Source organism: Barnesiella sp. B2-R-119 (assembly GCF_023656675.1).
In the GTDB taxonomy this organism is placed as follows: Bacteria; Bacteroidota; Bacteroidia; order Bacteroidales; family Barnesiellaceae; genus Barnesiella; species Barnesiella intestinihominis.
The window spans coordinates 1-57,671 of sequence record NZ_JAMOKL010000007.1; the positions used below are offsets into that span (position 1 = coordinate 1).

Here is a 57,671-nt window from a genome sequence, read left to right on the forward strand (position 1 = left end):
TTGGCTGGTTCAGTCTGCCGACCATTGACCAATATTCCTCACTGCTGCCTCCCGTAGGAGTTTGGACCGTGTCTCAGTTCCAATGTGGGGGACCTTCCTCTCAGAACCCCTATCCATCGTCGCCTTGGTGGGCCGTTACCCCGCCAACTGGCTAATGGAGCGCATGCTCGTCTGTAACCAAGATTGCTCTCTTTAATGGACCCTCCATGCGGAGAGCCCATATCATGGGGTATTAGTCCGGATTTCTCCGGGTTATCCCCCTGTTACAGGTGGATTGCATACGTGTTACTCACCCGTGCGCCGGTCGCCGGCAAAGGTATCGCTACCTCCCCGCTGCCCCTCGACTTGCATGTGTTAGGCCTGTCGCTAGCGTTCATCCTGAGCCAGGATCAAACTCTTCGTTGTATTCTTTTCTTTTTCTTTATTATACCTTCGAAGCGTCACCTGACCGAATTGACTTCTTTCTCTCTTATTTCCTGTACTACACTTGCTTCTTCAATTCCTTCAATGAACTTGGCAAAAGTTCCCCGGGGCGTGCCCCGTTTCCTCTTTTGCGGTTGCAAAGTTAATGCATTTTCCTATTCCGCTCCAAATTTTTCTCAATGTTTTTTTTGAATTATTTTTTAAATAAAATATAACCATATAATATTCTGCATTTTACAGAATTATTTTTTTATTGAATATTTTATTCCTCGCCTCTATTTTTATTATATAAATTCCTCGATCGACATTTATCGCTATTTGGTTTTTCCCCTCAGCAGCCACTGCATATAACATTTGCCCAGATAGATTGTAAACCGATATTCGTTCGAAACCACAAAGAGTCGCTATTATAATTTGCCGTCCCGACACATATACGAGCGGATCACATGATCGAACAGATGTAACAGCCGAGATATCGGCCGTAACGGCTCTCTGTACCGAAGACCAATTTGAAACAACATCTTTACATACCGAACGGACTTGATAGCCATACTCTGTCTGAGGAGAAAGCCCCTCTATAACATGAGTCGTAATATTCCCGACCTTTTCCTGAGAGAAAATATCCTTAACATAAGCTCCATAAGTAATCGAAGCATCATCGACAGCTACGTTTCCTTTTTCTTTATGTGCATAAACGACTTTTACCGAAGTCACATGTTCTTCGATCGAAAAGGTATATTCGGGATAATTCTTAGAAGTATCGACATATCGCAATGTATCAATAGCTGTCCAACTATTATCCGATTCTTTCTCAACAACAATGTAGGATCCCGTCCCGGAGGATGCAAAACGATACATAAACGAAAACTTTACTATACCCTCGTTATACCGAGGGGTCTGTAAATATTCTCCCGTATTTTTCAATGCGACCGAAGGAGCCGACACTCCGCTACTTGCCGCAGATGTATAATTACCAGAAGCTGTTCCCTCCCAATTATCGGGCAGAGGTTTTCCGGACGAATCTACTTCGTCAAATCCCTCAGTATAAACATGTTGTTCACCGGTCTGTGTAAAACAAATTATCTCATAATTATCGGCTCCCTGAACTTCTTCCCAATTTATTCGGAAAGTACTATCGGTTATATCCGAGGCATCGAGCAACTGCGGCACAGCCAGAGAATCTGTCTCAAATTGCATGCTGTATGCGGCCTTTACTATACCCGAAGGTATAACAGCGCTCACTTGATAGGTGTAGCGAGTCAACGGTCGCAATTCGGTAAAACGATAGTTTTGTACGAGCCCGATTGACTTATCGGTCTGTATATATTCCCGTTTGTCGTCAAGCTGCATACGAAAAAGCCCTATCCTCGAAAAATCATCTTTCGGAGACGATATCCACTCTTTCCCATTATATCGCGATGTAGGGTGTGTTATCTCGGATCGGCGATACAACGTTTTATCTTGCCCCCAATAAGCTATTTCCCCGGCAACACCCACCACATCAATTATTATACCATCGCGACAAAGCGCAACAGCATCATTCCCATTGAAATTGAGAGGCGAAGTTTCTCCCCCGGGAATAATCTGCGAAGCCTTAGCGATTAACTCCCCATCAGTCGATAGCGAATTTAATAATAAATAGGTCTCTCCGTTATTTAATATAGAAGGTCCTAACGGAGTATCGTTCACGAAAGAACCACTGCCATTAACCTCCATTCGCAAACTGTATGCAGAAAGGTCGACCGGGACTCCTGTTCCGTTATAGATTTCAATCGCTTTATTATACCCCGATCCCTCGACATAAGCCGAAATAATCAAATCTCCGGCAGAGGTATTCCCCGCCCAAAGAGAAACTTGGTAATCGATAGCTTCGGGGTAATTAATCCAATGTATCAAAGCCTCGGTGGCCGTAACATCGGATGCCGAGGTTTCTATAAACGAAGGGACTGAAACTACTTGTACCGGTATACGATACGGGGTCTCAATGCCCCCTCCCGAAATAATCACCGTATCGCGATATTCTCCTTTCCTCAGCTCTCGACACGATATTCCAACTGTACAACCATCGTGCACTTCTTGTGCCGACACTTCGTAATCGGAAAGTTCAAATATACCTCCTATCGCCCACGAGAGGGACAAAGAAGAGGTGAGGTTGTTTCCCAATATATCAAGTTGTTCGCTTTTATTATCACCCAACATAATCACCCCCATATCCATGATTTGATCCCGACGAGGCAAAGCCAAGAAAGGGAGAGTCTCTGCGGGGAACCTGAACGGGTCTTCCCGATGAGCTCCCCATATATACTCGACCAAATCGGGATAATCTATATAAGGATTTCGATTCCCCTGTATGGTATAAACCGAATCGTTCCTCGCCAACTCTCTTTCGCACGGAGGGTCTTGCGAATGCCACTCCAACAGCATGTCCAACGCCCACTCTTTCCATACCGGATAAGTATTGTTATCGAGCATAGGCGACTGCCAATAGTCACACAAGTTTTCATAGGCCGTTACGACATAGAAATAGGCACGAGCAAAATCGCCCTTATACTCGTCGGCAGGTTCGAAGCAACGGTCGGTATAATCTACTCCCCAACCATTCTTTCCTACCTTCGAGACCCCATTGTCAAAGCCAGAAACTCCCGTGACCTCACCCAACGGCAAATTGTTTTTAGCGGAATTGGCCGATCCGTCTGCCGGGAACAAATGATGCAAATCCCTATAAGCATTATTTTCATAAGCGCCCCACCAACTTTTCGGGAAAGAGTGCTCTATATGCATGCCCCCGACGGCATTAAAGCCATCGAAATAGCGCATTTCATCGGAATACCTGTCCCACACACTACCATCTTCTTTACGGTCTGTTCGGGAGAAGCCCTCCCACGTGGCATCTTCCCCACTACCATAACCGAGTGTATGCATCGAACTTATTATTTCGTATAATGCAGTTTTCAACTCAGCTCCATTTTTTCCATCGGCCGCATAATAATAGCCCGCAGGAACTGTGGCATCAAGCCGAAATCCCAGAAACGAAACGCCCAATATCCCGAAAATTATCCGGGCACAATTTTTCATAGTACTCATAATACAGATTTTTAATCTCAACGCGAGCTATGCACTCTCACCGTATTTTGTAACGACGGAGATACAACCCTCACGATATAAATTCCTTCGGGCAGCTCCCATTCGACCTCCTCGTTATGCAAAATCCGTGAGCCACACAAACGCCCGTCCATCGTATACCACGAGGCAACAGCATTCATCGGGGCATTGAGTATGTGTAACACATTCCCAGAGGTAAATATCAAAACACGGTCTGCCTCCATATCATCGACAGCTGCCGACCACGTAGAGACTGAAATCGTATTAGACACCGACTGAGCCTCTTCCCCGATATAGGGAGTCACCGTATAATGGTACTGTACGGCGGGAGCTAAATCGGATACCATATATTCGTTTACATCTCCTACTCGACGGGGATATCCATCTAAAACAACAGGGGTAGAACCTCCGCCGCTTTTCACTTTAACACTGTGCAAATAGACACGATGGTCTTTTTCTGCTTTGAACGTAATCTTCGATGACTTCGTTCCTCCTTTGAAAGGAATTGTTTTCGTCACCGTCCCTTCCGGCAACGATATTTCATCGACAGGTTCATCATCTACCAGAATGTACAAAACCGAATTATCGGTTGTTTTGTAAGGCGATGCCTCCACTGTTATAGACACATCGTCTGCCGACAAATCGACCACCGGAGAAATGGCGCTACCATCATCACTACCCGAACCTAATCGTAATTTTCCCGATTCAACAGCAGTATATCCCTCATATGTCCACGAACCGGGCTTCGACGAAAACGTCACGTCCAATATGTCCTTCTCAGGAGCACTCGACGAATAGTCGTCGTACCACACATTCAATTCATAATCGGTTGCTTCCGATTTCGGAGTCCAAACCGCCACAAAAGAATTTTTCGTAATATCCTTCGCCGGCAATGCGACAAAATCATCGATAGCCTGTCCTTTCAAATTAACGATAATCGGAGACTTTAATCCACCTCCCGATATTTCCAAAACAGCTTCGTGCGAGCCTACTACCGAAGAACGATAGGCTAACTCGACAGTCGTTCCATTATTAACCTCATCGGCTGTAAGTTCCCGACGATTCACCGAAAAGCACTCACTATCATCGCCTCCTACTTCAACCGAAACAGCACTCTCGATATTACGTCCTCTAACAGACAGTTGAACCGTTACCGGTGAAGAACTATTCACCGAAGCGATTCCCATATCGACAGTCGATCCGTTTCGAGGAGCCTCGATATACGGAGCATCTCCTCCATCTGGCATAAAGGGGATATTACGACTGTCTCCAAAGATGAGATCGACCAATTCGGGATAATCGATAAACGGGTTCCGATTCCCTTGCCGCGACTCATAGACAGCTTCGTTTCTATCCAATTCTTTTTGGCTAACGGGGTCTTGCTCGTGCCAACGAAGCAACATATCCAACTGCCACTTGGTTATATAAGGATAGGCAGAGGAAAACACCTCAGCACCATATCCACTCGTTGCCACCCCTTTATACCGAGTAGCAAAATAGAAATAAGTACGCGCAAAATCGCCTTTATATTCATCGTTCGGCTCGAATACCGTATGCGAATAACCAGGAGTCTTACATTTTCCCCATTTGGAAAATCCATTTTCCGAGCCCGGTGCGTCAGAGGCTACCTCTCCAAACGGGTAGTTGCTGCGCATTCCATTTACTTTTCCATCGGTTGGATAGACATGCCACACATCGGACTTCATAGGCGACCGCTCACTAAACCAGCTTTTGGGAACCGAGTGCTCTCTATTATAGCAATCGCCTTCACTCCCATATGAACCGCATTGATCGGTTCCAAAAGTATAGTTCGTTATATCGGAATACATATCCCACACTTTCCCATCGGAACGTCTGTCTGTCGTTTTATAAAGATTCCACAAGCCATTATAACCTACATCGGTTGCATCGTTTAAGATGGTAGACAAACTTTTTTGCAAATCCTCACCGCTTTTTCCAACAGCAGCATCATAATATCCGGCAGGAATCTCTGCAAATACAAAGAACGGAAACAAGCAAGTCAAAACGACAAGCAACAAACAGTTACGTGAAATACAGTTCATTATCTATTATTTAAGTTATATTTTTAGAAAAGGGACGTAAAGATAATAATAAAATATCAAAACCGTTTTAAAATCGATGGATTTCACAAAAAACAACAAAGCCGACTATCTATTAAGATGTCGGCTTCTATCTATATAACTAACCTGTTCTTTCAATCTATCCCTGAATCGAGCACTCCCGAAAAGCCTCGTTTTTTATCTTTCCAAATCTGATACCTATAAACCAAGCAAGTCGTCACAAAATAAACTCCTGTCAGAATCCATAACATCGTATAGGCATGACGCACATCATAAATACCAGCCCCGGCCGTATTCATACGTACAAAGCCTTCTATTCCCCAAGTAGACGGAATGAGAGCACCCAACCACTTCCAAAACTCCGGCATAGCATAACGAGGCCATGTAATACCCGATATGAACAAAAATATAACCGAAGTAAAGACAAACAACAAGAAAGAACTTTCGCGTTCTCGAACAAATATGGATAGCGTCATTCCAAAAAATATAGAAGATAACAAGAACGGAACGGCAAAAGAATAAATTTCTACCTGACTACCTATCTGCGGATATTTAAAAAGCCACGGAATAAAATGTAGTATGTATGCTGTACATAAAATATACAAGCTAAAATAGCACAATGATTTGCCTATCACCAAATGCAATACATTATTGTGCATATGTTCTCGTCCACTGTAAAACAGGTGTAACTGTCGATGTTCATAAATTCCCCCAGCCATCATACCAATTCCCAAAATAAGGCTCTGCTGTAAAATCAACACCAATATGGCAGGCAATAAAAACGATGCCAAACCCGACTCTGGATTATACAAATTAATAGAGCTATACGGAATGGGTTGTGTCGCTACATTGATTTGTTCCTGCGTGGCTCCACCCAAAGCCTGAGTCTGTAACTTTCCTCCGAGGTTCATCGTCACATCGGTCAACGCAATTAAAAAACCTTTGTAATTCAAGAGAATACTCATATCCGAATAGAACGAAACGACACTTTGTTCACCTCGCTCTATTTTTCGACTGAAATCTTCCGGAATAAACAATATTCCATAACAATGCTTTTCATACATCATGTGCTTCGCCTCGTCCATATCGGCACAATACGAAACGATATGCGCATTCGGTGTCGCGTCCATCTCACGAGCGAGCTCCCGGCTCAAAGGGGTACGGGCATTATCCACGACGACCATAGGCACTTCCCTCACTACCTCAGGGTTATACACTGCGGCATATACAATCGGATAAGCGAATGGTAAAGCAAAGAAAAACAGCACGATTCCCAAATCATGAAAAACAGCACGGTATTCCCGCCGCCAAATGTAATAAATGTCGGACAAACCTATTTTTATAGAATGAAACAATTTCATATCATTTTATTTTTACATCACGGTACATATACTTGACGCATCAAAGCCTTTTTCAACCGGGGTAACAACGGAGTGGATGCCACCGCAAACAAAATCAATGCGACATAATGTACACGCGAATAATAAAGAGGTATTCCATTCAATGCCTGATCTACATAAATCAAAAAATAATGCCGTACAGGCAATACATACGAGATAGCTTGGAACGGCAAATACATAGCCGGCACAGGGAAAGAAAATCCCGCGATAGAAAGAGACAAGACTCCCACCAAACCACCGACACTCAACCCAATTCTTAACGAAGGCGCAAAACACATAATAATTACCGCAAAACTCTGTGAAGCGACAACCAACAAGAACATCGCGAAAATCATGTGCCAAATGCTGTTATGCATCGGGAAATGCAAATAACCGTATAGCAACGACAAGTATAAAAGCCCCATCGAAAAAAATATGATCGTTTGGGGAATGAGTTTACCTGTAATAGCAATAATAATCGAATCGTCGGCAGTCCGCAACCATTCTCTCGACGTGGCTCGTTTCATCTCAGATCCGATACTGAAAACCGTAACCAACAGAATCATCAATTGCAATAACCCGGGAAGAAAAGAATTATTCAGATAAACCGAATAGCTAATCCACGGATTGCCCAACGCATGCATATCCGTCGCTATCGGCTGCAACTTAGCCATAATCTGTGACTCCTCGGCTCCCGCAGAAAGTAATACTTGGCGCACGACTGCACCCGAAGCTAACACCGACATGGTTTTGAAACTTTTATATAGCAGCGACGCAGGAATGTAATAGGCATCATTCGTATAAAAAGAAATTTCGGGTTGACGACCGGCGATAGCCTTCGCTTCAAAATCCTCAGGAATAATCAAAAATCCGAAAATATCACCCGACTGCATCAACTCCCGAGCCTCGGTAAAGCTATTCAACTTATAGGCAACATCGACCGACTCCTGAGATCCAAGCTGTTGAATAAAATTCCTAGACGTAGAGGTGTGGTCGTGATCGACAATCGCTACCGGAATCTTATGAGGTAACCCTTCGTACATCAAGGAAAGCAGGAATATGCAACTGAATAGCGGCGCTCCTACCATACAAAGTACATAGATAGGACGCGAAACCAGTTGTTTCAATTCCCGGACAATAGTAGCCCAAAGCCCCGTTTGATATTCCATTCGTTCTGACATATAGACATTCTCGAAGTTACAGAACTTCCATTTTATTTTTTATCTCTTTTCAACAATACCGACATTCCCGGACGTAGATTATCGACCGGTTCGACCGGACGGGCTTTCACTTGGAAAGTTTTGGCATCGTATTGCCCGGTAACTTTCGTAGCGCGCCATACCGCATAAGATCCCATATCCCGAATATAAAATACTTTCAAAGTCACTTCCTTATTTTCCAATGCCGGAATTATAGCCTGTACTTCGGCTCCCATAGTCAAATTTTCTAACAAGTCTTCCCGAACATTGAACGAAACCCACATATCGTCGAGTTTCAATACATTCATAATCGGAGCACCTAAACTCACCAATTCCCCCACATTCGGAAAAATATCGGAAATTTCACCGTCGGTAGGAGCCGTCAGATAAGAATCCGACAAAATAGACTCGACCTCTGCGACACTACCTTGTGCGGCGGCGACCATAGCGGCAGCGGCAGCCTTATCCTCGGCCTGCGCACCGGCCTTTGCCATTTCATATTGCGATTTAGCCGCACTTTCAGTAGCGACCATTGCTTTATAAGCAGCCTCGGCTTCATCGCGTTTTTGTTCCGAAACTACTCCTTTCTTATACAACGACTGCATACGCTCATACGTCTTCTTGGCGATCGTTAAACCGGCTTGAGCCTGTTGCCACATATCATAGGCAGAATTCAACAGTTCCACGCGCGTACCACTGTCCACCTTTTTATTCTGAGCCTTAGCTACGGTTTCCATAGCCTCGGCCTGTGAAAGTTTCGCCTCTACCAACGAAGAATGAATATGTACCAATGTATCCCCCGCCAGAACATGCTGTCCCTCCTCTACCATGAATTCGACCACTCGGCCGGGCAACTTTCCTGAAACCCGTACTTGTGTCGCTTCGGCTTGCCCTTGAATAATTTGGGGCTCCGGTTTAAGCAAGAATAATCCGATCAAGGCCAAAACAACTATAATGACAATCAAAGCAATGAGGCCTACGACCAAACTGCGCTCTTTCTTTTCTCTTAGATTTTCCATTGTAAATCTGTTTTGCTATTTTTTATATTTTCTATTTTCAATATTTCATAGTGCCCAAAGCCTTAGCCAAATAAACCTCGCAAAGTCGGGTATCGATTTCGGCATCTATTTTTTCCGATTGGGCTTCGAGCCATGCTGTTTGAGCTTCAAGAACATTTGTCGTCGTAAGTACTCCCTCTTGAAATCCAAGTTGCGCATTTCTCAAATTTTCATCGGCTTTCTCCAAATTTTTCACAGCCATTTTATAAGTTCTATAAGCCTCCGAAGTTTTAAAAGCCGCTTGACTTACCTGCAATTCTATCTTTTCTTTCACGTCGGCCAATTCCAACTTGGCAACAACCGCTTCACTCTTAGCGGCACGAATCTTATTGTAGTTCTTTCCCCAATGAAGGATTGGAATATTGAGCATTACTCCCACGCTGAACATACCGTCGAACTCGTTTTTAAATCCGTTAAATACGTTGGGATTGGTAAAAGAATAAGTCCCCACCAAAGCCAACTTGGGTAACATATCGGAAAGAGCCAAGTTTTTCTTCTTTTCATAGATTTTCGCCGCATAATTAAGACTCAACACTTCGTTCCGATTTTTAAAAACCTCCTCCATATTATACGACAACGGAGCCTCCTGCGGAGCTACACGCTCCAACGATTCATCTTCAAGCGTAAATATAGAATTGACCGGCAACCCACAAATTTGAGCCAAAGCCATACGCGACAAAGCCAATCCGTTATCGACCTTAGCAAGGGTTATCTGAGCGGCATTCAACTTCACGGCCACGGTCAATCCGTCCGACTGAGTCGCAACTCCTTCGGCTATCATCTCTTGTACATGCCGGTTCAACGTATCGAGTAAAGCCGTATAACTCTCGGCCAGTTTTCTCTTATGAACGAGAGAGACCACTTGCCAATAAGCCTCATCTGTCTGATAAATAATTTCCTTCTCGGCCGTATTCTTCTGCGACACCGCCAACTTCTCGGCATATCCGGCAATATCGTTCAATGCCTTTATCTTACCCCCCATAAAAATAGGTTGCGTCAGTGTCACCAACCCAGCATACACATTATGTACATCGAACTCGAAAGCCTCCTTCGGGATCATGGCGACAGTCGACGGTATAGGCTGCCCGTTGTTCAATATAGGCTGCCCGGTCGCCGGGTTAGTTACCACATTATACTTGTATTCTTGACTGGCTAAATCGAATGTCTTTGTAGGCAAATATTGGTCGGACTCCAAAAGCGATATCGACTTTTGATTATACATATAAGACCCGGTAAAATCTATTCCCGGGAAATAAGCTCCCCTAGCCGATTTTTTTGTATAGCCTGCCCCTTTCACCTTTTCTTCGGCTATACGCAGTTGCTTATTATTCTTTAATGCCATCTGTCGGCAAGAATCGAGCGAAACCGGTTGTTGTGCCGAACCCATCAGAAAAGATAACAAGAAGGCTGCTAACAATGCCCTCCCTGCCCATATGCTTCCATTTATTTTCATACGCTTCTATTTATCTTTTACTTTGCTTTAACGAAACTAATACTTGCTTTGCTTATAGTTGCATAAACAATTTTCTTTCTTAAAAAAATAATGCACCCGGCATTACACCGCAAAAATACGCCGAGTTTAGCATTAAACAAATATTTAAAGATTTTAGTTTTCTATTTTTACTATTTTTTAAGAATCAGCTTTGAATTTTTCCCCGCTGTATTCGAAAGCATGTTTCATGAACGAAAAAACTCAATAACCAAACAATAGAATGCTACCGAAAATATGCTTCATAAGATACATAGAAGAATCATCTCTCTACGCAAAATATCGACTGAGTCGATATTTTCTCCTTTTATACCTCTAACCCCTCAATCAAAGATTATATGATTTTTTCACCCCCCTCGCCCTGCGGGCTCTTCCCCTATTGCTGCGCGACACAGGGGGAGAGGGCTAAAACTCACTTCGAAGATTTCAATATAGAGGAGAGGAGTTGAGTAATCTGGTACTAACTATGAAGTGAAATATTTCCGGTTAGGTTAAACTCATTCAACTTTTTGGGGGCACTTCACAAATGAATAGAGGGTTACTTTTAAACTCCTCCTCTGTGTTTTGCACGGCAAAATATAGGGAAGATGGCACGTAGTGACGGAGGGGTTAAATTTTTCAAGAATCTATTCGGCCGCTTTTTAACCATTCATCAAGAAGACAGGAATACACTTATCGACAAGAGATTCATCGCTAAAATTCAAGTCTGCCTCCCCACAAATTATCGACAAAGCCAAAATATCGATAAAATCGGGAAGAGCTTTACCCATACTTTCACATTGGCCCGATTCTCCAAACAAATACAGAGGCGGAAGCTATTGTTTCAAAGTGAACGAACGAGTCCCTATCTTATAGTTATCGGCAAAGATATCCACGCGATATTCCCCGGGATATAAAAATTCTTCCACGGCCCAATACATTGTCACGTCATTCAATTCTTCACCTGTATATTCAATCAATTTTCGGCAAGAATAATTTATTTCACGATCTTCAAAAGGAAATACATCGGCCCTATCTTTCACCAATACATCTCCATCGGGTTTTACAATACGGGCATAAATATATTTCTCACCGACTTCGGCCGTTACATTTTTGGCTATGGAGAATGTTATCTTTATTTTATCGGTCTTTTTAATTTTTTTTGCAGTTTTTCCTCTCGAATCTATCGGAGTCACCACAATACCTACGGCATCGAGCTTTGCCGCTAATGTTACCTTTTCGGTCAATTCCTCTCGTTCTTGTTTCAATTGACTTGCTGTTTGCGCTACCTCTCTATACCGCCGGGTCACCTTCGCATTCTCTTCCCGCAACTGTTTATTGGCAACATTCAACGAATCGATTTGCATCACATAATGACGCATAATTCCCCGCAGCGTAGTCAACTCCCGCTTTAATTCCTCGATACGAGCCGAACTCGTATTTTTCACAGTCCGCAACTCTTCCAACAATCGTTGAACTTTCACCTTCTCGGCATCGAGCTTTTCGATCAACGAATCGTTATTGAACATCATCTTCTGTCCCTCGAACTGATCGTACTGGGCAGCCAAATCGCTATATTCTTTTTCAAGCTCGCTCCGCTGTTTGTCTATCTCCACTTGCTCCTTGAAATCGGACATTGCTTTATGTTGCATGTATATGAAAATCCCGGTTCCCAACAATGCGACGACCAGAACAGCGATAACAACCCATACCAAATTACTCCTTTTCATAATATACAGAAGCTTATTTTTTCTTGCAAAAGTAAATCATTATCGAATATCAATCAAGAACAGACAGATTATTTAAGTTATAAATGTTAAATTATATTCTTCCTCAAATTCGAAAAAGGAATCATGCAGCTCTTCATTTCACCAAAGAAATATTGGAAGGACAAAATCTTTTTGTCATAAAAATAATTAAGTTAACACCGTTGCAAGCTATTTTCCCTATCTTTGTGAAATCTTAGATAAGTTATGCACCTAAGCGATTATGGGAAAAATAATTGATTTTTTCAAAAAGCACCCGATAATCAAAACGTTAGTATTGATGATTATCGTTTTTTTTCTGCTGATAGCACTCACTCTATACGGGTTAAAGCTATATACACGGCACGGGAAAGCGGTCATTGTCCCCGAGGTCAAAACAATGATTTTACCCGATGCTCTACGCATTCTCGATCGGGAAGGATTTCGGTACGACATAATAGACTCTCTGTTTATCGACGGTGCGGTTCCGGGCAGTGTCATCGAACAGACCCCTGCGGGCGGCAGCAAAGTAAAAGACGGTCGAATTATTTATCTATCGATCAACGCTTACTCCCCCAGAATGATTTCTTGTCCAAAAGTCTCCGATATGTCGCTTCGCCAAGCTCTTTCCACCTTAGAAAGTGTAGGGTTGACAGACATTAAAACACAAAATGTACCATCGGAATACCCCGATCTCGTTATCGGTATACAATACAAAGGCGAAAACCTCGAACAAGGAGATAAAATTCCTGCGGGAAGTTCCTTAACTCTACTTGTGGGAGACGGCATACCCGAAGAATATCCCGACTCGACGATCGACGAGATTCCACAAAATGCGGAAGAAGCACCTCTCACCGATGAAAGTTGGTTTAACTAAACAATCTCGAATGCAATGAACACTTGCGACGAAGACATAGAAGCCGATGACAAAATCATCGCAGAAGAAGGTGAGCGGGAATTGTATGAACACTTCCGGTTCGTGGCAGACAAAGGACAAAATCTATTACGAGTAGATAAATTTCTCGTAGCACGTCTCGAAAGTTCTTCCCGTAACCGGGTACAACAGGCAGCCGAAGCTGGCTGTATTCTCGTAAACGGGAAAGCGGTCAAGTCGAACTATCGCGTAAAGCCGCTCGATGTCGTGTCTGTCGTCATGGATCGACCCAGATACGAATTCGAGATCATACCCCAAGACATACCGCTCGATGTCGTATACGAAGACAAAACCGTCTTGGTTGTCAACAAACCGGCAGGATTGGTCGTACACCCCGGACACGGGAATTATAGCGGGACACTGGTAAACGCTCTGGCATACTATTTCCGGGATACCCCCGACTATGATGTAAGCGACCCCCGTTTGGGATTGGTACACCGTATCGACAAAGACACTTCCGGATTATTAGTCATAGCCAAGACTCCCGAAGCCAAAACAAACTTGGGATTACAGTTTTTCCATAAAACTACCCAAAGACAATACGTAGCTTTGGTATGGGGTATTATGGAAAATGACGAAGGAACGATAACCGGAAATATCGGTCGTAGCCTCAAAGACAGATTACAAATGACCGTATTTCCCGAGGGAGACTTCGGTAAACATGCGGTAACTCATTATAAAACCTTAGAAAGATTGGGATATGTTTCTATCGTCGAGTGTAAGCTCGAAACTGGGCGGACACACCAAATTAGGGTACACATGAAACATATCGGACACACTCTTTTTAACGACGAACGTTACGGGGGAGACCAAATTCTCAAAGGAACGACCTTTACCAAATACAAACAATTTGTACAAAACTGCTTTGAAATTTGCCCCCGGCAAGCCCTACACGCCAAAACTCTCGGATTCAAACACCCCGTAACAGGAGAAGAGATGTTTTTCGATTCCCCCATACCGCAAGATATGACCTTGCTGTTTGACAAATGGCGTAATTATACGGCCAATCGAGATATATAAAACATAAGAATAAAAACAATAGACGGTTCTATACCTTAAAAATATTAATGTTATGGAATGCCCAAAAGAATTTGACGATATTCGACCTTTTTACGACAGTGAATTTCACGACAAAATGAAAGTTCTGGTTACAGAACCCGGATTCGAGCACGCTGTTCGTTACGTACTCCGCGACATTAACTACGAACTATTCTGCCAAGAATTGTTGACTATCGACAACAAAAAAGACTTTCAATTACTGGTTATGCGCTCTTTCCTAGAAGGGCTAACTCAGAAAACCACCAAAGGACTTACCGGGAACAATCTCGATGTACTCGATAAGGCAAAAAGCTACACATTCATGTCCAACCATCGCGACATTGTGCTCGATGCCTCTCTACTCAATCTGCTACTCATTCGAAACGGAATAAAAACCAGTGAAATAGCCATCGGAAACAATCTGCTCATATACGACTGGATATCCGATTTAGTTCGGCTCAATAAGAGTTTTATCGTCAAACGAGACGTAGGCGTGCGCCAAATGCTCGATGCCGCCCGACAGCTATCGGGATACATACATTTCGCTATAACGAAAAAAAACGAATCGGTATGGATAGCCCAACGGGAAGGCCGTTCGAAAGATTCCGACGACCGCACACAAGAATCTCTCATTAAAATGTTAGGCATATCCGGAGAGGGAGACCTCATCAATAATTTGAAAGAAATAAACATTGTTCCGGTCTCCATATCCTACGAATATGATCCCTGCGACTATCTCAAAGCACACGAGTTCCTGCTCAAACGAGACAATCCCGATTTTAAAAAATCCCAAAGAGACGATTTGCACAGCATGGAAATAGGTCTACTCGGCTTCAAGGGTCGTGTACATTTTCAAATATCCCCGTGCATCAACGACGAACTCGACAAATTATCGGCAATCGACGAAAAATCGGAATTACTGTCCAACATACTCAAAGTAATAGACAAGGCCATTCATACCAATTATAAAATATATCCCGGTAATTATATCGCTTACGATATTCTAGACGGACAGAAACGTTTCGCCGACCGTTACACAAATAAAGACCAAACCACTTTTGCCAATTACCTAAACTCACAATTGGCAAAAATCCCCGACGTAACGAGTAAAGACAAAGACTTCCTAAAAGAGCGCATTCTCTCCATGTACGCCAATCCGTTGAAAAATCAATTGATAGCATTAGGGCAAGAAGCCTAAATGACAACACAATAAGGAAACGATGAGTGTTTTCAACGCAACACTCATCGTTTCCTTCTCAACATTCGATAAAATTATATGCGGTTACCCCTTCTTCTCATTTTACTTCCACTGTTGGCTCTATCGGCCGATTTCTATATCTTTCGACGCAACTTTCGTCATAAATCTAAATGGATAAAAATTCTTTGGTGGGGCCTTTCCTTAGTCACTCTCCTTCTCGTGTGTATAGGGGTGACGGGGCTATTCGCTTTTCCGGGGAAGCTCGATATAAATATCTCCATGTGGATATTCTATATTTTCTTCTTGGTCTACATGCCCAAATGGTTTTACTCCATATTTTCTTTATTCGATTACGTCCCCCGTTTATGGAAAAGGAAGAAAGGGGAATGGGGTCACATGATCGGTACAGCATTAGCCCTATATGTCATCGGGTCCATGCTCTACGGCGCATTCTATGCCCGACAACACCCCATATATAATTACAGGACAATCTCTTTTCCCAATTTGCCGGAAGATTTCGACGGATACCGCATCGTCCAATTCTCCGACCTCCACCTCGAAACTTTGGGCTCCGCAGCCAATTACTTGCCCCGATGGATAAACCGCATTAATCAACTACACCCCGACCTTATCGTTTTTACGGGAGACCTCGTCAACCGCCGAGGAAACGAACTGCCTCCTTACATGAACGTACTTTCCCGTCTCTCCGCACCCGATGGAGTATATTCTATCTTGGGAAATCACGATTACGGCGACTATTTCCATTGGGAAAACCCCGAAGGAAAAGAACAAACACTCCGTTCGCTCATCGTCAACGAGGAAAAAATGGGTTGGACGATGTTGAACAATCGTTCGGTATTTCTTCACCGGGGAAACGACAGCATCGCCCTTATCGGTGTTGAAAATTGGGGACTTCCACCTTTCCCGCAATACGGGAAATTGGATCAGGCATATTCCTCGTTGAACGATTCGGTTTTCAAAATACTGCTCTCTCACAACCCGCTGCATTGGAAACACGAAGTTATTCCACACTCGAACATCGACCTCACTTTATCGGGACACACCCATGCCATGCAGCTGAAATTAGGCTGGAAAGAATTTGAATATTCTTTTGCCGAACCCCTGTATCCCGAATGGAGCGGTCTATATACCGCCCCCGATAAACACCAAATGTTATACGTCAATGAAGGTATCGGTTGTGTATTCCTTCCCATGCGAATCGGCGCCCGCCCCGAAATCACGATTATAACATTAAAGAAAGAATCATGAATACATCGATATACAAGCTCCTGTCACAATCTCTGGGTTTTGCCGAGAAACAAATCGAAAAAACAATCGAACTGCTCGACAGCGGAGCCACTATTCCTTTCATCAGCCGTTACCGCAAAGAGGCTACCGGTTCCCTCGACGAGGTACAAATAGGTAATATCAAGGAAGCATACGATAAACTATGCGAGACCGAAAAACGAAAAAAATTTATCATTTCGACAATCGAGGAACAAGGAAAGTTGTCGGAAGAGTTGAAACAACGCATAGATTCTTGTTGGGACATTACCGAGCTCGAAGATATATACCTACCCTATAAACCCCATAGAAGAACCCGTGCAGAGATAGCCCGGGAACACGGATTAGAGCCCCTCGCCAAAATCATCATGGCGCAAAAAAGCGAAAATATAAAAACGAGTGCCGCCCGATTCGTTACTCCCGAAATCCCCGACGAACAAACAGCGGTCGAAGGAGCTTGCGACATTATCGTCGAATGGGTCTCCGAGAACGAACGAGCCAGAAATACCATTCGGCGTTGTTTCGAGCACAGTGCTGTCGTCCATGCAAAAGTCATTAAAGGGAAAGAAACCGAAGGCGATAAATACCGCGATTACTTCGAATGGAGCGAACCGTTACGACGTTGTGCTTCCCATAAAATCTTAGCGGTGAGACGAGGAGAAAATGAAGGTATTCTCAGAGTTTCTATTACCCCCGACGACGATACAGCGATAGAACGGTTACAACAAATATTTATCAAAGGCTCAGGAGAAACGTCGAACCTTGTCGACAAAGCGATAAAAGATAGTTATAAAAGACTTCTGCGCCCTTCCATAGAAAGTGAATTCGCCGCCGCTTCAAAAGAAAAGGCAGACAACGAAGCTATCCGAATTTTTGCGGAAAACGTGCGACAATTACTTTTAGCGCCACCATTAGGACAAAAACGAGTATTAGCCATAGACCCGGGATTCCGGACCGGCTGTAAAGTAGTTTGTCTCGACGCTCCGGGAAATCTATTACACAACGAAACCATATACCCTCACCCGCCTCGTCAAGATTCGGCAGGAGCTGCACGCAAACTCACACAGCTGGTAGAAAGCTACAAAATCGAAGCTATCGCCATCGGAAACGGAACTGCCGGACGGGAAACGGAACAATTCGTCACACACCTCCGTTACGACCGCAAGATACAGGTCTTCGTCGTCAGCGAAAGCGGCGCATCTATCTATTCCGCCTCAAAAGTAGCTCGGGAAGAATTTCCCGAACACGATGTGACGGTGCGTGGTGCTGTATCTATCGGTCGCAGACTCATAGATCCGTTGGCCGAGTTAGTCAAAATCGACCCGAAATCTATCGGGGTAGGACAATATCAACACGATGTCGACCAAACCAAACTGAAAAAATCGCTCGACCGAACGATTGAGTTTTGTGTAAACTCCGTGGGGGTAAACGTAAACACTGCCAGCAAGCACCTGCTCACTTATATATCGGGATTAGGCCCTCAACTCGCTCAAAACATAGTCGATTATCGCAAAGAGAACGGAGACTTCGCCCGAAGAACCGACTTGCTCAAAGTACCCCGCATGGGAGCCAAAGCGTTCGAACAAGCCGCCGGGTTCCTTCGTATTCCCCATGCACAAAATCCGCTCGACAATTCTGCCGTCCACCCGGAACGATATCCCATCGTAGAAAAAATGGCGGACGATCTAAACTGCACCGTAAGCGATCTGATAGAAAACAAAGAGCTGAAAAAACAGCTCGACCTCAAAAACTACATATCCGGAGATGTGGGTATACCCACTTTATCCGACATCATCGCCGAACTCGACAAGCCCGGCCGGGACCCTCGCCGTTATATCGAAATGATGGAATTCGACGCCAAAGTCAAAACGATAGACGACTTACAAGAAGGAATGATTCTCAACGGTATAGTCACCAACATTACCCAATTCGGCTGTTTCGTCGACATCGGTATCAAAGAAAACGGATTGGTACATATCTCGCAAATGGCCGACCGATATATTTCCAATCCGGCCGAGATCGTCTCTATGCACCAACCGGTTAAAGTCCGTGTCATCGGTATCGACCGAGAACGGAAACGTATACAACTCTCCCTAAAAGATGTGTCATGAATACAGTTTTGATCAGCCTAGCCTCAAATACGCCCGACAAACTGCGACAAATGAATAACGCATTTGCCGAATTACAGGAAATGGGACTCGTTGCCGCATCTTCTTCTATTTATGAAACGGTAGCTTGCGGAAGCATAAAAAGCCCCAACTACCTCAATGCCGTAGTTAAAATATTCACCGATACTGATCATCAAGAACTATATGATGTCTTAAAAACGATGGAGAAGGCACACGGCCGTACCCCCGAATCGAAACTTTCCGGTAAAATTCCATTAGACATCGACATCGTTGTCTGGAACGGAGAAATAATCCGTCCTCAGGACTGGAAACAAGATTACTTCCAGACAGGACTTAAAGAACTGGAACAAATGACTTGAAAACCTTTCTATACACTTAATCGTTTAACTCAAAATACCATTCATTATGAAAACAATCGAAGAAACTTTACTGAACCGCACATCGGTCCGTCGCTACGAATACGATAAGATACCGTCCGAAACGCTCGATTTCATCTATCGAGCCATCGCGAATACCCCGACAAGTTACAACGGGCAACAATTCTCGGTAATAGCTATCGACGATCAATCCATTAAAGAAGAGCTCTACGCCATTACAAACCAAAAACAAATTAAAACTTGCGCCACTTTACTGGTATTCTGCGCCGACTATCATAAAATTGACATCTTGGCACAAAAAAAGGGAATCGACAATCCTCATTTCGAGAATACGCTCGACGGCGTTATGGTAGGAATCATCGATGCTGCCCTAGCTATGCAGAATGCGGTAGTAGCAGCCCAAGCCGCCGGACTCGGTAGCTGCTGCGTAGGTTATGCTCGTACAGCCAATCCGGAGAAAATAGCCGAAATTCTAAAATTACCCGAAGGTACGTTTGTCGTTTGTGCACTCACATTGGGCATACCCAGAGAATCACCCGACTTAAAGCCCAAACAACCGCTATCATTAGTCATACACCACAATCATTACCGTACCGACGACATGGCTCCCGAGCTCGAACAATACGACCGAACCATATCCGAATATAATCGCCACCGCAGCGGAACGACCTCCGAAAACGACTGGTGCGCCCATATTTTAGATTATTACCGGATAGCTTTGGGCTACGACATGGAAGGCTATTTGAACAAACAAGGGTTCAAACTCCCGTTCTCCGATAAGAAATAATAATATTATATATACTATAATAGGGGGAAAGAGAAAATCACAATCAGATTTTTATGTATATCTTTGAAGTCGATTACAATAAAACGGTTTCAAAGATATACGAATCATCAAACCCATACTTACTATGAAAACCAAAGCCATTCTCAGTTCCTTATTAGTCTGCATAGTAACGACATTATCTGCCCAAATCAATCTCAACGATTCTACGGTACAAGTTGTAGCCTATTGGTCGAAAGGTGACAGTTACGATTATCTGTACGATTATTACAAATACAACATACAGGGCAAAGACACCATATCGTGGGAAAGAACCATATCCAAGATAAATATCACGGTTATCGACTCTACCGAAAACAGCTATACGCTACAAGCCGTTTATGATACTCCCAACGCCATTCGCTCTGGTTCGGACAGTATAAGCCGAGAACTCACCTCTCGAATAAGCCGGACTTTCGGCAACGACACAGTCATCGTCGAGACAAACGAATTGGGCACGATAAAACGGCTTGTCAATTTCGACAAACTGAGGTCTCGTTACCTGAAAGCCGCCGAAATGACGGCCGAAGCATTAAGCGCCCAACAAGGTTCCGAAGCGCAAAAAGATTCCCTCTTCCGGTTTCTCAAATCCACCCTGTCCAAACAGATGGGCGACACGACCGTCGTAGTATCCACCGCACTCGAAGAACTATCCTTTCTACTCTACTATCACGGTTGTAAAATGGATTTTGACGAAGAATATCAAATCGAAGAAAATTTCCCATCTCTTCTCGGTGGTGCACCCTGTAAAGGTATGAGAACATTTTGGATCGATGAAGTCGATCCCGAAAACGGGTCCTTTCGCATAGCCAGCGACGCAATAGTAAATACCGACCAAGCCATAAAGCAATTTATAGAACTCATACAGAGCAATCTACCCGAAGAAGACAGGAGAAAACCGATTGACAGTTCTCAAATTCCGATTATTATGGCCCAAGATCAAAACGACACTTATATACACGCCGATACCGGTTGGCCTCTCGTCGTCTATTACACCCGAACGACACAAGTAGGCGAAAATAGAAGCGGAATAGAAATTTCTTTGGAAATAGATATCCCCGAATAATATATGACATATAACGAAAAAAACGGGCGGTTAAGCGACATGTTTACGCTTTTTGTCGATACTGTTTTGGTTCTTTATGAAATTTAGATATATTTGTATCACAATTAATTAATCGCCCCATGTAAATATTACAGACTATTTTTTTCGATTAACTATTCTATATATTTTGGTTATGTAACAATTCCGCTGTGAAGCGGGGTTGTTACTTTTTTATCGTTTCACAAAAGAATCCCCAATCTCACAAAATCGAAATATCGGTTCAGTAGAAAATCGGTGGAGGTAAACATGAATTTTAGCAAATGAGATGGGTTGCGTTCCTCCTTTGCCGTGTCCCGTAGACTTACGGGGAGTCGTGTAACAATATAGAGGAGAGGGGGTGGAAAGATTTCATAAACTTTTTAGCTATAAGAGTTAACCCTTCGGTCCGGCGGACACCGCCCCTATATGGCTAACAAAACACCTCGTAAGGCTACGGGACAAGGCAAAGGAGGAAGACGGGCTAAGATGTCTCTGCGAAATTTTTTTCCTCCCTACCTGCGAATATAAGAGTTAAAAGACAATCCCCACTAATTATAGACTGAGCCGGAGTATCTCGATGGGACTATCCACTAAATGACAAGCTCCGGCTTCAATCAATTCTTCACGGCTCCGAAATCCCCATGTTACACCGACCGATTCGACCCCGGCAGCCTTCGCGGTAAACATATCCACATCTGAATCTCCCACATACAGGGCTTTTTCCGCCTCAACCCCCGACTTATTTAGAATTTCATATACAATATCAGGAGCTGGCTTTACCGGAATACCGTCACGCTGTCCCAATACAGATACGAAATCGATTCCGGGGAAAAAATACTGTATTAACTTTTGGGTTCCTGCCTGATATTTATTCGACGCCACAGCTATTTTCACACCATGAGAATTTAAAACAGACAATAATTCCTCCACTTTATCGTAAGGGCGAGTATAATCGGTATTATGTACCGAGTAATATTCCAAAAAATAGCTCCTCACACGAGATACATTATCCGACGAACGACTCTCTTCCGGCAAAGCTCGCTCGAACAATTTAGTTATTCCGTTCCCTACAAAATGAAAATATTCCTCCTCCCTATGTTCTGGAAAACCGCAACGACGCAAAGCATAGTTCGTACTAATAACCAAATCGGCAATCGTGTTTAACAAAGTCCCGTCCAAATCAAAAATAACCAACTCTTTCATCTTCTTTTATTTTACAAAATACAAAGGTAGTGTAAAGCAAACGCAGAAACAATCAAAATTCACAAATCCGAAATTTAGGACAATTATATGCCCATTACGACCTTGTGAAGAATCACCTCCCGAAATAACTTTGCCCCCATCTTCAAGAAAAAATAAAACGATGGAAAAGAGACACGACATAAAAGGTATTCTATTCAATTTCTCAGGTACAATCGATACCGAGGGGAGTGATTGGTTCGACCTTATTTGGAAGGAATACAGGGAAATCGGAATACCTATAACCAAGAGTGACTATCTGGCCGCCCATGAATTTGCAGAAAAGGAAATATCCGAAAAAGGACTAATCGAACCCTGGTTTAATTTTTATTTTACCTTACATACCAAACTATCGCTTCAAATCAAATCCCTTATTTCAAAAGGATTATTATCCGACAATCGATGTACTCAAAAGTATGCCCAACAACTGGCCACGATTTGTTATAACATGGCGATCATGTATGTAAGACAAAACGAAAAAACACTCGAAAACTTGGTAAAGCAGTACCGTTTGGGAATCGTCGCTCAATCATACGGAAACCTACCGGCTGTTTTGGTAGATTTCGGATTGGCCTCCTACTTCACCGATGTCATTGAATCCAGCATGGTGAACCTGAGCAAACCCGATAAAGAAATATTCCGGTTATCGGTCAATGCATTACATATTGAGCCGGAAGAAACTCTATGCGTCAGCAATTCTCTAAACAGCGACTTATTGCCGGCAAAAGACATCGGCTGCAAAACAGCATGGCTCTGCCAACGAACAGTTCCCCAAGCTAAAAGAGTTTCGAACTACCACATAGCCTCTTTAAAAGAATTGAATAATCTACTATCCTAAAACTATAATAGTATACGCCGAAGATTATAACAGACTTGTTATTACGGCGCATTCTATTACATGAAGACAAATCTAACTGAAATATTCCGGAAACTGTGCGGGAGCATGGTCGAGGAAGGCTCTTAGCATAAAAAGTGTATTGACTTGATGGAAAGCCACAGACGTGATGTCTGAGGCTTTTTTCGTTTCATACGCCAATAAATCGAACCGGCTCTCAAAATGCACAAACAAAATCTTCCTTTAAAGGATTGTTTATACAGATTATTGCTACCTTTGCAAAAAAATTAAAAAAATACTATTTATCTGCAATGGATTGGATTCAAAATCTATTATTCAATGACGCCTCGGTAGCCCACACCGTTATCTTGTATGCATTTGTCATCGCATTGGGTGTAGCCTTAGGAAAGATGAAATTCTTCGGCATTTCATTAGGAGTCACATTTGTACTTTTCGTCGGCTTGATTGCCGGGCACTTCGGTTTTTCCGCCGAAAAAAATATACTCCATTTCGTACAGGAGTTCGGGCTGATTCTATTCATTTATTCCATTGGACTGCAAGTAGGACCGAGTTTTTTCTCCTCCTTTAAAAAAGGAGGACTAACCCTAAATATGCTGGCCGTCGGTATCGTCATACTCAACATAGCGGTCGCTCTCACCCTCTACTTTATACATCAGGGAGAAATAAGTATGCCCATGATGGTAGGTATTCTTTCGGGGGCTGTTACGAACACACCGGGATTAGGAGCGGCGCAACAAACGCTTTCACAGCTCAAATTCGACGGGTCCATTTCCGAGGTTCCAGAAATCGCTCTCGGATATGCGGCCGCCTATCCGTTGGGAGTAATCGGAATCATCGCCTCCATGCTGGTTATCCGGGCGATTTTCAAAGTTAAAATGGAAAAAGAAAGTCGACAAATCGAAGAAGAAAACCAATCGAGCCAGCTCGTCCCGCATGTCGTTACTTATAAAGTAGAAAACAAACTTATCTTTGGCAGGACTCTCGACGATTTGACCAAACTCATCGATCGTAATTTTGTAGTATCGCGTATTAAACATAACGACGAAGTAATCATACCCAACTCAGATACGACACTCCAAGAAGGAGACTTGCTCCTCGTTGTCCTCTCTTTACATGACGAAAGCGCATTGGAAGCATTTATAGGTCGCCCCGTCGAAATGAACTGGGAAGCTATTCCTGCCCCTGTGGTTTCTCGTCGAATACTGGTTACCCGCCCCGAATTCAACGGACGCAAGATCGGAAGCCTACGTCTCAGAATGGGATACCGGTTGAATGCGACCCGTGTAAACCGAGCCGGTCTCGATCTACTGGCCAATCCTAATCTGGAATTACAGATAGGAGACCGTCTTACCGTTGTAGGACGAATCGAAGACATCAATCGTCTGGCCGAGAAACTCGGTAACTCTACGAAACGCCTCCATGAGCCCAACATGGTAACGCTATTCGTAGGCATATTCCTCGGTATCATATTGGGAAGCATTCCTCTCGCCATTCCGGGAATGAGTGTTCCCATGAAGTTGGGATTAGCCGGGGGGCCGTTGGTCGTCGCAATTCTCTTGGGCCGTTTCGGTCATAAAATTCACCTCGTCACTTACACTTCGACCGGAGCCAGTCTCATGCTACGGGAAATAGGTATCTGTCTTTTCTTAGCCAGTGTAGGTATATCGGCAGGAGGCGAATTCGTCAACACGATTATGTCCGGCGGACTCATTTGGGTATGGTGGGGTTTTCTCATCACCGTGATTCCACTCCTCATCATCGGAATTATTGCCCGGGCACACTACAAGATCAACTATTGCTCTATCATGGGATTACTTTCAGGAGCATGTACCGATCCCCCCGCCCTCGCCTATGGCAACAAGGTATCGGGGAACGATGCCCCATCGGTAGCCTACTCGACAGTTTACCCCCTCGCCATGTTCCTGCGGGTGCTTTCGGCTCAACTGCTCATTTTGCTTTTCTATTAAAGTTATAAATAACAAATATTTAGAGAGGAAAATTCCAGTCGGAATTTTCCTCTTCCTTTTTACAAAAATAAAAACATAGAATACTTTTACCCGTTTATCGATAAAAGAAGATACTTTATCCCCAAAAAAAGGGACTCTTTCTATTACTTTTTTTTCACCGCCGGCTAAATGTTAAATTTGAATCGAAATTTAACGTATCGAAGATGAAAAAATTAATAATATCCACCGGAGTCCCCCTGCTTCTATGCAGTACCGCTTTATGGGCACAAGAAAAAACACCCTCTACTTGGACATTACAAGACTGTTTCGAATACGCCCGTGACCACAGCATCACCCTGCAACAAAACCAGCTGTCCGTAGAAGAAAGCGAGGTTAACACCAAAGAGGCAAAAGCTCAACTTTTTCCTTCGTTCGACTTCTCGACCTCCCATAATTACAACAACTATCCGATGGCCGACGGCAGCCGGTCGGGCAAAAACGTCTATACGGGAACCTACGGAATCGACGCATCATGGACAATTTTCGATGGGAAACGGCGAAACACGATTAAAGCCAACCGAATACAAGAGAAGCAACAACAATACGCATTCAAAGAGACACTCGATAATTTGCAAATAGAAATCCTCACCGACTACCTCCAAATACTCTATGCCGAGGAAGCCGTGAACATTTGCAAACAGACCGTAGAAGTTTCCCTTCGCCAAGTAGAACGATCTCGCGAATTACTGGCTGCCGGCTCTATTTCCAAAAGCGATTTGGCCCAGCTCGAAGCCCAATACAGTAACGACAAATACCAATTAGTCACCGCTGAAGCCAATCGAGACCAATTAAAACTCGAACTAAAACAATTACTCGAGCTCGACATCAATCAAGAGATGAATCTGGCAACTCCCGAAATCGACGAAAGCAAAGTTCTCGTTCCCCTACCCGATAAAAGCACGGTCTATACTACGGCGTTAGGATTCGTCCCCTCCATACAGAGCGGTAAATTAGAACTCGAAGTAGCCGAACTGAATATAGCGAATGCCAAAGCCGGCTACTACCCCAATCTATCCTTGAATGCCGGTATAGGCAGCGGACACAATACAGGGAACAACGGGAGTTTCGGGACTCAAATGAAACAAGGATTCAACGAATCGGTCGGGCTGACACTATCCGTCCCTATATATAGCCGTCGCTCTAACAAATCGGCTGTCGAACGGGCAAAAATTCAACAAAAAATCAGCCAATTGGATCTTAAAAATCAAGAAAAGGATTTGCTGAACCAAATAGAAAACGCATGGCTCGACGCTTCGTCCGCCCAATCGAAATACCTTGCGGCAAAAGAACAGCTCAACGCCACAAAGACCTCCTACGAACTCACCGAAGAACAATTCTACCTCGGTATGAAAAATACGGTCGAGATGCTCACGGCGAAAAACAACTGGCTGTCGGCTCAACAAGAAGAACTGCAATCCCGTTTCATGGCTTTGCTCAATTTGAAACTACTCGACTATTACGAAAACAAACCTCTTACCCTCGACTAACTCGAATATAAACTGTCATCGAAATATGAAATCAAAAAAAATCATCATCGCTACCGTATCGACCATTGTCGCCATCGCCATACTCTGGTTCTGTTTCGGCGGGAAGTCGAAGAGCGCGAACTATGTTATCGAAACGGCTCAGGCTGTACGGGGAGATGTCTCGGAAGCCGTCACGGCAACCGGGACAATCGAGCCAGTCACACAAGTCGAAGTCGGGACACAAGTATCGGGTATCATCGACAAACTGTATGCCGACTACAACTCCATCGTAACCAAAGGACAACTCATCGCCGAAATGGATAAAGTCACTTTGCAAAGCGAACTCACCTCCCAGCAGGCCACGTACGACGGAGCAAAAGCCGAATATGAATATCAAGAAAAAAACTTTTTCAGAAACAAGGCCCTGCACGAGAAACAACTCATCAGCGACACCGAATACGAAGAGTCGAAATACAACTACGCAAAAGCTAAAAGCACCTTCGAAAGCAGCGAGGCAAATCTGGCTAAGGCTAAACGAAATTTAGCTTATGCCACTATTACTTCGCCTATTGACGGCGTAGTCATCAGTCGGGCGGTCGAAGAAGGACAAACCGTAGCTGCCGGATTCGAAACGCCGACCCTCTTTACCATTGCTGCCGACCTGACCCAAATGCAGGTTATAGCCGATGTCGATGAAGCCGATATTGGCGGGGTGCAAGAGGGGCAAAGAGTCATATTCACCGTCGACGCTTACCCCAACGACACGTTTGAGGGAACAGTCACACAAGTGCGCTTAGAGGCCACGGAAGAAAGCAATGTAGTCACTTACGAAGTGGTTATCTCTGCCCATAATCCCGATTTGAAATTAAAACCGGGATTAACCGCCAACATCACCATTTACACCGCCGAACGCCGCAATGTCGTGAATATACCGCTCAAAGCCCTTCGATTCGTTCCCGATCCGCCATCGGGCAAAAAACGCCACGAACCGGAAGATTTGCCTCAACAAGAAATATCCGGAAACGACAGCTTGAAAATCGTCTGGGTACAAGACGGGCAAGAATGGAAACCTCGTAAGGTCGTCGTAGGCATGGACAATAGCGTAAACGTCGAAATTTGCTCCGGGTTGGAAGCCGGTGAAACCGTAGCCATAGACCGCAAAAGTAATATAAACGCTACCAATCGACAATCATCGGAAGAGAAAGAAGAAAGCCCGTTCATGCCCAAACCGCCGGGAAAAAAGAAATAATCAGGAAACCGACATGACAACGAACGAAATCATTCGATTAGAAAACATAAGACGCAATTTTATCGTAGGGAGTGAAACCGTACATGCTCTGCGAGGCGTCAATTTCACCATAAATTCCGGTGAGTTCGTAACCATTATGGGAACCAGCGGCTCGGGAAAATCCACTCTGCTCAATATACTCGGTTGCCTCGACACTCCCACATCGGGAGAGTATTACCTCGATGGTATTTCGGTTCGGAGTATGGGTAAGAACGAACGGTCGATTTTGCGAAATCGGAAAATCGGGTTCGTATTTCAATCCTACAACTTGTTACCCAAAACGACAGCCCTCGAAAACGTGGAATTACCCCTCATGTACAACTCCTCCATCTCGGCCAAAGAAAGGCACGAACTGGCATCGAAAGCTCTTGATGCCGTTGGACTGTCCGAGCGCAAAAATCATAAATCCAACCAAATGTCGGGAGGGCAACAACAGCGGGTAGCGATAGCTCGCGCATTGGTTAACGACCCTGTAATCATTCTTGCCGACGAAGCCACAGGAAATCTCGACACCCGGACTTCATTCGAAATTTTGGTTCTCTTTCAGGAACTGCATGCCCGGGGACGTACCATTATCTTTGTGACCCACAATCCTGAATTATCGGCATACAGTAGCCGAAACATCGTATTACGGGACGGGAAAGTAATCTCCGATATACGGAACGAAAAACAAGCATCGGCTTTGGAAATGCTGCAAAAACTACCGGTGGAAACCGACTAAGGAATAATATTATGAATCTGACCAATCTGACTAAAATAGCTCTAAAAGCGCTCAATAACAATAAGCTACGTTGCTTCCTCACCATGTTGGGTATCATCATCGGCGTAGCATCCGTCATCACGATGCTGGCCATCGGGCAAGGTTCGAAACGAAGCATACGAGAACAAATCTCAGAAATGGGTTCAAACATGATCATGATACACCCCGGCAACATGGAAAGAGGAGGTGTAAGGCAAGACGCATCGTCTATGCAAACACTCAAATTAAACGATTATAAATCCATCTCCGAACAAGCTGAATACGTGTCGGCTTGTTCCCCCTCGGTAAACAGCAGCGGACAATTCATATATGGAGCGAACAACTATCCCAGTACGATATACGGTATTACCGAAGATTATCTGGATATTCGTAAAATTTCTTTGGAAGAGGGAAGCATGTTCACTCCACAAGACGTCATCACTTCTGCCAAAGTCTGTTTAATCGGGAAAACCATTACCGACAATCTCTTCCCCAATGGAGAAAGCCCGATCGGAAAAGTAATCCGGTTCAATAAAATTCCACTTAAAGTCATAGGTACTCTCACGCCCAAAGGATACAACAGCATGGGTATGGACCAAGACGATATGGTACTCGCACCGTATACTACGGTACAGAAACGCATTCTCGCCATTACCTACTTGCAAGGTATCTACTGTTCGGCATTGTCGGAAGAACTTACCCCTCAGGCAACCGAAGAAATCAGCGAGATTCTACGGAAAAACCATAAAATAAAAGAAGGAGAAGATGATGATTTCGAAATACGTTCACAAGAAGAACTAAGTTCCATGTTAAGCTCGACAACCGACATGATGACAATCTTGCTCGCCTGCATTGCAGGTATATCGTTATTAGTCGGAGGTATCGGAATCATGAATATCATGTATGTCTCCGTAACGGAACGCACTCGGGAAATAGGGTTGCGCATGTCCATCGGAGCCAGGGGTATCGATATCCTCGCCCAATTTCTTATCGAAGCCGTTCTCATCAGCGTTACCGGCGGCATTATCGGGGTCGTCTTCGGAGTAGGTGCATCGGTAATCGTCAACGTCCTGTTCAAATGGCCTGTCTACGTACAAGCCTATTCGGTCATACTTTCTTTCTTCGTTTGTACGATAACCGGGATATTCTTCGGTTGGTATCCGGCTCGTAAAGCCGCTAATCTCGATCCCATCGAAGCGATTCGCTACGAATAATTTCACTTTTACCTTTCGAATGAATATATTTGTACAATGGCATCCGATAAGCTACATCTAAGTAAAAAATGGAATACCGTCTTTATACATCTGGCGGCATGGAGTATCTTGTTTATTTTTCCACTCTTGTTTATCGAACGATTCGGGAACATCAACCGAATGCACAATTTCAGCCTGATAAAATTTTATATCCAACCGATTTGCATAGCCTGTATTTTTTACATCAACTACTTATGGCTCATCGATAAAGTCCTGTTTCGTAAAAAAACCATACGATTCATTCTCTACAATTTATTACTGGTAGTCATGGCCAATATAGCTATCTATTTGGTACACCGCATGGTCATTCCCGAAAGCATTCTGCATCAAAGACCCACTCCCATTCCCCCTCCTCGCCCAGGGTTCATGCAATGGCAAGATTCCATTACACTGGTTCTGGTCGTTGGGCTGAGTGCCGCTATAAAAGTCACTCAAAAATGGATCACAACCGAAAAAGAACGTAAGCAGTTGGAACAGGAACGTACCGAAGCAGAATTGAAAAATTTGAAAAATCAACTCAATCCTCATTTTCTATTCAATACGCTCAACAATATCTACTCGCTTATCGCTATCAGTCCCGAACGGGCCCAAAGCGCAGTTCTTGAACTGAGCAAGTTGTTGCGTTACGTCCTCTACGAAAATACACAGCCCTATGTTCCTATGGAAAAAGAACTGGAATTCAACCATAACTACATCGAGCTCATGCGATTGAGGCTCGCCCGCCACGTCCAAGTAGATGTAAATATTCCTACCGGCTTGTGTCGAGGGTATAAAATAGCACCGTTGCTTTTCATCACACTCATCGAGAATGCTTTCAAACACGGGACCAGCGCATCTACCCGATCTTTCGTAAAAATCAATATGTCCGAACCTTCACCGGGAGTTATCGAATGCGATATAGAAAACAGCAGCTTCCCGAAAAATGAAACCGACAAGAGCGGTTCGGGTATCGGACTAAAAAATCTATCCCGACAACTCGAACTTCTATACCCGGGAAAATATAATCTGCATGCCGAGAGCGATTCGCACATCTACCGCTCCATGTTGACTATCGACCTGAATTAAATAAACACTGCGACTATGATATTGAAATGTTGTATTATCGACGATGAACCCCTTGCAATCGAGCTACTGGAAAGCTATGTCAAGAAAACGCCTTTTCTACAATTGGAGGCTTCGTTTACCTCGGCCGTTCAAGCGATCGAAAGAATCTCGAAAGGAGATATAGATTTGATATTTCTCGATATACAAATGCCCGAGCTGGACGGTATGGAATTTTCTCGCATGATAGAAGGGAAAAGCCGTGTCATTTTCACCACAGCATTCGGACAATATGCCGTAGACAGTTATAAAGTCAACGCCGTCGATTATTTGTTGAAACCTTTTGCCTACACCGATTTCCTGAAAGCGGCACAAAAAGCGTTGCAATGGTTCGAATTATCGTCCGGGACGGGTGAAATGCATTCCCCAGACAAATCATATATCTTTGTGAAAAGCGATTATAAACTTAAACAGATTCCCCTCGATAAAGTACTCTATATCGAAGGACTGAAAGATTATGTAAAAATTTACCTCGAAGACGAACCGCACCCCATTCTTTCCCTGCTTAGCTTGAAATCTCTCGAAGAAATGTTACCCGATAGCCGGTTTATTCGGGTGCACCGGTCGTTCATCGTACAGGGTTGTAAAATCAAAATGATCGATCGCAACCGAATCGTATTTGGCAAAGAATACATTCCTATTTCGGATACTTACAAAGATTCTTTCGCCGAATTTATCTCCCGCCACACCCCGCTATCCAACAAATAGGGCGAGAGACATAAGTCTCGTTCGACCCATGACTCTCGCCCGTTACTTAGAAGCTGTTTTAAATTTATTTCAGTTTTAGGAAGCATCATAAATCCTGCGCAGAAAGGAACCCAACTGTCCGACGCACAACCCGCAAGCCACAGACAACCCCATGTAAGCCAACCAAGTGTGTACACAAGTCCAACAAGGATTGGAAATCATTTCTTTGGCAAATATCAGGCATAGAACCGTACAAATTGCAATAACAAGTACCGAAACGACAAATGAAATTTTGGCTTCTATGCTCCATCGCTTGCGAGGCAGTCTATTCAACACCCTACGAGTGAACCACTTATCTGTCCGAAGTTCCAACGAATGATCGCCGAAAAACTCCCGCCATTGATTGTCATTCCATTCATTCATATCCGTTTTTCTTTAAATATTCACCCAATTTTTGTTTTGCACGAAATAAATGCGACTTTACCGTACCTTCCGATATACTCATAATCTCTGCTATCTTTGCCACGGCAAGGTCCTCGACGAAGAATAAGGTTATCGCCGTTCGCTCCTCGGGGCGTAAAATAGACAAAGCTCGCGATATATCGATATTCCGGTCCACACGCTCAGGAGGTTGCTCCAACAGATTGGCCGCCTCGTCCACAGAAGCATCTTCCCATTCCCGGCTCTTTCGTAACTCATCGTAAAACACATTGTAAGCTACTCGATAAATCCATGTCGAAAAAGAAGACAAGCCTTTATAACTACGCAAATTATAATAAACTTTGATAAAAGTCTCCTGCGCCAAATCATCGCTAAGCACTGGATCTCCACCGGTAAGATTCAGGAAAAAGCGTTTCAATCGCACCTGATACTTATCGACAAGGCAGGCAAAAGCCCGCCGATCGTCGAACAAAGCACAACGAGTCACCCACGCTATATCCTCGTTCTTATTCATCGCTCCGGCCTACTCGATTTCGGTAGTTTGCTCATCGGTATCACGAACTTCTTTTCGCGATTCTACCCGATAAAGAATCAGTTTCCCTATACCTATCAAAGTGAATATAGCCGCCAAACCAACCAAAAGAGCCCCGAAACCTTCGTCCAATTCATAAGCCCCACCTATACACCATATAAAAGACCCGATTCCGACAGCCGTACAAACAAGACCTTGATTCAGAGTGGAAAATTTACTGGGTCGCTTCGACTCCGGTTCGTCGAAAAAGCCTTCGGGTAATTCTCGACCCGACTCTATCGCTTTTTCCATCACCCGATAGCGGGATTGTACTTTTTTATTACGATAATAAATATAGAAAAAGACAATTAAAAAAGCGATAAGAAAAGGTGAAACAATAGCAAAAAGAGGAACCAAAGAATCTATTATATCCTCGGCATCCGGCTCTTCTTGAAAGAGCATTCTATCCCGTTCAACTGCGAGTTCCTTCATACGTATTTGGAAAGCCTCGCTCGGAGTCATACCGTTAAGTGTATCGGCTGCTACGACCGCTTCTTGTTGTGCCACAGGGCCATTCGATTTCAGAGGAGCTGTTGCCTCGGCTGCTGTTACGGCTCCTGTCCACGATACGATAGACAAAAGCATCATCATAAACATCTTTTTCATATTCTCTTCTATTTTAATTTTATAAGTTATTCATAATCGTTCTCTTTCCGGAAATTCAATCATTAGACGTAACCAACCGCTCGTTTGGTTGCAGAAACCTTGAATTTTTTTCAAAAATAGTCTAAATGAAGAAACGGCACACATTATCTGCATGAAAATGAGATTAAAGAAAGTTCTATCTTTCCGTTGTTCCCGTATCATCGCAAAATGGAATATCGACGACATAAAAGAGATGAAACCAATCGACAGAAAGATTCATTAAAAGAAGGCAAAGGAATTACCCAAAAGGGAAGTACATATTTTATAAGCGAACTTATAAAATACCTTGCATAAAGAAAATCGAAACAAAACAGACAACAAGCGGGTAAAAAAAGTAATTTTGCATACCTAAACCAAACAAAGGATTCATGAAACAAAAAGAAATCAATAAAGTCGAAATACGCAATCTTCAAAAAGAAGATTACGACCAACTGGCTAGCTCTTTCACCCGTGTCTATGCCGACGGTAGCGACGTATTTTGGACTCCCGAACAAATCGACAAACTCATTCGCATATTCCCCGAAGGACAAATCGTCACGGTCGTCGATGATAAAATCGTGGGCTGCGCCCTCTCTATCATCGTAAACTATAACGATGTAAAGAACGACCACACCTATGCACAAGTCACTGGTAACGAAACATTCGACACTCACACGCGGAAGGGAAATATCCTGTATGGTATCGAAGTGTTCATACACCCCGATTATCGGGGTCTACGTCTCGCCCGACGTATGTACGAATATCGCAAAGAGTTGTGTGAAAAGCTCAATCTGAAAGCGATCATGTTCGGCGGACGTTTGCCGAACTACCACAAATACGCCGACCGAATGCGCCCCAAAGAATACATCGACAAGGTGCGTCAACGCGAGATATTCGACCCGGTGCTATTGTTCCAACTCTCCAACGATTTCCACGTCCGTAAAGTAATGCGAAACTATTTGCCCAACGACGAGGAGTCGAAACACTTCGCCTGTCTGCTCCAATGGGACAACATCTACTATCAAGAGCCTACCGAAGAATATATATCCCCTAAGACCACCGTGCGGGTAGGCCTTGTACAATGGCAAATGCGTAGTTACAAAACGCTCGACGATCTTTTCGAGCAAGTGGAATTTTTCGTCGATTCCGTAAGCGGCTATCAAAGCGACTTCGTCCTCTTTCCAGAGTATTTCAACGCCCCGCTCATGGCTCGGTTCAACGATGCAAGCGAATCTCAGGCTATCAGAGGATTAGCCCGATATACCGACGAAATACGAGAACGTTTCATCAATCTTGCAATTCGGTACAACATCAACATCATTACAGGAAGTATGCCGCTGATTAAAGAAGACGGACTGCTCTACAACGTAGGTTTCTTATGCCGTCGAGACGGTACTTACGAAATGTATGAAAAACTACATGTCACCCCCGACGAAATGAAATGCTGGGGATTGAGCGGCGGCAAAGCCATTCGGACTTTCGAGACCGACTGCGCCAAAATCGGAGTCTTGATTTGTTACGATGTCGAGTTCCCCGAACTCTCCCGAATCATGGCCAGCGAAGGTATGCAAATATTGTTCGTTCCGTTCCTCACCGATACCCAAAACGCCTATTCCCGTGTAAGAGTCTGCGCACATGCCCGTGCCATCGAGAACGAATGCTTCGTAGTCATAGCCGGTAGCGTAGGCAACCTGCCCAAAGTACACAACATGGATATTCAATATGCCCAGTCGGGAGTTTTTACCCCCTGTGATTTCGCATTCCCGACAGACGGACGCAGAGCCGAGGCTACTCCGAACACCGAAATGATTCTTATCTCGGACGTCGATTTGGATCTTTTGAACGAATTGCACACCTACGGTAGCGTGCGCAACCTCAAAGATCGCCGCAACGATCTCTACGAAGTGAGAATGAAGAAATAACAGAAACGAAAACGGTCTCTTGAATATTCAAGAGACCGTTTTCATCGAGCGGCAAACGAGACTCGAACTCGCGACCCTCAGCTTGGGAAGCTGATGCTCTACCAACTGAGCTACTACCGCAGTTTTTCATTTCTTATTACGGGGACAAATGTAGAAGTTTTTTTTCTACTTTACAAATTATTGCCGTATTTTTACCACATAGAAAAATCATAAAAACGATATGGTAAAAATTGGTTTGTTGTCCGACACCCATGCATGGTGGGACGACCGTTACGAAAAATATTTTGCCGAATGTGACGAAATCTGGCATGCCGGAGATATAGGCTCAGTCCAAGTCGCCGACCGGTTCGAAGCCTTGAAACCATTTCGGGCGGTATACGGGAACATCGACGGTCAAGAGTTACGGATTCGCTATCCTCAGCACCAACGGTTCAGCATCGAAAATACCGATATATGGATAACACACATAGGGGGCTATCCGGGCCGATATGCACGCGAAGTGACCCCGGAAATATACATACACCCACCCCAATTATTCATATCGGGTCACTCGCATATCTTGAAAGTTCTTTATGACAAAACCCTACACTGCCTGCACATCAATCCGGGAGCCGCAGGAATGTACGGATTCCACAAAAAACGTACATTGGTACGCTTCGCCATCGATAAGGGAGAATTTAAGGATTTGGAAGTTATCGAACTAGCTGATAATCGATAAGTACAAAAAATCAAATATTCAACTCCTGACGAACGGTTTCGATAAATTCCCAAAATACCGAAGCGAAAGGTTCGATAATAGAGCGTTTCGGTTCACCCGAGGGAATGAGCGCATGCAATCCACCCTTGAAACAACGCACATCTATGCGGGTTCCCATCTCTATGGGCTCTCCGTCGAGGTGTATCGCACCGGGCTTTTCCCTCTTAATCGTGAGCGATTCGGTCGTGAAGCTCTTGATATTGGAATCTTGATCGATATGTTTGGTAAATAGCAAAAGAGCCAATGCAGCCGTATCGAACGGGGTAAAGGGCATAAGCACCGTGACATCGATTTTCCCGTCCTGCATGCTGGCATGAGGGGCTATATAAGCATTATTGCCATATTGCGAGGCATTGCCGCAGGCAATCAAGAAAGCCTTTTCGGTCACCGTCCCGTCAGGCATTTCGATTTGATAAGTTTCCGATTTATATTTGAGATACTCCGTAAGAGCCTTAGCCACATACGACAATTTTCCTCGGCGTTTTCCTTGCGCGAATTTCAAGCTCACCAATGCATCGAAGCCGACCCCGCAAGTGCAGAAAAAAGGGCGATCGTTTGCCGTACAATAATCCAAATCCACGATCTGCCCGTCGTTGATAATTTCGAGAGCTTTTCGCACGTCCATCGATATACCCAAATGGCGGGCAAGCCCATTGCCCGAACCTACCGGAACGATAGCCAATGCCGTGGAAGTATCGATAAGCTCCCGGGCTATTTCGTTGCAAGTTCCGTCTCCGCCTACGGACAGCACGATGTCCACACTTTCGTCCACGGCCCGGCGAGTCAATTCGGCTCCATGCCCCGCATACTGTGTAAAAACACATTCCACCCGATATTTCGAAGGGTCTATTACTTCCCTTATCAGAGCAGGGATTTCTTCCTTATCTTTTGTTCCCGATATAGGATTTATAATAGCTAAGAGTCTTTTCGGTGCAGACATAGAATTTTCTGTTTTCGAAAAAGCATAGGCAAAACCCGTACATGGAATGAATACAAGACATTCGAACAATCCCGATTCATCGAAACTTAACGGCCCGATTGCCATAGCGGGTGACAAAGGTACGAATTTTTCCCAAACTTTTACAAACCTATAACACGCTTCCGACTTTACGTTATAAACTAAATGATAAAATGGACAACAAAAAACTCGTATTTCTCAAACAACTTAGAAGCTGTTTTAAATTTATTCCGAGACAGATTGAGACCTATGTTGAAGCAGATTGGAGTCCGAGATAGGCAGTCAATAGCGGGCTATTGACAAAAATCAAGGGATTCAAGATGCGAGACGGGGATCAATATGGCCGGAACATACCTGCCTGAAATGATAATATTATTTCTCAATAAATTTAAAACAGCTTCTTAGTACCTTTGTAGAAGATAGGAGTCTTTTGGTAGAACCAAATCGGAAATACGATTTCCGTTTGTCTCCGAACCCACCTTTCGCTATATTTGTAGAATATAGGCTGCGGTTCGGCATAGTCAAGTCTGAAATAAAATTTCCTATTGACTTTGCACTAACCTTTCACTATATTTGTTGTTTATAATATAAAGCGAACATTAACTAAAAAAGATATATTCCATGAATGCTTTTCAAAACCCATTAATACGTATTATAGCCTCTATCGCCGTAGGCTTGTTACTCATTTTATATCCGAATGCCGCTCTGCCTACGATTCTTTTAATCATCGGTATTCTCATCGGATTACCCAGTCTATACGCTCTCCTCATTTATCTATTGAGCGAAGATAGAAATAAGTTACCCTTCCCCGTTTTATCCTTAGTGATGTTGCTGTTCGGTTGTACGCTTATGCTGTTTCCCGGCTGGTATATAGGCATTACGGTATATGTTTTGGGTGGAGCGCTGGTATTGATAGGAGTTTATCAAATACTCTATCTGCTGACACTTAAAAAGAATCTGAGGAGCAAAGCGGGTTGGCTCTCCTATCTGTTACCGGCTATCGTTCTGCTCATCGGCATAGAAATTTTGGTCAATCCATTCTCGGCGACCGAGAGGGTTATGGTGATTACTTTCGGAGCGGCAACACTTCTTTACGGTATCACTGACCTGATTTACTATATCCGGTTAAAATAAATTCCGTAAAAATTATTTCTCAAAAATCTATGGAAAGCCTCAGATTTATCTGACGGCGAGTAAGGTAATTGGGCACGGCATATTGCGCATTGGTAATATCCGTCACCCAATAGTACGAGTTCACATTACTTATATCGAACAGGTTAAAGACATCTATTCCTATCCACACGCTTTTCAAATGACGTAAAACGCCTTTCTGCAAAAGTTTATCTTCACCTCCGACCAAAATACGGGAAGCTCCTATATCGACACGCTTATATGCCGGAGCGCGGAAATAACCTGCCTGTCGGCCTTTCCGAGGCGAACCCACCGGCAAACCGTCGGCAAAAATAGCCCGTAGACTGAATTTATACTTCGGGAACCGAGGTACATAATCTTGAAAATAAAGCCCCACACTATATCGTTGGTCGGTAGGTCGAGGTAATTTCACGCCATTGATTTCCTCCTGTGTCTTCATCAGAGAGAACGTAAGCCACGAGTCGACACCGGGCACGAACTGCCCGAAGAGTTTCATATCCAATCCGGCGGCATACCCTTTCGCCTCGTTCTGCCCGCTGTACCACACCCGCAGATTATCTACTTCATAAGGAACAAGATGGTCGAGTTTCTTATAATACAACTCTGCCGTAAATTTGAAAGGTCTGTCCAATGCCCGGAACGAATAATCTCCACCCAGTACCACATGGATAGAACGTTGAGACTTGATATTCCGATTGAGCTGCACGACATAATTGTTAGCGGCATCACAAACCGTGTCGCGCAACTCCTTATAAAAAGGAGCTTGATAATAAAGCCCGCCGGCAAGACGAGTCGTTATCTGTTCGTTGGCAGCCGGAATAAAAGAAATCGACGCACGAGGACTGACAAGGGTCTCCTTGTTGAATCCCCAATAAGAAGCCCTCAATCCGCCGGTAAAGATAAAGCGCCCCCACAAAGTCCGTAACCGGTAGGTATCTTGCAAATAGGCCGACAAACGATGGCTCTCCATATCTTGTCGGGAAAACAAGTTATAAATCATCTCGACCGATTGCCCCGTATGCGGCAAAGAATAACCAGCCGAATCTCGCATCTCCCATTCCCTCACCCGATCGTGTATCTTTTCGTATTGGTGGGTCAATCCCCACTTCAACTCATTCTGCCCCAATTTTGTAGCTCCTTTCAATGAAGTAGCCACCACCGATGCTCTCAACCGGTTACGAGCATGCTCGTGATAAGTCCCCACTCCGAGAGCTCCCTTATTCTCGGTCGACTCGCCGTCCTCGCCATTAGCCAAATCGTCCAACCAATACTGCCCGGCAATATCGTAAGTCACCAGTTCGTTCGTGACGAAAGCCGAGGTCATCAAAGCCCATTGAGTATATTTATCGGGGAAAAAATTCAACGAAAAAGCACCGAAATAAGTCTCGAACTTATCTTTTTCATAACCGTCGAAATAGACTTTAAACTGTTTGGCATCGGTCGCCGTACCGAATGACGTATTCCGCTCGTGGGGAGTAAATTTATAATTGTTAATGGAAATATTGCCCAGCAAAGAAGCCTCCCACTTCGGTGCGAATTTATAAGTAAGATAAGTTTGATAATCGAAAAAAGAAGGCTCGTATTCTCCTTTGGTATCGAGAGAACTCAACAAAGTAGAATTGGTTTTATAACGCACGCCGTGCAGTTGCGAGAATTTCTTGGTACTCTGTCCTACCGAAGCGGTAGCCCCTAAAAAACTGGCAGACACCGATCCTTCGAACGCTTCGGGATGCTTGTAAATAATATCGAGCACCGACGACATCTTATCGCCATATTCGGCCGAAAATCCGCCCGACGAAAACCCTACGGCCCCTACCATATCGGGGTTGATGATACTCAACCCCTCCTGTTGCCCCGAACGGACAGTCAATGGCCGATAGACCTCTATACCGTTGATATACACGATATTTTCATCGAAATTACCCCCTCGCACGGAATATTGCGAACTCAGCTCGTTACTCGAATTGACACCGGCAAAAGTCGTCAACATAGCCTCGATACTGCCTCCCGTCGCATCGGGCATCAATTTCAAATCCTTCGTGTCGATCGTCTGCAACGTACTCGTCTGCCGGCGATGAGTCGCCACGACAACCTCGTTCAACATCTTGGCGTTCTTGTTCAGACGCACCGACAAGGAAACATCTTTCGTGAGATTGAGCAACTGGCGGCGCTCCTCCCGATACCCCAAACAAGAATAAATCACCACGATGGAATCTCCCGCCGGAATGGAAAGCTGATACTCCCCTTTCAAATCGGTCATCGTCCCCATCGTCGTTCCTGCCACACGCACCGTAGCCAACTCTATGGGCTGATTGTCACTGTCATACACGCGTCCTGTCAGCTTCACACGCCCCTGTGCTGCCAACTGAAAAACCGCGCCTATCGTGATAAAAAGGAATAATATCTTGTATCTCATCGGGATTCTATACACACTGTGCCTCTTTCGTCGAAGGCACATTTATTAAACGGGAAAAAACTCCGTTCAGTATACGGCCGGACGAAAAGTATCAAAAAAAGTTTCTACCATTAACCGTAGAACAACAAGGTTATTGTATCTTTGCACATGGAAGTTACGAAAAGAGTGTAATTTATTGGAAATGAGCGTAGGTTAATTGCTCTTGATAGTAATAGGTTACGATTTAGTTAGTTATCTACTGCATTATCCTTCTGCGCGTTGCGTAACCTTCAAAGAACTCTTCGTATGCAAAAGTAGCTATTTAATTCGAGATTTTGATATAAACTCCCGTTTTTTATCCCCTCATTCATAAGAATTTTCCGTAAAAGCGGTATTGTCCGTCGGCACACCATTGCCCAAAACGAGTTTGGAACAAACGTGTGCCGACTACCGCATAGCTGGAGAAAAGGGCATTGCCTCACGCCTAAACGATGTTTAGACAGATGAAGCAATGCCCCTTTCTTTTGCGCCTATGCCAAGAGGTGCTTTTACGGGTTTTCAAATGATTTTTCTTTTTTCGCTGTCTCTTTTGCCGGAAGCGGAAAGTGAATGCAGAGTGTGTCAGCCTGCCCCATGAATGAAACAGGCGCCCACACACAGCCGGACAAACCGGGAAGAATGATTGTTGCCACCCGGCTGAACAAGTTCCGTCGGATCGGAAACAATCATACTTCCTTTGTTGTGGTTTGCCCTTTTCACGCTTCCGGTGATGTCTTTTTCCTTTTGGTGATTCTTTTTTTTACGGATTTTCCCCTGAAGTTTTTTTCTACACAATCTGCCTCTGTTTTCGTTTACCTCCATTTTGCGCCTTTCAGTAAGCCGCATCAGTCAGTCATTTTCGTTCTGGGCGCAAAGGTAATTCCGGGATTGGACGGGAAAGCAAGGTCAAGCCTCCTGTTTTCGGTAAAAATCTCCAGCCCTGCGGGTAGTATTTTGACCGAAAAACCTTGCATTCCCTAATCCCTACCTTTTCAAGCACCCGAAACGAAAACGACCGATGCGACAGAAAGACGCATAAAAAAAATGTCGGATAAACGAGAGGCAGATAAGATAGTTTGAAACTCAACTCCCTCAGCTCTTGAATCCGCATTAAAAACAAAAAAATCAAAAACAGCGAAGATATGACGGCAACGGCAAATTTCAGACAAATGGCGCAACACATCGGGTTGGCGATATGCGGCTTGATGATGCGCACCGCCTTCGGGGTGTTCGGCATCCTTTGGGGCATCATCAGAGAGATTGTAAACGGAGTGTTCCGAGTGGCGATAGGTGTAATCGTGGCTATCCTTTCCACCATTGCCTTCTTTGGCTTCATCCTTTGGTTATTCACCCTTTAACCCTTACCGACATGGCAAAAAGAAACAGCAAGACGGCAGCGCAGCAGTGCAGATATTACGAGGTGGACAACATCTTCGTGTATATGGTGGAAACGTACATCAACGGCAATTTTGAAACTTTCCGAAGATTGTACCACGAACTGAACAAGGACGCACGGAGGGATTTCATGGACTTCCTTCTCAGCGAGGTAGAGCCGACCTATTGGAGAGAGATACTGAAACAGATAATCTAAAAATGACAGCGATATGAAAGGAACAGACCATTTCAAGAGAACGATATATATGTACTTGGAACAGCGTGCGGAGGAAGATGCGCTATTTGCAAAGAAGTACCGCAACCCTGCCAAGAACATGGACGAGTGCGTGACCCACATTCTGAACTATGTGCAGAAAAGCGGTTGCAACGGTTTCACGGACGGAGAGATATTCGGGCAAGCCATCCACTACTATGAGGAAAACGAGATAGAGGTGGGCAAACCGATGGACTGCCAAGTGGTTGTGAACCACGTTGTGAAACTCACGGCAGAGGAAAAGGCGGAGGCACGTCAGAACGCTGTCCGCAAATACCAAGAGGAGGAACTCCGCAAGTTGCAGAACCGCCACAGACCGTCAGCGAGAAAAGAAAACCAACCCCAACCCTCATTATTTGATTTAGGCTTATGAAACCGAAGACCAAGATACAGAAAGAGGTGGCAAGACTTTCCGCCAACCTTCGCCCCATATCAGCGACACAAATAGATTGGGCATACCGCCACTGCGTTGAGCATATCGGCTACCGCACCAAGAAAGGGAACATCACCTGTTCCGACTGCGGTCACGAGTGGCACAGCGACAGCGGACTATGCGACACCCTTGAAGGCTGCACCTGCCCCAAATGCCATGCCGAACTCAAAGTGCAGGACACACGCAGACGCATCTACAAGGAAACGCAGAATTTCAGCGTGATAACCACCTGCAAAGGGTATCAGGTAATCCGCGTGGCGCAGGTCAGATGCGAGAGCAGGAAAGGCGAACCGATGCGTTTCTACTGCCACGAGGTCGTGCAGCGTTGGATTTCACCCGACGGCAAGGTTACGGACATGGCGTTGCTCCGTGGCTTCCTTTTCTGCTATTGCGATGTGTGGGCATTAGGCAGCGATATGGAGGTAAGACCGCACAACAGCCTATACGATGATGTGGTGGCAAGAAGCTGTGCATATCCAAAGATGAGGATATTGCCCCAACTCAGACGTAACGGCTTCAAGGGCGATTTCCACGGCATCTCCCCCGTGCGTCTTTTCAAAGCCTTGCTTTCAGACCCAAGAATTGAAACCCTTATGAAAGGCGGTGAGATTGAGGTCATGAAACACTTTCTTTTCAATACCCGTACTGCCGATGAATGTTGGGCATCATATCTGATTGCCAAGCGTCACAAGTATCAGATAGACAACCTCTCAATGTGGTGCGACTATCTGCGTATGCTCAAAAAACTCGGTCAAGACCTCCGTAACCCGAAGAACATCTGTCCCGAAGATTTCATGGCGGCACACGACAACGCAACCCGAAAAATTGAAGCCATACACGAGAAGGAAAGAGCCGCAGAGCAACGCCGTTGGGAGATTGAAAGGCGTGAGCGTGAGCAACAGCGACAACTCCAACGAAAGAAAGATGCGGAGGATTTCATCGCCAACAAATCCAAATTCTTCGGCTTGGTAATCACGGACGAGGAAATAATCGTCAAGGTGCTTGAAAGCATAGACGAGTATTACAACGAGGGCAAGACGCAGGGCATCTGCGTGTTTGGCAGTGGATACTACAAGAAAGCCGACACCCTCATACTATCGGCAAGGATTGGCGATGAGATTATTGAAACCGTAGAGGTGGACTTGCGAACCCTCGAAGTGGTGCAGTGCCACGGCAAGCACAACCAGGACACCGAATATCACGAGCGCATCATAGACCTTGTGAACAAGAACGCCAACCTTATCCGTGAGCGGATGAAAGCGGCATAGCATAACCCCTAAAACAACATTGATATGGAAGTAAGAATTGAAAGTATGATTTGTGTGTGGGATGATGCAATCCCCACGATGTTCCTTGAATTTGTGAACCTCCTCACTCTCACAACGAGTGAGGGGGAATTGAGAAAGAGCGTAAAGGAGTTTGCCGAGAAGCACGAACTTGACAAGTTTTTCCTTTACGGCTTCGGCTCACACCATTTCTACCTGCACCAACGCTACACAAGCAACCCCGAAATGGTGATGAAGAACAGAGTTCTGTCAGTACATTTTTAACCATCTAAAAAGCAACATTATGACAACACGAATGACCATCAACGGAGTAAGCACCTGCGCGGAAGCAGGTACGGAGAAATACGAGCGTTTCCAATCGGGTATCGGAAGACGCAGGCGGACACTTGTGCAGTACGACTACCGCCACCCCATAGACAGAGAATTGTTCTCTTGTGTCAAACCCACGTTGGACGAGTGCCGAGCCGCACGGGACAAGTGGCTGAACGCAAAGAAGGGAAAGGAGGACAGACTATGAACACGACCTATCAAACGCTGATAGTCAAGTTCAGCGAACCTATCACGGCATTGGACGGTATCTTTGACGATACCGGAGCGTGGGGAACGGACACCCTCAAGGGGTGGATAGATGATTACGAAAGCACACGTTTCACCGCCACCGACAGCCATACGGCAGTCATCACGAGCGAGTACAATATGGAATGTGTGAAAGAGTGGCTACAACGGCAGACCCCCATTTCCGAAATGCGAGAATTTTGAACGGGATGGCGGTGTCCGCACCGCCAATACTTAAAACCCTAAAAACAAAAGATATGATAGCCAAGACGATATTACAGCAGATAGGCGGAAAACGCTTCACCGCCATGACAGGTAGCCGTGATTTCATAGATATGGGCAACGGCTTACGGATGAGCCTTGCAAGGAACAAAACAAGTGCCAACCGCCTTGACATCATCTATGACGAAGGGGCAGACCTCTACAATATGCGCTTCTACCGCAGGACGTTCAGCAAAAAGACCTTTGAGTGCAAGACAAAGGACATTGCCGTACACGAGGGTATCTATTTTGATATGCTGGAGGAAATGTTCACGATGGTGACGGGACTTTACACACGCTTTTGAGTGGCGGGGCGGCGAGAGCCGCCCTACTTTCTTTCAGTGAGCATGATGGCGGACAAAGAAAGTAGCAAAGAAACCTTTGTCCAATCTGCGATAACTAAAAAATCCGCAAGTAAAACTTGCGGAGGCTATATATTGGGTCGTTATTTTTTGGTGGAGGGGAATGATAATCTCGAACCGTTGAACTACACATTTCTGCTTCGTCTCCATTTCCCCCAACGATTTGATACGTTCAATCATTTTTGTTGTTCCTTTCTGAATTTTCCTAAATACTTTCTTCATAATTTCGCTATACTTTTTATGGTTAATAACTATGTTTTGTATTGCTCTCACAACACTTACAACTTGAAGTGTTATTTGGAAACCGATAGGCAAAAATGGCTCAACGATGTCAATTAACGAGAAAATCCTACGATAATCTATCAAGTGATAGAGCAAAAGACGTGCCAAGTTAAATATGGCACGTCTTTTGCCAGTTTTGTCAGTCCTTTTATGGGATATACAACAGCGCAAACTCCGCCTTTCTCCGTTTGAGCAGCATGGCGTGGCGTTTTCCTTTGTAGTTGCAGAAGGCTATATACTCACGGTAGATGTTCCTGTCACCAGCTTCCAGCTTCTTGATTAAGGTGCTTTTGGGGATTGTTTTGCTGCCTAACAGCTTCGCCGGTCCCACATTGTAAGCTAACGTGCCAAGCAAAATCGAATCAACCCCGAATTTACGGAACATGGCGACAAATTTGCGCAGGTCTTTCCGCAAAAGTTCATCCGCATCCCGTTTTGTCATGGTTCGTGCCGAATACTTCTCGTTTGGCAAAAGTTTGTGACCCCAACCGACGTATGGGTAGTGTTTTTCTGAGTGCCAGCCTTCAAAGTAGCGGCAGCATAAAAAAGCACGTTCCATAAGCGGCAGTCGGTAGATTGCCGCCTGCCCGTCCGTTCCCTCTTGGCGGCTGATCTGCGCGGACACAGAACAGACCGTCAGAAGTGAACAGAGCATTGTCATGAATACACGCATCATTTCAACAAGGGGCTGAAGTTGCCGATGGGAACGATGGTAAGATCGTCGTCCTTTACATTCCTGTTGTTGAAGTCAAATTCCAGTTCGTAGGAGTTGCTAAAGTTATCCTCCACCACCACGATGAAATTATGCGCCTCATCACCCGCCGCCGTGTAGTACAGGCGGAATTTTTCGTTCTCCAGCAGGTAGCGGTCGTTAGGCAGGAAGGTGATGCCGTTATCCATTTTGAGCGAGCCTTCCCCCTCGAACTGGAAATAGCGGATGGTATAGAGCGTACCCGAAAAGTCGCCCTCCTTTTTCAGTTCACAGCGGATTTCCACTGTCTGCCCCTTTACTACCTTGTTCGGCACGGGCATGACCTCCACCGTGAAGGGATAGGACTGCTGGATGTCCATGTCATCGTCACATGACACGAGGGTGAATGACATGGCGGCTATCAGGCATAACGCCACTGCCTTGAATATTGATGTTCTCTTGTTTCTGTTGTTCAGTATGTTCATTGTTCTTCGATTTTTAGATGGTTGTTTTTCTGTTTTTTCGTTGTCAGTTGCAGGTACTCGTTCAAGTCCTTGCAACCGTCATAGAGGGAGGAACGGTCGGTGACACGTTCCCCGTATCGCATGGTAAGTGCGGCAAGCGTCCGCCGTCCGGCTTCGTCACGGTCGAGGAAGCAGCCGATGCGCCCGTATCCGTCCAGCAATCCCGCCGCCTTCTCCACGTTGGCGACTGAGTTCAGCACAAGACAGTCAGCGTTACCGGTTACACCAAGCGTCACGGCAGAGAGAAAGTCCATGAAGCCCTCGAACACGAGGCACTCGTCAGCCGGGATGTCATTCGCCTTTACCAGTGATACAGACTTCGGAGGTATGCAACCCTTGAAATATCGGCTTCTGACTTCATAGCCACCTGCCATGTTCGGAAAGCCAACGGCAAAATACCGTTTCCCACGCACACCGTAGTTCAAGCGGCAGCAGTGACGGGATGCGATGGCGTAAGGGATGCCCCGTTCCTCTAAATACTCCGTCAGCAGTGAGCGGAGCAGCGGAGCGACCTCCACATCCTCAAAAACGGATTCGGTCGGCTTCGAGAGATAGACGGGCTTTTCCCATCCGGCAACCGTCATATTGGCGGCTTCCGCTATGAACTTCGCTTGCTTCATGAAGTCATCGCTTTGCAGAAACTCCCCGGCAAGCGTGAAGATGTCGCCGCCCTTGCCCAAACCGAAGTCGTACCAGAGCTGTTTCGCCACGTTCACACGGAAAGAGGATGTGCGCTCGCCCCTGTACGGGGCAAGATACCACAGCTCGTTACCGCTCCTTCTGACAGGCTCATGCCCCAGCCGTGCGAGAAAATCCGCAAGCGGCATCCTTCTGACAGCATCTATTTCCGTCCTTTCCATGCCCGTGTCAGTTGATGATGAACTTGATACCGACCCCGAACTGCGTGTGGAACTTCCGTGTGTCGCCACCCCAAAGGCAACGCTCCCGCAGGTTGGCAAGCAGGGCGATACGGTCTGCCACGTAACACTCCACATCGAGCGTCAGCGCACCGCCGTAGATGAAGGCGTCCCGGTCGTGCAGCGTGGAGCCGTCATGCAGCACCTTCTTCCCCCAATTTACCGCCTCATATCCGGCGAGAGCCGAAGCCCCGGCATAGACGAAAACAATCTTTCGGGCGTCCGACAGTATCTTGAAGTAATAGCCGCCCTCCGCCGTGAACTGCGCCACGGGTATCTTGGTGTCCTTGTAGGGATTGTTCTTCAACAGGTATTCGCCACCGAACACCCACTTGTTCCCCTTCTTCGTGTAGGTGGAGAGAGCCGCCCCGAAGCTGTACCCGCCGTCCTTGCCGCCGAGATTGAAGCCGTCCGCCATGTCCGCCCTCACCTCGATGCCCTGCATCTTCGGCAGACACCGCTGGGCGTGCGCCTGCCCTGTAAAAAGGGCAAGCGACGCGATGATTATTGCGATGTACTTTCTCATGGTCAGCGTACTTGAAGTTCGTTGATGGTACCCGCGCGTACCAAATCCTCGTTCTCAATCACGAAGGACTGGTGACGGCCGCCGTTCTTCTCGTTCAATTCCACCACGAGGCACTTGTCATCGGGGATGGTGAACTTCGCCATCGTGAAGACCGTGCGCTCGCTCTTTTTGCCCGGCACGAGGGTGGCGTAGTTCTGCGCGCGGAGCGGCAGAATAATCTGCTCCTGCACGGCAGTACGCTTCGCAACCTTCTTGTCCACGATTTTCCAAGTGATGTAGTCCACATCGAAAGGCACGTTGCTCTGGTTCTTTATCTCCGTGTGGAAATAAAGCAAGCCGTTGTGCGTGTAGATGCCTTTCAACAGGTATTGGATGCCGAAACGCTTGCAGCCGATATGCTTCACCTCGCGCTTGTTCTGTTTGTGGATGGACTTCATGATAAGGCGCACCAGCATCGGGCTTTCGCTGCCCAGCTCTTTCAGATAGATTTCCTGCGCGTTGTTCGGGCGGTTCACCGTGCTGCCGTCATGGATGAAGTCGCACATCTCCACGTTGAGCAACAGCGGTTCGGCGGCGTACTTCACGTTGAAGGTGTAGAAACTGCCGTCCTCCGTGATGACGGACATATTCGTTTCGTTGGGAAAATTCCTTACGGTAGCCTTCACACGGATGATGTTCTCCGCTCCGTCGGCTTTCCCGGCAATCAGGTCGGGCGAGCCTAAATCGACATAGCGCACCTCCGCCGGAAAAATGACGTGGACGGTCTTGTCGTAGGTCACTTCCAGACCGTGCGGCGGTATCATGCGGTCGAAGGTCAGCTTGCGTGACAGCCCGTGATATAGGTCGCCGTCCGCCTCCTTCTGCGGATAGACCTCCTTCGTCAAGGTCGGTTGTTCACTTCCGTTGGTCGTTTCAACGGTTACATTCTCCTGCGCGTTGGCAGTTATGATGCCCATAGCGAGGGCAAACATGATGATTACTTTTCTCATTACTTTTGGATTTTAGTGGTAATTTTTATTGTTTTCAATATTTTTCTTGGTAAAGCATGACCCTGTACCCGGCTTTCAGATGCACCTTGACGGTTCGCATCTTTTTGGCGATGTACTGGCTCGTGCCTTGTATCAGCCCCTTGCCCAAGTCGGAGGCGAGCTGCGCCCCGGCATTGGTGGAGATGTTGATGCTGCTTCCCAGCGAGCCGCCCATGTTGGCGGCGACCTCCCGGACGGCGTTCATCTCCATCGAGTTCGGGATGAAGATGCCGGGCTGTCCGTCCGTGTCATAGACCGCAAGCTCCACGGGGATAATCGTGCCGTCGTATTCCAGCGAGGTAATCTCGATGTCGAGCCGCTCACCCTGTATCTTGCCCGTGCCGACCACCACCGCACCCCGGGGTATTGTCCTGCCTGCCACCGCCATAGGCTCCAGCAGGCGCAGCCTTACCGTCTGCCCGTCCGTCACGCTCTGCGCCCCATGCACGCACGCCGGTATGGTGTTCCTGTCCAATACCTCCGCCGTGCCGACAGCCGTGTTGAAACCCCGGTTGCGTTCCTGCGATAAGGCGGCGACAAACTCCGCGTTACTCATAGGCTGTGAGAGTGAAGAAACTACTTGATGCTCCACCTGTCTGATAGGCATTGCCTTGTTCTTCTTCCCTTTCTGCACGGTAGTTGGCTCTGCCCTCTGTTCCGCCGATGGCTGTCCTCCGTTCTGACCGCCCATGTACTTTGCCGCCAGCTCGTAGGACTTCTCCATAAGAGCCACCTGCTCGTCCATAGAGGAAGCCTTGCCCCTCTCGCTTTCCAGTTCCGACTCCAGCGATGCGATGCGCTCCAACAATTCGTCCATCTCCGCATTGTCGTTTTTCGGCTGGTCGTAGAAGTTTCCGAGCGTGGCGTTCAGGTCACGGTAGGCGGCTGCGGAGGACTGGATGGTCTGCGGCGTGGCTGGCTTTGCCCTTTCTTCCTTGCCGCCCGGATTGGCGAGGTCGAAGTCCACTCCGTTCTCCGTTCCCGCTATCTCGCGGTCGAACATGTCGCCCAGCTGCCCGATGGCACGGTTGCGGCTCTCCTGACGCTCTTCCATCTCCCCATGCTCGTAGGCTTTCAGCTTGTCGCCGATAATCTGCCGGTTCGCCTTGTCAGCGTCGGGCATCTCGGTGTTGTATCCGTCCGTTCCCGGCGGTTGCTCCTTGCCGGAGGACGGGGCGAATATCAGCCACATCGCCCCGATGAACACCAACACCATAGCGGGCAGCACGATCATCTTCTGCCGTTTCAGCCGTTGCGCCTCTGTCAGCGGTTCGCGCTCCTTTTTCGGTTTCCCCGTTTCGGGAGCAGCTTTGTTCTCTTTCGTCGGTTCATTCTTTGTCTGTTCCATATAAATAAGGTGTTAAGTGATTGCCTGTTTCCGCCGGGGTCGGCAGTTCCACCCGTCCGGCGTGTCCCGTTTCCATATGTGAGCCGTCGTTCCTGCCGATGTCATAGACGGCTCTGCCGAAGGTGTAAAGGGCAAGCACCGCGAAGGCGGCGAACATCCCCAGCACGATGCGGCGGCGTGTTTCCGGCGGCAAGCCGTCCAGATACCCTTTGAGACTTGCCGCCAAGCGTTTCCGTTTGTCGTGGAGTTTCCAATACATGCCCCACATTGATTTTCTGATACTTTTCATGTCCTGTTACCGTTTGATAGTCTGTAAATCCTTGTTCTCAATGATGGTGAAACCCTCGATGGTAAAACCGTTCGGGTTGTCATCCGACCGCGATGCGTTCAGCAGGCGGCAGGTGGTCACGAGGCTGCGCTCGGTGACGTTGCTCTGCCGGATGATTTTCTGTGTGGCGTAGGTCACGGCACGGTAGGGATAGGCGTTGAAGTCGCACACCACGCTGTCCACCTTCAGCACTTGGTTGATGTTCCCGGCGATGATGCGGTTGTAGTACCCCTTCTCCGCGAAGTCCGAATAATAGTGGTACACGCTCTTGTCCGCCAGCAGCAAGGCACGTTTCACGTTGTGTTCAATCGCGCTTTTTTCAGGTGATAGCGTGAAGAACATCTCGTGGAAACGGCGCACATGTTCCCGTGCCTCCGCCGGGCGGTTCTGCGACAAATCCTGAGACAAGGCGAGCATCAGGCTCTTGCCGTTGTCCAGCACATAGATTTTCTCCCGTTGCTTCTCTGCGAAACGGTAGGAGTTCCACACGCTCCACACCGTCACCACGGCGCACAGCGAGAGGAAGACGATACCGAACAGGCGTATCTGCCTGAACGACGATTCGATGTTTCTAAGTGATTTGAATTCCATTTATATTTTCCAATTTATGATTGCACATTGATTATTTCAGCAATTTGCCGACACGTCCGACTGCGTTTCCTGCGGCTGCACCCGCCACGCTGCCCGCCATGCTTCCGGCTCGTCCCGCCATCTGGTTCACGTTGCGACCGTAACCGCCCATGCCTCCGGCTTGGATAATCCAGCCCGCAACGGTGGGAATGGTAAAGTAGCCGATGATGCCGATGCAGAGGAATACGATATACACCCCGTCGCTCGAATCCAGCGAGAAGTTCGGGTCTGCCTGCATCCGCTCGATGTCGTTTTGCAGCATCAGAACCTGTATCTTCGCCAGTATGGTGCTGAACATGTCCGATACCGGTAGCCACAGATAGACCTGTATATAGCGGCATATCCACTGCGTGAGCGTGTTTTGGAAACCGTCCCATACCGACAGGGCGAAGGCTATCGGACCGAGAATCGCCAGCACCACGAGAAAGAAGGTGCGGACGGTGTCTATCACGAGGGCGGCGGCTTGGAACAGCAGTTCGAGTATCTCGCGGAAGAAGTCGCGGATGCTCTTCTTCATGTTGTACATTCCCCGGTCGATATACATTCCCGCCATCGTCACCATGTCGGAGGGCGACCAGCCGAGTTCCTCCAGTTGCTTGTCAAATTCCTCGTTGGACACGAGGTAGGCGGTTTCGGGGTTGCGTACCATCGCCTCGTATTCCAGTTTGTCCTTCTGCTCCCGGTATCGGTTCATGTCCAGCGTTTCCGCCTCCAGCATCTTTGCCGTGCCCTGTACGACGGGTGAGAGGATGCTGTTTATCGTGCCCAGCACCACAGTCGGGAAGAACATGATGCACAGACCGATGGCAAAAGGACGGAGCATCGGGAATACGTCTATCGGTTCAGCTCTCGCCAGCGACTGCCATACCCGGTAGGCGACGTAGAACAGCGCACCCAGCCCGGCGATGCCTTTCGCCACACCAGCCATGTCCCCACACAGCGGCATCATCTGCTCATAAAGTGAACGTAAAATCTGATGAAGGTTGTCGAACTTCATAGGCTACCAGTATCTTTCGTTCATGTTCCCGTACAGCCCCATGATGCGGTCGAGGTCGTTCTTCTTTTTCGCACGCAGGTAACTCACGGAGATGTTCTTGTTCGTGTAGTAGCTCACGAGGTTGCGGTAACGCTTCATCTTCGAGTGGCAGCGTTCCACCACGTCCATGCGCTCCTTGTCGGTCATGGAGAGCGTGGTGATGTTCACCACGTTCCTGAGTTCCGTCAACACTTCGTTGCTTTCCTCCAGCAGTTTCGTGTAGCCGAAAGCGATTGCGGAAAGCTCTTCGGGTCTGAAATTCCCGTCACGGAGCATCCGTTGGAAACTGTTCACATAGATGTCTGTGATGTCGCCCACCATCAGGATGGTCTGCTGCACCTTGCGGGCGTCCTTGACCAGATTGTTCACCGATTTGAGGGCATCGTAATACTTCTTGCCCTGCTGATAGATTTTCACCGTCTCCTGAAAGTTGCTCACCATGTTCGTGGCGGTCTTGGAGGTATGGATGATGTTTTTGGAGGCATTGATGATGCCCTGCGCTAGATTGCCCGGATCGCTTACGACCCACTGTGCGCTTGCCCTGCCCGCGAAAAGCAGGCACAGGCAGATAATCATTGTTATTCTTGTTCTCATGTTACTTTGGATTTTAGTGGTTGTTATTCTTCGGTCGGATGTCCCGGCTGCGGCTTCACCCGCACATAGTCCCCGTTTGGCGAGAAAGTCAGCACATCCGTGGCCTCGTTGTAGGACACGTCGATGCGGAAGCCGGTGTTCATGAACAGGTTGCCGTTCTCCTCCTGCAAGAGATAGGTTTCCGGCTTGAGCTTGCGGCGCAGACCGCTACGACGGAACACCGTCACTTTGTAGGCTTCGCCCTCCTTGTAGATAAGCACGTCAGGTTTTCCCTCCACGCTCTCCCAGTTCCCGCACAGCATGTCGCGGCGGTTGTCGGCCACGTCGCAGGATTGCAGCATCATGACCGCCAATCCGATAAGGCACTTGCTGACTTGCAGCATTTTCACTTTTGGTAAATTCATACGCGTTTTTCTTTTTTGGTTGATACATTCTGTTTTTTAGTTATTCCTTGTTTCTCCGCCTTTCGGCAAGCTGCCGGATGGCGGCTTCGATGTCGTCGCCCAGCTTCTCCGCCAGACGGTAAACCTCCACTTTTTCCGTTTCCTCGGTGGTGTACGCCAGATACTCTTCCGCGCTGACCTCCGTGGCATAGACCGCCGACTGCGTGCCGCCCAAGCCTATCCACACCTCCTTGTAGAGCCGTGAAGGGTTGTTCGCCATGTTGATGGAGAGTATCTGCGACTTCTCCTTTTCCGTCAGTCCGAGCAACGCCTGTATCTGGTCGAACTTGTTCATATATTTCCTTTGGTCAAGCAGGATTTTACAATCCGAGTTGTTGATAATGCTCTCTTTGACCACCGGAGAACTGATAATGTCGTCCACCTCCTGCGTCACCACGATTGCCTCGCCGTAATATTTTCTGACCGTCTTATACATATAGCGCAGATATTCAGCCATGTTCGCCGATGAGAGGGCCTTCCAAGCCTCTTCCACGATAAGCTGTTTCCGCACGCCTTTCAGCCGCCGCATCTTGTTGATGAAGGCTTCCATGATGATGATGGTCACGACGGGGAACAGTTCGCGGTTTTCTTTAATCGAATCTATCTCGAAGACGATGAACCGCTTGCCGAGCAGGTCGATGTTCTCCGTGGAGTTGAGCAGGAAATCGTAACGCCCGCCCCGGTAATACTGCCGCATGGTGGTGAGCATGTTGTCGATGTTGAAGTCGGACTTCTCCACCTTGATGTCACGCTGTGCCAGTTCCTTGCGGTAGTCGTCACGCATATACTCGTAGAAGGTGTTGAACGACGGCACGATGCTACGGTCGGATTGGATGCGCTCAATATAGGCACTCACGGCACTGCCCAGCTCGCCGCTCTCCGTCTTTGTCACCTTGTCGTCCTCCGACTTCCAGAGCGTCAGCAACAGGGTCTTGATGCTGTCCTTCTTCTCCACGTCGAAGATGTAATCGTCGGTGTAGAACGGGTTGAAGCTGATGGGCTTATCTTCCGTGTAGGTGAAATACACACCGTCCGCTCCGCCTGTCTTGCGTCGGATCATGCCGCACAAGCCCTGATAGGAGTTTCCCGTGTCCACCAATACCACATGTGCGCCTTGCTCATAATATTGGCGCACGAGGTGGTTCATGAAGAAAGACTTGCCGCTGCCCGAAGGACCCAGCACGAACTTGTTGCGGTTGGTCGTGATACCTCGCTTCATGGGCAGGTCGGAGATGTCAAGGTGCAGCGGTTTTCCCGTGAGCCTGTCCACCATCTTGATGCCGAAGGGCGAGAGCGAGCTGCGGTAGTTGGTTTCCTCTGTGAACAGGCACACCGCCTGTTCGATGAAGGTGTGGAAACTCTCTTCCGCCGGGAAGTCCGCCGCATTGCCGGGTATCGCCGCCCAGTAGAGTGTCGGGCAGTCGATGGTGTTGTGGCGCGGCACGCATTCCATGCTTGCCAACTGGCTGCCCACGTCGTTCTTGATATGCTTCAGTTCCTCCGCATCGTCGCTCCACGCCATGACGTTGAAGTGTGCCCGTACCGAGGTCAGTCCGTAGGAATGGGCTTCGTTCAGGTATTGGTCTATCCACTCGCGGTTGATGCTGTTGCTCCTTGAATAGCGAGATAGCGACTGCATGTTACGGGCGGACTTCTCGAACTTCTGCAAGGTTTCCTCACTGTTGTCTATCAGCACATACTGGTTGTAGATATGGTTGCAGGAGAGCAGAAGCCCCACCGGGGAGGCGAATGACAGTCGGCAGTCACTCCGGTCGGTGGAGAGCTTCTCGTAACGGGTGTCGGTAGCCACCTTGCCCGGCAGGTCTTCCGCGTCGGAGAGGGTGTGCAGACACAGGCGGTTGTCGCCGATGCGCATCTCCCTTGCCGAAAGCTCGATGTCCTGCAAGGTGGTGTCACCTTCCGGCATGAGCGAGAAGTAGCGTTCAATAAGTCCCGTCTTTCCCTCAGTACCCACAATCTCATCGGTGGAGAGGCGGCGCAGCCTGACAAGCCCGCTGTCGTTCATGATGCGCTCGAACTGTTCGCAGGCTTCCAAGAACTTGGTCGTGGTTTCCCTGTCCAGCTCCTTCGGGATGATATGTCCCCGGCACAGCGTGCTGAAATTGCTCTGCATCCGGTTACGCTCCTTTGTTGTCTTGGTCAGGTAGAGGTAGCAGGTGTGTTTCAGGTACGGACGCTCGTTGAAGTGACGCTCGAAAGAGCGGCTTAAAAAGCTCATGTCGTCCTTCTGAAGCTCCGGTTTGTAGCGTTCCTTGATGAACCAGTCCTGTTTGTGGACGACGGAGTAGTCCGGCAGCACCTTGATAGCCTTGCACCAGCAACTGTGTATCGCCTCGTACTCCGCACCCGTCACGGTGTAAAGTTCCGGTAGTTCCACCTCGAAAGCCACCGTGATGTCGGCGTCCTTTGAGATGATGCAGCCATGCTCCACCGCTAAAAGTGGGAACCTGTTTTCCAGTGTTGTCATTTTCGATGTATTCCTCATTGTCTTTCTTCCTTTCGTTGTCGTTTGAACAGACGGGTTATCCGCCGCCGGTTGATAAGGTATCGGGGATGGCTCCGTGCCGCTCCTAATTTCATCAGCCCGTGTTCACCGTACCGGGCGTTCAGCGCGAAGGTCTGCCATACAAGGAGGGAGGACGATGCCGCGCCGAAGCCGATACATATCCACTGGTCGATACCGACCATGTAGAGGATGACGAACAGGACGAAGAGAGCCAGCAGACCTCCGCAGAAGATGAAGAGGTACTGTGCCTTCAAGCCCTTGAACTCTACCGGACGGCCGATACCCTTGTTGATTGGGTATTCAGCCATACATTATTTATTAAAGGAAGAATGAGCGCAGGATGGTGGCGGCAACAATCAGGAAGATGCACGCGCCGAACCACGAGGCGGCTGTCTTGCTGGTGTCGGGGTCGCCCGATGAGTCGAGTAGGTCAGCCCCCTTACGGGAGCTTTCCCCTCTAAGAACCGTACGTGCGAGTTTCCCCGCATACGGCTCAAGCAACATGACCGTTACCGACTTTGTTATCGGTAGAGCCATCTCATTTTCGACTTTCATATTCATAATCTACTTTGCATTTTACGTTTACAACTGGTATGTACAAGAGTTCTTACCTTTCGTCCACTGACTATTTGTTCAGTGATACTCCAAGGTCTTTCCCTGTCAATACGCTCTCCACATACAGGACATACTTTATTCTGTCGTTTCCAAATGTTTATTAGAGATTGCCTGCCTTTCAGCGTTTGCTTCATTCGGTAGGTTTCTCTCCATTCGTAGTACGATTTATCTGATGGGTCATACGGATTGGCATAATGCCGAACCTTGACGAATTTCTCATGGTGGATGGTTGGTAGATAGGTCAGTTCGAGATAATCAATCTTATCTTTCTTGCCCATATCTGCCGCAAATCTCCACGAGTGCCCATTTAGTGTTCTGAAATACTTATCCTTTACCCATCCTTTACATTTCTGCGGATGTCTGCGTCTTGCCCATTGCCATATTTTCTTGAAGATTTCCCAATCCATTCGGTGGAATACATTCGCAGAAGTACCATATTTATAATAATTACCCCAACCTTTTATGATTGGATTCAGCATCATAATAAGTGACTTCTGTTTTACACACTTGTTGGCTTCTATCGTCTTGCGGATTTTTTCGCAAAACCTCTTTTGCGCATCTTTGGATGGAGTTGTCAGCAGCGTATTATTGCGGAACTTTCGGATATTGAAACCGAGAAAGTCAAATCCCTCATTTATATGTGTGATTTTTGTCTTTTCTTCTGATAGTGTCAGACCTCTTTCCGCAAGGAACTTACGTACTAATGGAAGTATAACCTGTTCTATCGTTTCCTTATCCTTTGCCGTTACAATGAAATCATCTGCATATCGTACAAGATGTATCTTAGGAACTATCTTTTTGTAGTTCACCTGATATTTCTT

General features: G+C 46.4%; 58 protein-coding genes, 1 tRNA gene and 1 rRNA gene (1 of these 60 running past the window's edge). 28 read left to right on the plus strand and 32 right to left on the minus strand.

Translation table 11 applies throughout. The annotated features are described in order from the left end of the window. From NBH06_RS12025 to NBH06_RS12060, 9 genes are all read right to left on the minus strand, one after another. Window positions 1-405, minus strand: a 16S ribosomal RNA gene (locus NBH06_RS12025); the annotation flags it as partial. A 252-nt stretch (window positions 406-657) separates the two neighbouring features. Next, window positions 658-3,507 (minus strand): endonuclease, encoded by a 2,850-nt coding sequence (locus NBH06_RS12030; RefSeq protein ID WP_250794556.1) that lies wholly within the window; start codon window positions 3,505-3,507, stop codon window positions 658-660. A gap of 17 nt (window positions 3,508-3,524) precedes the next feature. Continuing rightward, window positions 3,525-5,588 (minus strand): HNH endonuclease signature motif containing protein, encoded by a 2,064-nt coding sequence (locus NBH06_RS12035; RefSeq protein ID WP_195492930.1) that lies wholly within the window; start codon window positions 5,586-5,588, stop codon window positions 3,525-3,527. A 152-nt stretch (window positions 5,589-5,740) separates the two neighbouring features. Further along, window positions 5,741-6,967 (minus strand): ABC transporter permease, encoded by a 1,227-nt coding sequence (locus NBH06_RS12040; protein WP_195492931.1) that lies wholly within the window; start codon window positions 6,965-6,967, stop codon window positions 5,741-5,743. Between the two features lie 17 nt (window positions 6,968-6,984). Beyond that, the gene (locus NBH06_RS12045; RefSeq protein WP_250794558.1) at window positions 6,985-8,166 is read right to left on the minus strand and encodes an ABC transporter permease; all 1,182 of its coding nucleotides are present in this window, start codon (window positions 8,164-8,166) and stop codon (window positions 6,985-6,987) included. A 32-nt stretch (window positions 8,167-8,198) separates the two neighbouring features. Continuing rightward, the gene (locus NBH06_RS12050) at window positions 8,199-9,203 is read right to left on the minus strand and encodes an HlyD family secretion protein (RefSeq protein WP_021891976.1); all 1,005 of its coding nucleotides are present in this window, start codon (window positions 9,201-9,203) and stop codon (window positions 8,199-8,201) included. 37 nt (window positions 9,204-9,240) lie between these two features. Further along, window positions 9,241-10,695 carry a TolC family protein gene (locus tag NBH06_RS12055; RefSeq protein ID WP_155013214.1) on the minus strand — a complete coding sequence of 485 codons (1,455 nt, stop codon included), beginning with the start codon at window positions 10,693-10,695 and terminating at the stop codon, window positions 9,241-9,243. A 677-nt stretch (window positions 10,696-11,372) separates the two neighbouring features. Next, window positions 11,373-11,501, minus strand: coding sequence for a hypothetical protein (locus NBH06_RS13570; RefSeq protein WP_262892420.1), 129 nt, complete (start codon window positions 11,499-11,501; stop codon window positions 11,373-11,375). A 45-nt stretch (window positions 11,502-11,546) separates the two neighbouring features. After that, window positions 11,547-12,440, minus strand: coding sequence for a DUF8429 coiled-coil domain-containing protein (locus tag NBH06_RS12060; protein WP_021891979.1), 894 nt, complete (start codon window positions 12,438-12,440; stop codon window positions 11,547-11,549). A 259-nt stretch (window positions 12,441-12,699) separates the two neighbouring features. On the opposite strand from NBH06_RS12060, the gene NBH06_RS12065 reads away from it, so the two are divergent. The 8 genes from NBH06_RS12065 to NBH06_RS12100 all read left to right on the plus strand — a co-directional run bounded on the left by NBH06_RS12065 (window position 12,700) and on the right by NBH06_RS12100 (window position 21,304). Continuing rightward, on the plus strand, window positions 12,700-13,332 hold the full coding sequence (locus tag NBH06_RS12065) for a PASTA domain-containing protein (RefSeq protein ID WP_021891980.1): 633 nt from the start codon (window positions 12,700-12,702) through the stop codon (window positions 13,330-13,332). Window positions 13,333-13,347: 15 nt separating this feature from the next. Beyond that, window positions 13,348-14,409, plus strand: coding sequence for an RluA family pseudouridine synthase (locus NBH06_RS12070; RefSeq protein ID WP_021891981.1), 1,062 nt, complete (start codon window positions 13,348-13,350; stop codon window positions 14,407-14,409). A gap of 52 nt (window positions 14,410-14,461) precedes the next feature. Then, the gene (locus NBH06_RS12075; RefSeq protein ID WP_021891982.1) at window positions 14,462-15,625 is read left to right on the plus strand and encodes a hypothetical protein; all 1,164 of its coding nucleotides are present in this window, start codon (window positions 14,462-14,464) and stop codon (window positions 15,623-15,625) included. 78 nt (window positions 15,626-15,703) lie between these two features. Continuing rightward, the gene (locus NBH06_RS12080; RefSeq protein WP_250794560.1) at window positions 15,704-16,894 is read left to right on the plus strand and encodes a metallophosphoesterase; all 1,191 of its coding nucleotides are present in this window, start codon (window positions 15,704-15,706) and stop codon (window positions 16,892-16,894) included. Beyond that, a complete protein-coding gene (locus NBH06_RS12085; protein WP_250794562.1) occupies window positions 16,891-19,020 on the plus strand; it encodes a Tex family protein in 2,130 nt (709 codons plus the stop codon). Before NBH06_RS12080 ends, NBH06_RS12085 begins: the two co-directional genes overlap by 4 nt. Further along, on the plus strand, window positions 19,017-19,397 hold the full coding sequence (folK, locus tag NBH06_RS12090) for a 2-amino-4-hydroxy-6-hydroxymethyldihydropteridine diphosphokinase (protein WP_118687545.1): 381 nt from the start codon (window positions 19,017-19,019) through the stop codon (window positions 19,395-19,397). Before NBH06_RS12085 ends, folK begins: the two co-directional genes overlap by 4 nt. 46 nt (window positions 19,398-19,443) lie before the next feature. After that, window positions 19,444-20,202, plus strand: coding sequence for a nitroreductase family protein (locus NBH06_RS12095; protein ID WP_118687544.1), 759 nt, complete (start codon window positions 19,444-19,446; stop codon window positions 20,200-20,202). Between the two features lie 124 nt (window positions 20,203-20,326). Continuing rightward, window positions 20,327-21,304: a hypothetical protein gene (locus NBH06_RS12100; RefSeq protein ID WP_118687543.1), complete on the plus strand. Its 978-nt coding sequence runs from the start codon at window positions 20,327-20,329 to the stop codon at window positions 21,302-21,304. A gap of 570 nt (window positions 21,305-21,874) precedes the next feature. On the opposite strand, the gene NBH06_RS12105 is transcribed toward NBH06_RS12100, so the two are convergent. Further along, entirely contained in the window at window positions 21,875-22,525 is a 651-nt protein-coding gene (locus NBH06_RS12105) for an HAD family hydrolase (RefSeq protein WP_250794564.1), read from the minus strand. A 160-nt stretch (window positions 22,526-22,685) separates the two neighbouring features. Here NBH06_RS12105 and NBH06_RS12110 point away from each other — a divergent pair, with 160 nt between their 5' ends. The 8 genes from NBH06_RS12110 to NBH06_RS12145 all read left to right on the plus strand — a co-directional run bounded on the left by NBH06_RS12110 (window position 22,686) and on the right by NBH06_RS12145 (window position 31,978). Further along, the gene (locus tag NBH06_RS12110; RefSeq protein WP_250794566.1) at window positions 22,686-23,399 is read left to right on the plus strand and encodes an HAD family hydrolase; all 714 of its coding nucleotides are present in this window, start codon (window positions 22,686-22,688) and stop codon (window positions 23,397-23,399) included. A 308-nt stretch (window positions 23,400-23,707) separates the two neighbouring features. Then, window positions 23,708-25,384, plus strand: coding sequence for a putative transporter (locus tag NBH06_RS12115; RefSeq protein ID WP_008862280.1), 1,677 nt, complete (start codon window positions 23,708-23,710; stop codon window positions 25,382-25,384). A gap of 203 nt (window positions 25,385-25,587) precedes the next feature. Next, the gene (locus tag NBH06_RS12120; protein WP_021891988.1) at window positions 25,588-26,910 is read left to right on the plus strand and encodes a TolC family protein; all 1,323 of its coding nucleotides are present in this window, start codon (window positions 25,588-25,590) and stop codon (window positions 26,908-26,910) included. 25 nt (window positions 26,911-26,935) lie between these two features. Then, window positions 26,936-28,138, plus strand: coding sequence for an efflux RND transporter periplasmic adaptor subunit (locus NBH06_RS12125; protein WP_021891989.1), 1,203 nt, complete (start codon window positions 26,936-26,938; stop codon window positions 28,136-28,138). Window positions 28,139-28,151: 13 nt separating this feature from the next. Continuing rightward, window positions 28,152-28,898: an ABC transporter ATP-binding protein gene (locus NBH06_RS12130; RefSeq protein ID WP_021891990.1), complete on the plus strand. Its 747-nt coding sequence runs from the start codon at window positions 28,152-28,154 to the stop codon at window positions 28,896-28,898. A gap of 11 nt (window positions 28,899-28,909) precedes the next feature. Continuing rightward, window positions 28,910-30,130, plus strand: coding sequence for an ABC transporter permease (locus NBH06_RS12135; protein WP_008862289.1), 1,221 nt, complete (start codon window positions 28,910-28,912; stop codon window positions 30,128-30,130). A 36-nt stretch (window positions 30,131-30,166) separates the two neighbouring features. Then, entirely contained in the window at window positions 30,167-31,234 is a 1,068-nt protein-coding gene (locus tag NBH06_RS12140) for a sensor histidine kinase (protein WP_021891992.1), read from the plus strand. Window positions 31,235-31,249: 15 nt separating this feature from the next. Then, on the plus strand, window positions 31,250-31,978 hold the full coding sequence (locus NBH06_RS12145; RefSeq protein WP_008862291.1) for a LytR/AlgR family response regulator transcription factor: 729 nt from the start codon (window positions 31,250-31,252) through the stop codon (window positions 31,976-31,978). A 75-nt stretch (window positions 31,979-32,053) separates the two neighbouring features. Here the strand turns inward: NBH06_RS12145 and NBH06_RS12150 are convergent, their stop codons facing one another. Genes NBH06_RS12150 through NBH06_RS12160 form a run of 3 tightly spaced genes read right to left on the minus strand, consistent with a single transcriptional unit; the run spans window position 32,054 to window position 33,575 of the window. Continuing rightward, window positions 32,054-32,380, minus strand: a complete 327-nt coding sequence (locus tag NBH06_RS12150; RefSeq protein ID WP_195634798.1) for a hypothetical protein — start codon at window positions 32,378-32,380, stop codon at window positions 32,054-32,056. Beyond that, window positions 32,373-32,912 carry an RNA polymerase sigma factor gene (locus NBH06_RS12155; protein ID WP_195634797.1) on the minus strand — a complete coding sequence of 180 codons (540 nt, stop codon included), beginning with the start codon at window positions 32,910-32,912 and terminating at the stop codon, window positions 32,373-32,375. The genes NBH06_RS12150 and NBH06_RS12155 overlap by 8 nt, the downstream gene beginning before the upstream one ends. A gap of 9 nt (window positions 32,913-32,921) precedes the next feature. Next, complete coding sequence (locus NBH06_RS12160; protein ID WP_250794568.1) at window positions 32,922-33,575, minus strand: DUF6249 domain-containing protein; 654 nt, start codon at window positions 33,573-33,575, stop codon at window positions 32,922-32,924. A 407-nt stretch (window positions 33,576-33,982) separates the two neighbouring features. Between NBH06_RS12160 and NBH06_RS12165 the strand changes: the two genes are divergently transcribed. After that, on the plus strand, window positions 33,983-35,515 hold the full coding sequence (locus NBH06_RS12165) for a carbon-nitrogen hydrolase family protein (RefSeq protein WP_008862295.1): 1,533 nt from the start codon (window positions 33,983-33,985) through the stop codon (window positions 35,513-35,515). A 47-nt stretch (window positions 35,516-35,562) separates the two neighbouring features. Here the strand turns inward: NBH06_RS12165 and NBH06_RS12170 are convergent. After that, window positions 35,563-35,635, minus strand: a tRNA-Gly gene (locus tag NBH06_RS12170). Window positions 35,636-35,735: 100 nt separating this feature from the next. On the opposite strand from NBH06_RS12170, the gene NBH06_RS12175 reads away from it, so the two are divergent. Then, window positions 35,736-36,233, plus strand: coding sequence for a metallophosphoesterase family protein (locus NBH06_RS12175; RefSeq protein ID WP_008862296.1), 498 nt, complete (start codon window positions 35,736-35,738; stop codon window positions 36,231-36,233). Between the two features lie 10 nt (window positions 36,234-36,243). Here the strand turns inward: NBH06_RS12175 and NBH06_RS12180 are convergent, their stop codons facing one another. After that, window positions 36,244-37,212, minus strand: coding sequence for a diacylglycerol/lipid kinase family protein (locus NBH06_RS12180; protein ID WP_046412823.1), 969 nt, complete (start codon window positions 37,210-37,212; stop codon window positions 36,244-36,246). A 639-nt stretch (window positions 37,213-37,851) separates the two neighbouring features. On the opposite strand from NBH06_RS12180, the gene NBH06_RS12185 reads away from it, so the two are divergent. Further along, window positions 37,852-38,364: a DUF308 domain-containing protein gene (locus NBH06_RS12185; protein WP_008862299.1), complete on the plus strand. Its 513-nt coding sequence runs from the start codon at window positions 37,852-37,854 to the stop codon at window positions 38,362-38,364. Window positions 38,365-38,383: 19 nt separating this feature from the next. Here NBH06_RS12185 and NBH06_RS12190 read toward each other — a convergent pair whose 3' ends face one another. Further along, window positions 38,384-40,798 (minus strand): TonB-dependent receptor, encoded by a 2,415-nt coding sequence (locus NBH06_RS12190; protein WP_250794577.1) that lies wholly within the window; start codon window positions 40,796-40,798, stop codon window positions 38,384-38,386. A 612-nt stretch (window positions 40,799-41,410) separates the two neighbouring features. Between NBH06_RS12190 and NBH06_RS12195 the strand changes: the two genes are divergently transcribed. The 9 genes from NBH06_RS12195 to NBH06_RS12235 all read left to right on the plus strand — a co-directional run bounded on the left by NBH06_RS12195 (window position 41,411) and on the right by NBH06_RS12235 (window position 45,304). Further along, a complete protein-coding gene (locus NBH06_RS12195; protein ID WP_009126113.1) occupies window positions 41,411-41,797 on the plus strand; it encodes a hypothetical protein in 387 nt (128 codons plus the stop codon). 161 nt (window positions 41,798-41,958) lie between these two features. After that, on the plus strand, window positions 41,959-42,174 hold the full coding sequence (locus tag NBH06_RS12200; RefSeq protein WP_004291535.1) for a hypothetical protein: 216 nt from the start codon (window positions 41,959-41,961) through the stop codon (window positions 42,172-42,174). 11 nt (window positions 42,175-42,185) lie between these two features. Then, complete coding sequence (locus NBH06_RS12205) at window positions 42,186-42,407, plus strand: hypothetical protein (RefSeq protein ID WP_004291534.1); 222 nt, start codon at window positions 42,186-42,188, stop codon at window positions 42,405-42,407. Between the two features lie 13 nt (window positions 42,408-42,420). Continuing rightward, window positions 42,421-42,837 (plus strand): PcfK-like family protein, encoded by a 417-nt coding sequence (locus NBH06_RS12210; RefSeq protein WP_004291533.1) that lies wholly within the window; start codon window positions 42,421-42,423, stop codon window positions 42,835-42,837. Then, complete coding sequence (locus tag NBH06_RS12215; protein WP_004291532.1) at window positions 42,834-44,165, plus strand: PcfJ domain-containing protein; 1,332 nt, start codon at window positions 42,834-42,836, stop codon at window positions 44,163-44,165. The genes NBH06_RS12210 and NBH06_RS12215 overlap by 4 nt, the downstream gene beginning before the upstream one ends. A 24-nt stretch (window positions 44,166-44,189) precedes the next feature. Then, window positions 44,190-44,447: a DUF8466 domain-containing protein gene (locus tag NBH06_RS12220; RefSeq protein ID WP_004291531.1), complete on the plus strand. Its 258-nt coding sequence runs from the start codon at window positions 44,190-44,192 to the stop codon at window positions 44,445-44,447. A 19-nt stretch (window positions 44,448-44,466) separates the two neighbouring features. After that, a complete protein-coding gene (locus tag NBH06_RS12225) occupies window positions 44,467-44,700 on the plus strand; it encodes a DUF3873 domain-containing protein (protein ID WP_004304291.1) in 234 nt (77 codons plus the stop codon). Then, on the plus strand, window positions 44,697-44,942 hold the full coding sequence (locus NBH06_RS12230; protein ID WP_004291529.1) for a DUF6956 domain-containing protein: 246 nt from the start codon (window positions 44,697-44,699) through the stop codon (window positions 44,940-44,942). Before NBH06_RS12225 ends, NBH06_RS12230 begins: the two co-directional genes overlap by 4 nt. A gap of 53 nt (window positions 44,943-44,995) precedes the next feature. Further along, a complete protein-coding gene (locus NBH06_RS12235; RefSeq protein ID WP_004304290.1) occupies window positions 44,996-45,304 on the plus strand; it encodes a hypothetical protein in 309 nt (102 codons plus the stop codon). 33 nt (window positions 45,305-45,337) lie between these two features. Here the strand turns inward: NBH06_RS12235 and NBH06_RS13655 are convergent, their stop codons facing one another. The 16 genes from NBH06_RS13655 to ltrA form a co-directional block, all read right to left on the minus strand. Continuing rightward, the gene (locus tag NBH06_RS13655) at window positions 45,338-45,727 is read right to left on the minus strand and encodes a hypothetical protein (protein ID WP_004291527.1); all 390 of its coding nucleotides are present in this window, start codon (window positions 45,725-45,727) and stop codon (window positions 45,338-45,340) included. A 64-nt stretch (window positions 45,728-45,791) separates the two neighbouring features. Continuing rightward, a complete protein-coding gene (locus NBH06_RS12245; protein ID WP_004291526.1) occupies window positions 45,792-46,319 on the minus strand; it encodes a glycoside hydrolase family protein in 528 nt (175 codons plus the stop codon). Continuing rightward, entirely contained in the window at window positions 46,316-46,819 is a 504-nt protein-coding gene (locus tag NBH06_RS12250) for a DUF3872 domain-containing protein (protein ID WP_004291525.1), read from the minus strand. The genes NBH06_RS12245 and NBH06_RS12250 overlap by 4 nt, the downstream gene beginning before the upstream one ends. Further along, the gene (locus NBH06_RS12255; RefSeq protein ID WP_004291524.1) at window positions 46,816-47,718 is read right to left on the minus strand and encodes a DUF8464 domain-containing protein; all 903 of its coding nucleotides are present in this window, start codon (window positions 47,716-47,718) and stop codon (window positions 46,816-46,818) included. The genes NBH06_RS12250 and NBH06_RS12255 overlap by 4 nt, the downstream gene beginning before the upstream one ends. A 7-nt stretch (window positions 47,719-47,725) precedes the next feature. Continuing rightward, the gene (locus NBH06_RS12260) at window positions 47,726-48,301 is read right to left on the minus strand and encodes a conjugal transfer protein TraO (protein ID WP_004291523.1); all 576 of its coding nucleotides are present in this window, start codon (window positions 48,299-48,301) and stop codon (window positions 47,726-47,728) included. 2 nt (window positions 48,302-48,303) lie between these two features. Beyond that, a complete protein-coding gene (gene traN / locus NBH06_RS12265) occupies window positions 48,304-49,290 on the minus strand; it encodes a conjugative transposon protein TraN (protein ID WP_004291522.1) in 987 nt (328 codons plus the stop codon). 34 nt (window positions 49,291-49,324) lie between these two features. Next, window positions 49,325-50,677, minus strand: coding sequence for a conjugative transposon protein TraM (gene traM, locus NBH06_RS12270; RefSeq protein WP_004291521.1), 1,353 nt, complete (start codon window positions 50,675-50,677; stop codon window positions 49,325-49,327). Next, a complete protein-coding gene (locus NBH06_RS12275) occupies window positions 50,658-50,945 on the minus strand; it encodes a TraL conjugative transposon family protein (RefSeq protein ID WP_018697145.1) in 288 nt (95 codons plus the stop codon). The genes traM and NBH06_RS12275 overlap by 20 nt, the downstream gene beginning before the upstream one ends. A gap of 27 nt (window positions 50,946-50,972) precedes the next feature. Next, a complete protein-coding gene (traK, locus tag NBH06_RS12280) occupies window positions 50,973-51,596 on the minus strand; it encodes a conjugative transposon protein TraK (protein WP_004291519.1) in 624 nt (207 codons plus the stop codon). Between the two features lie 31 nt (window positions 51,597-51,627). Further along, entirely contained in the window at window positions 51,628-52,632 is a 1,005-nt protein-coding gene (traJ, locus tag NBH06_RS12285; protein WP_004291518.1) for a conjugative transposon protein TraJ, read from the minus strand. 3 nt (window positions 52,633-52,635) lie between these two features. Further along, window positions 52,636-53,265, minus strand: a complete 630-nt coding sequence (locus NBH06_RS12290) for a DUF4141 domain-containing protein (protein WP_004304283.1) — start codon at window positions 53,263-53,265, stop codon at window positions 52,636-52,638. A 23-nt stretch (window positions 53,266-53,288) separates the two neighbouring features. Further along, window positions 53,289-53,669: a DUF3876 domain-containing protein gene (locus tag NBH06_RS12295; RefSeq protein ID WP_004291516.1), complete on the minus strand. Its 381-nt coding sequence runs from the start codon at window positions 53,667-53,669 to the stop codon at window positions 53,289-53,291. Between the two features lie 40 nt (window positions 53,670-53,709). After that, window positions 53,710-56,214, minus strand: a complete 2,505-nt coding sequence (locus NBH06_RS12300; RefSeq protein ID WP_004291515.1) for a TraG family conjugative transposon ATPase — start codon at window positions 56,212-56,214, stop codon at window positions 53,710-53,712. Beyond that, entirely contained in the window at window positions 56,211-56,543 is a 333-nt protein-coding gene (locus NBH06_RS12305; protein ID WP_004291514.1) for a DUF4133 domain-containing protein, read from the minus strand. The genes NBH06_RS12300 and NBH06_RS12305 overlap by 4 nt, the downstream gene beginning before the upstream one ends. A gap of 10 nt (window positions 56,544-56,553) precedes the next feature. Next, the gene (locus NBH06_RS12310) at window positions 56,554-56,796 is read right to left on the minus strand and encodes a DUF4134 family protein (protein ID WP_007845737.1); all 243 of its coding nucleotides are present in this window, start codon (window positions 56,794-56,796) and stop codon (window positions 56,554-56,556) included. After that, window positions 56,793-57,671: the 3' portion of a group II intron reverse transcriptase/maturase gene (gene ltrA / locus NBH06_RS12315; protein ID WP_004316241.1), read on the minus strand. 777 nt of this gene lie beyond the right edge of the window; only the last 879 of its 1,656 coding nucleotides appear in the window; its start codon lies off the right edge, out of view — the gene reads right to left on this strand; its stop codon occupies window positions 56,793-56,795. Before ltrA ends, NBH06_RS12310 begins: the two co-directional genes overlap by 4 nt.

What these genes read in the sequence shown, in the direction of transcription:
- NBH06_RS12030 (WP_250794556.1), bottom strand. Translation starts at nt 3,507, where the DNA reads ATGAGTACTATGAAAAATTGTGCCCGGATAATTTTCGGGATATTGGGC.
- NBH06_RS12035 (WP_195492930.1), bottom strand. Translation starts at nt 5,588, where the DNA reads ATGAACTGTATTTCACGTAACTGTTTGTTGCTTGTCGTTTTGACTTGC.
- NBH06_RS12040 (WP_195492931.1), bottom strand. Translation starts at nt 6,967, where the DNA reads ATGAAATTGTTTCATTCTATAAAAATAGGTTTGTCCGACATTTATTAC.
- NBH06_RS12045 (WP_250794558.1), bottom strand. Translation starts at nt 8,166, where the DNA reads ATGTCAGAACGAATGGAATATCAAACGGGGCTTTGGGCTACTATTGTC.
- NBH06_RS12050 (WP_021891976.1), bottom strand. Translation starts at nt 9,203, where the DNA reads ATGGAAAATCTAAGAGAAAAGAAAGAGCGCAGTTTGGTCGTAGGCCTC.
- NBH06_RS12055 (WP_155013214.1), bottom strand. Translation starts at nt 10,695, where the DNA reads ATGAAAATAAATGGAAGCATATGGGCAGGGAGGGCATTGTTAGCAGCC.
- NBH06_RS13570 (WP_262892420.1), bottom strand. Translation starts at nt 11,501, where the DNA reads ATGGGTAAAGCTCTTCCCGATTTTATCGATATTTTGGCTTTGTCGATA.
- NBH06_RS12060 (WP_021891979.1), bottom strand. Translation starts at nt 12,440, where the DNA reads ATGAAAAGGAGTAATTTGGTATGGGTTGTTATCGCTGTTCTGGTCGTC.
- NBH06_RS12065 (WP_021891980.1), top strand. Translation starts at nt 12,700, where the DNA reads ATGGGAAAAATAATTGATTTTTTCAAAAAGCACCCGATAATCAAAACG.
- NBH06_RS12070 (WP_021891981.1), top strand. Translation starts at nt 13,348, where the DNA reads ATGAACACTTGCGACGAAGACATAGAAGCCGATGACAAAATCATCGCA.
- NBH06_RS12075 (WP_021891982.1), top strand. Translation starts at nt 14,462, where the DNA reads ATGGAATGCCCAAAAGAATTTGACGATATTCGACCTTTTTACGACAGT.
- NBH06_RS12080 (WP_250794560.1), top strand. Translation starts at nt 15,704, where the DNA reads ATGCGGTTACCCCTTCTTCTCATTTTACTTCCACTGTTGGCTCTATCG.
- NBH06_RS12085 (WP_250794562.1), top strand. Translation starts at nt 16,891, where the DNA reads ATGAATACATCGATATACAAGCTCCTGTCACAATCTCTGGGTTTTGCC.
- folK (WP_118687545.1), top strand. Translation starts at nt 19,017, where the DNA reads ATGAATACAGTTTTGATCAGCCTAGCCTCAAATACGCCCGACAAACTG.
- NBH06_RS12095 (WP_118687544.1), top strand. Translation starts at nt 19,444, where the DNA reads ATGAAAACAATCGAAGAAACTTTACTGAACCGCACATCGGTCCGTCGC.
- NBH06_RS12100 (WP_118687543.1), top strand. Translation starts at nt 20,327, where the DNA reads ATGAAAACCAAAGCCATTCTCAGTTCCTTATTAGTCTGCATAGTAACG.
- NBH06_RS12105 (WP_250794564.1), bottom strand. Translation starts at nt 22,525, where the DNA reads ATGAAAGAGTTGGTTATTTTTGATTTGGACGGGACTTTGTTAAACACG.
- NBH06_RS12110 (WP_250794566.1), top strand. Translation starts at nt 22,686, where the DNA reads ATGGAAAAGAGACACGACATAAAAGGTATTCTATTCAATTTCTCAGGT.
- NBH06_RS12115 (WP_008862280.1), top strand. Translation starts at nt 23,708, where the DNA reads ATGGATTGGATTCAAAATCTATTATTCAATGACGCCTCGGTAGCCCAC.
- NBH06_RS12120 (WP_021891988.1), top strand. Translation starts at nt 25,588, where the DNA reads ATGAAAAAATTAATAATATCCACCGGAGTCCCCCTGCTTCTATGCAGT.
- NBH06_RS12125 (WP_021891989.1), top strand. Translation starts at nt 26,936, where the DNA reads ATGAAATCAAAAAAAATCATCATCGCTACCGTATCGACCATTGTCGCC.
- NBH06_RS12130 (WP_021891990.1), top strand. Translation starts at nt 28,152, where the DNA reads ATGACAACGAACGAAATCATTCGATTAGAAAACATAAGACGCAATTTT.
- NBH06_RS12135 (WP_008862289.1), top strand. Translation starts at nt 28,910, where the DNA reads ATGAATCTGACCAATCTGACTAAAATAGCTCTAAAAGCGCTCAATAAC.
- NBH06_RS12140 (WP_021891992.1), top strand. Translation starts at nt 30,167, where the DNA reads ATGGCATCCGATAAGCTACATCTAAGTAAAAAATGGAATACCGTCTTT.
- NBH06_RS12145 (WP_008862291.1), top strand. Translation starts at nt 31,250, where the DNA reads ATGATATTGAAATGTTGTATTATCGACGATGAACCCCTTGCAATCGAG.
- NBH06_RS12150 (WP_195634798.1), bottom strand. Translation starts at nt 32,380, where the DNA reads ATGAATGAATGGAATGACAATCAATGGCGGGAGTTTTTCGGCGATCAT.
- NBH06_RS12155 (WP_195634797.1), bottom strand. Translation starts at nt 32,912, where the DNA reads ATGAATAAGAACGAGGATATAGCGTGGGTGACTCGTTGTGCTTTGTTC.
- NBH06_RS12160 (WP_250794568.1), bottom strand. Translation starts at nt 33,575, where the DNA reads ATGAAAAAGATGTTTATGATGATGCTTTTGTCTATCGTATCGTGGACA.
- NBH06_RS12165 (WP_008862295.1), top strand. Translation starts at nt 33,983, where the DNA reads ATGAAACAAAAAGAAATCAATAAAGTCGAAATACGCAATCTTCAAAAA.
- NBH06_RS12175 (WP_008862296.1), top strand. Translation starts at nt 35,736, where the DNA reads ATGGTAAAAATTGGTTTGTTGTCCGACACCCATGCATGGTGGGACGAC.
- NBH06_RS12180 (WP_046412823.1), bottom strand. Translation starts at nt 37,212, where the DNA reads ATGTCTGCACCGAAAAGACTCTTAGCTATTATAAATCCTATATCGGGA.
- NBH06_RS12185 (WP_008862299.1), top strand. Translation starts at nt 37,852, where the DNA reads ATGAATGCTTTTCAAAACCCATTAATACGTATTATAGCCTCTATCGCC.
- NBH06_RS12190 (WP_250794577.1), bottom strand. Translation starts at nt 40,798, where the DNA reads ATGAGATACAAGATATTATTCCTTTTTATCACGATAGGCGCGGTTTTT.
- NBH06_RS12195 (WP_009126113.1), top strand. Translation starts at nt 41,411, where the DNA reads ATGAATGAAACAGGCGCCCACACACAGCCGGACAAACCGGGAAGAATG.
- NBH06_RS12200 (WP_004291535.1), top strand. Translation starts at nt 41,959, where the DNA reads ATGACGGCAACGGCAAATTTCAGACAAATGGCGCAACACATCGGGTTG.
- NBH06_RS12205 (WP_004291534.1), top strand. Translation starts at nt 42,186, where the DNA reads ATGGCAAAAAGAAACAGCAAGACGGCAGCGCAGCAGTGCAGATATTAC.
- NBH06_RS12210 (WP_004291533.1), top strand. Translation starts at nt 42,421, where the DNA reads ATGAAAGGAACAGACCATTTCAAGAGAACGATATATATGTACTTGGAA.
- NBH06_RS12215 (WP_004291532.1), top strand. Translation starts at nt 42,834, where the DNA reads ATGAAACCGAAGACCAAGATACAGAAAGAGGTGGCAAGACTTTCCGCC.
- NBH06_RS12220 (WP_004291531.1), top strand. Translation starts at nt 44,190, where the DNA reads ATGGAAGTAAGAATTGAAAGTATGATTTGTGTGTGGGATGATGCAATC.
- NBH06_RS12225 (WP_004304291.1), top strand. Translation starts at nt 44,467, where the DNA reads ATGACAACACGAATGACCATCAACGGAGTAAGCACCTGCGCGGAAGCA.
- NBH06_RS12230 (WP_004291529.1), top strand. Translation starts at nt 44,697, where the DNA reads ATGAACACGACCTATCAAACGCTGATAGTCAAGTTCAGCGAACCTATC.
- NBH06_RS12235 (WP_004304290.1), top strand. Translation starts at nt 44,996, where the DNA reads ATGATAGCCAAGACGATATTACAGCAGATAGGCGGAAAACGCTTCACC.
- NBH06_RS12245 (WP_004291526.1), bottom strand. Translation starts at nt 46,319, where the DNA reads ATGATGCGTGTATTCATGACAATGCTCTGTTCACTTCTGACGGTCTGT.
- NBH06_RS12250 (WP_004291525.1), bottom strand. Translation starts at nt 46,819, where the DNA reads ATGAACATACTGAACAACAGAAACAAGAGAACATCAATATTCAAGGCA.
- NBH06_RS12255 (WP_004291524.1), bottom strand. Translation starts at nt 47,718, where the DNA reads ATGGAAAGGACGGAAATAGATGCTGTCAGAAGGATGCCGCTTGCGGAT.
- NBH06_RS12260 (WP_004291523.1), bottom strand. Translation starts at nt 48,301, where the DNA reads ATGAGAAAGTACATCGCAATAATCATCGCGTCGCTTGCCCTTTTTACA.
- traN (WP_004291522.1), bottom strand. Translation starts at nt 49,290, where the DNA reads ATGAGAAAAGTAATCATCATGTTTGCCCTCGCTATGGGCATCATAACT.
- traM (WP_004291521.1), bottom strand. Translation starts at nt 50,677, where the DNA reads ATGGAACAGACAAAGAATGAACCGACGAAAGAGAACAAAGCTGCTCCC.
- NBH06_RS12275 (WP_018697145.1), bottom strand. Translation starts at nt 50,945, where the DNA reads ATGTGGGGCATGTATTGGAAACTCCACGACAAACGGAAACGCTTGGCG.
- traK (WP_004291519.1), bottom strand. Translation starts at nt 51,596, where the DNA reads ATGGAATTCAAATCACTTAGAAACATCGAATCGTCGTTCAGGCAGATA.
- traJ (WP_004291518.1), bottom strand. Translation starts at nt 52,632, where the DNA reads ATGAAGTTCGACAACCTTCATCAGATTTTACGTTCACTTTATGAGCAG.
- NBH06_RS12290 (WP_004304283.1), bottom strand. Translation starts at nt 53,265, where the DNA reads ATGAGAACAAGAATAACAATGATTATCTGCCTGTGCCTGCTTTTCGCG.
- NBH06_RS12295 (WP_004291516.1), bottom strand. Translation starts at nt 53,669, where the DNA reads ATGAATTTACCAAAAGTGAAAATGCTGCAAGTCAGCAAGTGCCTTATC.
- NBH06_RS12300 (WP_004291515.1), bottom strand. Translation starts at nt 56,214, where the DNA reads ATGAGGAATACATCGAAAATGACAACACTGGAAAACAGGTTCCCACTT.
- NBH06_RS12305 (WP_004291514.1), bottom strand. Translation starts at nt 56,543, where the DNA reads ATGGCTGAATACCCAATCAACAAGGGTATCGGCCGTCCGGTAGAGTTC.
- NBH06_RS12310 (WP_007845737.1), bottom strand. Translation starts at nt 56,796, where the DNA reads ATGAATATGAAAGTCGAAAATGAGATGGCTCTACCGATAACAAAGTCG.